Below are 57,671 nucleotides of genomic sequence, written 5' to 3'. Positions count from 1 at the left end.
GGGCGCTGCTCAAGGCTTCGTGGCGGCGTCCGCTGATCGGGCTGGTCACGCCGCTCGTGCTCGGCGTGATCGCGTACGGCGTGATGGTCCCGGACTGGATGGCCCAGTACCGCTTCGCGACGCCGGTGTGGGTCCTTGGCGCGTTGTGCGGCGTCATGGCCTTCGCCGAGCTGCTGCGTTCCCTGCCGAAGGTGCCGCTGAAGGCGGTCGCTGCCCTCGTGCTGGTGGCCGCGGCGGTCCCGTCGGCGATCGGCTTCGTGCACCACGACGAGGAATTCGTCAAAAGCCCGACCGTGCCGGCGTGCCTGATCGCCGACCGCTTCGGCCGCGGCTTCAACACGTACGCGGACATGCTCGGCCTCCAGCACGCGTCGCTGCTGCTGCCGGACCTCGGCGGCTCGTCGATGACCAGCCGGCTCGAACTGGTCGACATGGCCGGACTCGTGAACGCCCCGATCGCGGACCTCACGCACAAGGAAGACATCGCCGGCCTGCGCGACTACGTGTTCGACACGGTCAAGCCGACCTTCATCCACTCGTGGGGCCCGTGGGCGGACGGCAACGAGATCAGCATCGACCCGCGCATCGACCGCGACTACGTCCCGATCCTCGTGTACCCCGGCCCGGGCAAACGCCAGGGCGACTTCGTCCGCAAGGACGCGGTAACCGACCCGGCGAAGCTCGCGGCGGTTCAGCACTACGCACAGGTGACGATGATGTCGGTCGAGGCACAGCGATTCGGCAACGGCCTCGAGGACTGCGGCCCGACGTTGTCGCGGGGGAGCACGATCCCGCCTCGGGGTTAGAGGACCAGCCATAGTGCGCACGTCGCCGCAGCCAACGACAGCGGCGTCGTGAGCGCGCCAAGCTTCAGGAACTCCCCCACCGGCGGATGCTCCCCGTGCCGGACCACAACCCGTCGCCACAGCAGCGTCGCCAGTGAACCGAGGTACGTCGCGTTCGGGCCGATGTTCACGCCCAGCAGCACGGCGAGCAGCACGCCCTGATTCGGGTGCGGACCGAGCACAGACAGCAGGATCAGCGTCGCGGGCAGGTTGTTGACGACGTTCGCCAGCAAGGCCGCGACACCCGCGGCGAGCAGGAGCTCGGGCAGCCCGGCGGTCGTCGGCAGCAGAGTGCGCAGCAGGCCGCCGAGGACGTGTTCGTCGACCGCTTCCACCACCACCGCCAGGGCGAGCACGAAGAGCACCAGCAGCGGAGACGCTTCGGCGACCACCTGCCAAGGCCGGATCTTCCGCTCCGCCAACGCTTTCGCGGCCAGCACGAGCGCAGTCAGCGCGGCAATCCAGACCGGTTCGACGTGCACCAGTTGTCCGGTGGCGAAGCCGACCAGCATGACCGCCAGCACGACCAGGGTGAAGACCGGCGCTTCCCGATGTTCGGGTTGCCGGGTGCTGGCCGGTTCCCGCAGATCCTTGCGGAAGAACCAGGCGAACGCAGCCAACTCCACGGCGAGCGTGACCAGCCAGGGCAACGCCATCAGCGCGGTAAACCCGGCGAAGGTGAGGCCGGAAGCGGTGAAGGCGAGCAGGTTCGTCAGGTTCGAGACAGGGAACAGCGTGGACGCCGAGTTGGCCAGGTGCGCGCACGCGTAGACATGCGGTCGCGCGGTGAGTTTCAGTTCGGCCGCAGTGGCGAGGACGACCGGGGTCAGCAGGACGACGGTGGCGTCAAGGCTGAGCACGGCGGTGACGATCGCTGCCGCGGCGAAGGTGAGCAACAGGAGCCGAGGTTGCCGGCCGCGGCAGATTTCGGCTAGTTCGGCGCCGAGCCAGGTGAAGACGCCTTCCGCCGCGGCGAGGTGGCTGACCAGCAGGATCGCTGCGAGAAAGCCCATCGTCGGCAGCATCTGGACGACCCGTTCGCCCGCTTCGTGCGGCGAGGTCAGGCCGAGCGCGAGGACGACACCGGCGGCGGGGACCGCGAAGACAGCTTCCGGCAGGCCGCGCGGACGCGCCATGGCGAACCAGAGCGTTCCGGCCAGAAGCAGCAGGGACAGGGGACCGTTCACCCCCGAACGCTAGCCGCCGCGAAACCTCAGATCCCCGCCGGTTCCGGCACTCCCGCGCCGCGGTCCAGCACCCGCTCCTTCTCCCGGACCACCGGCAGCACCTCCCGGCCGAAGTGCTCGACGTCCTCCAGATAGTGCAGGAAACCGAGCAGCAACAGGTTCGCGCCGCGCTTTTTGTACTCGATCGCCCGGTCCGCGATCTGTTCCGGCGTTCCGATCAAGCCGGTCCGGAATCCGTCGTTGTACTGCACCAGGTCGGCGAACTCCGAATCCGCCCACATGCCCTTGGTGTCCGAAGTGGACTTACCGGCCTGCTTGACCACCGAGCGGAATCCTTCGACGGCAGGCACGTTCGCCTTCGTCACGATCTCCCGCAGCACCTCGCGCGCCTCGGCTTCGGTTTCGCGGGCGATCACGAACCCGTTGAGCCCGAACCGCACCGCGTGGTCGTTCTCCGCGGCGTATCCGCGCACCTCGTCGACCTGCTCGCTGAACCCGGCGAAATCCTTGCCATTGCTGAAATACCAGTCCGAGACGCGACCGGCCAGCTTGCGCGCCGCGGTGGAGTTGCCGCCCTGGAAGACCTCCGGATGCGGCCGGCCAGGCCCGGCGACCGGTTTGGGTTTGATGTCGAAATCGTGGATCCGGTAGAAGTCGCCGCCGAACTCGGCGTGGTCGTCGGTCCACAATTCCTTGAGCACGCGGATGAACTCCTCCGAGCGGCGGTAGCGCTCGTCGTGTTCGAGCCACGGCTGCCCGAGACCGGTGAACTCGTCTTTGAACCAGCCGCTGACCACGTTCACCGCGGCCCGGCCGCCGGAGATGACGTCCGCGCTCGCGATGAACTTCGCGAGCACGCCGGGCTGCCACAGTCCGGGATGGACGGCCGCGATGACCTTCAGCCGCTGCGTCGCGAGCAGCAGCGCCAGGCTGAAACCGGTGGATTCGTGCTGGTAGGCGGCACCGTAGCTGGCGGTGTAGCGGACCTGGGTGAGCGCGTATTCGAAGCCGTTGTTCTCGGCGAGCACGGCCAGTTCGCGGTTGTACTCGTAGCCCCAGTCGGTGCGCTGTTCGATGTCGCTGGTGACCAGGCCGCCGCTCACATTCGGGACCCAGTAAGCGAATTTCAGGGGTTCGGGTGCGGTCATGCCGGGAGTGAAACAGCGGCCGGGCGCCGGGCCAAGCGCGTCCACGCGGTGGAATGTGCCAGCCGGTGCCCGGGGCCGCGCGGCCTCCCGGGTACGCTGTTTCGGCGGACGAGCTGGCAGGACGGTCGCGGCCCGGGTTCTCCCGGTCCGAGGAAAGTCCGGACTCCGCAGGGCAGGGTGGTTGCTAACGGCAACCCGGGGCGACCCGCGGGACAGTGCCACAGAAAACAGACCGCCCCCGTCCCCGGACGGGGGTAAGGGTGAAACGGTGGTGTAAGAGACCACCAGCATCCCGGGTGACCGGGATGGCTCGGTAAACCCCACCCGGAGCAAGGCCAAGAGGGAGTGCGCTCCTGCGCAGGCGATCGAGGGCGGCCCGCCCGATGCCTGCGGGTAGGCCGCTGGAGCCTGCCGGCGACGGCAGGCCGAGATGGATGACCGTCGCCCGGTCCGCCGCGAGGCGGCCCGGGAACAGGATCCGGCTTACATGCCAGCTCGTCCGCCCGATCGCTACGATCGGGCGCATGGGTCAAGCCGTCGCCGCCGCTGTCGCCTTCCGGACCACCTTCGACGCTCTGCACGCTCCCGTCTACTTCGCGCCAGAGACCCAGGAGCGGCTCGCCGCCGCCGGGCTCAAACCGGGGTCGATGACCTACTTCGCCAGCCGCGCCGCGGCGATGGGCGCGGTCGGGCCGGGCACGGTCACCGCCACCTTCTACAGCTTCAGCCCCAGCCTGATCGCCCACTTCGTCCCGCGCGTCTGGACGATCGCCACCCCCGAGGCCGTGCTGGAAGCCCGGCTCGCCGCCGTCGACGACATCTACCGCCGGCTGTTCGGCGACGAGACGCTCGCGTCCGCCGAGGTCGCCGAAGCTGCCGAGCTCGCCCGGGAAGCCACCGAGGGCTGCCGTCCCGAAGGCCGTCCGCTCTACGCCGCGCACGCGGACCTGGATTGGCCCGAACAACCGCACCTCGCGCTCTGGCACGCGGTCACCTTGCTGCGCGAGCACCGCGGAGACGGGCACGTCGCGGCGCTGACCACGAATGGTCTGCCCGGCCTCGAAGCGCTGGTCACGCACAGCGCGACCACGAACGGCACCCCGCCGGACACCGCCAAGCGCACCCGCGGCTGGAGCGACGAGGAGTGGGACGCGGCCGCGGCCCGGCTGACCGCCGACGGAATCCTCGACGCCGGCGGCGCGCTCACCGAACGCGGACTCGAGCTGCGCGAACGCGTCGAGACGGCGACGAACGCGGCGGCGCGGGGCCCGTGGGAGCACCTCGGCGAGGAGAAGACGGCCCGGCTGGAGCAGCTGTGCGCTCCGCTCAGCCGCCGGGTGATCGAAGCGGGCGCGATCCCGAGCGCGGCGTTCCGGCCCTGATCCGCGAGACGGTCCGGAACTGCCCGGGATCACGCTTTGTAGTGAACAAATGCGCACATCGGACGCGATGGTGACCGTTATCGCATCGGAGAGTGATCAATTCCAGATTGTTTTCCAATCCGGTTGTCACTCACCGGACTCGCGGCGGAACGCCGATCGGGGCATGCCACACTGGTGCCTGCCCGACACGCCGGTCCGGGGCGCACCGAGAGTGAGCGCCGCACGTTTCGCGGAGCCGCACCGCCGGAAGACTGCGCAATCCGGGTGGCTTGGGTTATTCCGGAGCACCCTTGCCACGATGATGGAGGGCGAGGAATCCTGACCATCGGACCGCAATACCCGCCCATTGACCACAAGTCGACATCTACGCAGCGCGCTTTGACCATTACCCCTTGTAACGCCATGATGGTGTTCGTAGCTTCGCCGAAGCCAGAACAGCGCGGCGCCCGCCGTGCACCGGGAGTATCGCGATGACCAGCATGACCGCCCTCGAGACGTTTGTGGCCGAAGGGCTCAGCACCGGCAACGTCCGGACCTGGCTGCTCGACAACATCATCCCGCTCGTGCTCCTCGCGGTGGCGCTGCTGCTGCTGTGGCTCGGCGGCGGCAAGGGCGACAACGCGGGGGTCATGCGGCGGCTCGCCGGCGTGGTCATCGCGCTCGCGATCATCGGACTCGCGGTCAGCGGCGCGGGCGTGAACGTGGGCCAGTGGATCGCCGGCCTGTTCACCGGCTGAGGCGGAGCAGGCGTGCGGATCAGGACCGATGACGAGGTGTACCGGGTCGATGCCGTCTGGCTCGGCCCGCCGAAGGCGACTTTTCCCTGGCGAGCCCGCTACGTGGCATGGCTCGTCGGCATTCCGGTCTTCCTGGTCGTGCTCACCGTGGAGCGGTGGGTCGGCTGGAGTTTCGGGTTTTTCTCCACGGCGTGGGCGTTCGTGGCCACGATCGTGATCACCAGGCTGATCACCGCCAAGATCAGCCACGAGCGCCCGCTGGGCGCGGTGATCGCGATGATGGGCCAGGAACTGCGCGCGCCGAGAGAACGGACCTCGGGCGCGGGCGGCGCGGTGAGCGCCAGCCGGGTCCGGGTGCGGGCGGAGCGCCCGCTGCCGAAGCACAAGAGAAGGCGGCAATACCAGCACCGCGACCCGCGTCGCGGTGCCGGCACGAGTGCCGGGAAACAGGGAGCACCACGAGCGCGCCGGAGCCGCCCCGCGGCTCGGGCCGGGAGGTAGTCGTTGTTCGGTCGCGGCGGAAGCCGAGGGAAGCGGGAGCAAGACGTCCCTGCCGGTGCGTGGAACACGCCCCCGCAGGGCCGTCCGCCGTCCGGCGGCAGCAAGTCCGGCGGCAAGGGCCGCAGGCTGCCCGGTGAGCAGGCGATACCGGCGTACACGCCGTCGATCGCCGCGCGCAGCATCGACGGGCATCTGCTGCGCACCGGGTACGAGGTGTACGCCTGGTACCGGCTCGCGCCGCAGCGCTGGTCGTTCCGTTCCGATTCGCAGCGCCGCGACCTGATCGCGGCCATCGCGGGCCAGTACGCCGAACTGCAGGGCCGCTGGCTGCACCTGCGCGTCACCAACCGGCCGTACCCGATCCGGATGTGGGCCGAGGCGCACGTGCACAACGCGGTCGGCAGGCCGAACGACGTGCCGGGCGCGCTGTCGTTCGACGACTACCTGATCGGCGAGCAGCAGCAGCTGATGGGCCGCTCGATGGCGGAAAAAGAGGTGTACCTCGGCGTCCAGGTGCAGACCCGGCGCATGGTGGACCGCGCGGTCGAACGCGCCGCGCCGGTGCTGCGCCGGATCCTGCCCGAGGCGGTCGACGCCGAACTGGCCGCGCTCGACTCCGAGATCGAGCACCTCGACCAGGTCATCGGCAGCGCCGGGCTGGAAGGCCGTCCGGTGCACGCCGAGGAGATGTCCTGGCTGATGCACCGTTCGTGCTCGCTCGGCCTGCCCGCGCCGCGGAACATGCCCGCGGTGCCCGGCGCGGCGTGGGAGCCCGAAGACCTCGCCAGCTTCACCGACGCGGCTGATTTCCACGCCGACCCGTACGCGCCCACGGTCACCGTGCGCGGCCGTACCGGGTCCAACGCCGGCGTGTCGCGGCATCTCGCGGTGCTCACCGTCGGCCAGATGCACGGGCTGCAGATCCCCGAGGTCGACGACCCGTGGATCCAGCACGCGGACCGGCTGCCCGCGGCGGTCGAGGTGTCCGCGCGGATCTACGTGCGGCGTCCGGAAGAGGTGTCCGGCGAACTGCAGCGGCAGATGAACAAGGTCCGCTCGCAGGTCAAGCACTACACCGACGAGCACGAGCTGGAGCCGCCGCAGTCGCTGGCCCGGCAAGCGGGCCGGGTGCTGGAGATCGACGACGAGATGACGTCGGGCTTCACCGCGCTGGCCACGCGCGTGCGGTCGTGGTGGCGCCTCGCGGTGTCCGGTCCGACCGAGCGCGACGCGCTGCGGCTGGCCCAGCAGCTGCTCGACCTGTACAAGCCGAAGATCGCCATCGAACATCCGGAAGCGCAGTACGCGATGGCCCGGGAGTTCATCCCGGGCGAGCCGCTGGCCTCGGGCGCGTACATGCGCCGCGGTTCGGTGGTGTGGACGGCTTCGGCGGTGCCCACCGCGACCGCGGAGGTCGGCGACCGGCGCGGCATCCTGCTCGGCGAAACCGTCACCGCGACGCGGCGGCCGGTGGCCTGGGACCCGTGGATGGCGCAGGAAATCCGCGACGGGTCGGGCCTCACCGCGATGGTCGCCGGCCTGGGCGGCGGCAAGTCGTTCCTCGGCGGCGGCATCGTCTACAAGACGCTGCGGGCCGGGGCGCACTGGACGATCCTCGACCCGTCCGGGCCGCTGTCACGGCTGTGCGACCTGCCGGAGATCCGCCCGTACGCGCGGCCGATCAACCTGCTCAACGCCCAGCCGGGCATCCTCAACCCGTACCGCGTGGTCGCCGATCCGCTGATCGAGCACTTCATGGACGAGGAGGACCCGGAACGCTCGTGGCGGCGCGAAAAGGCGCTGGCCGGGGCGACCCGGCGGCGGCTCGTGCTCGACGTGCTCACCGGCGTGCTGCCGTACGAGGTGTCGCGGATGGCGCAGACCCGGATCGTGCTGCTGCGCGCGGTCCGCGCGGTCGGCGGCCGGTTCGACGCCGACCCGGGCCAGGTCATCGACGCGCTGCGGCGGGATTCGAGCGAGCACCACGAGCACGCGGTCGTGGTCGCGGACTTCCTGGACGAGATGCGCGAGCGGATGGCGCTGCTGATCCCGGAAACCGACGCGGACCCGTACTCCGAGACCCGCGACGACCGGATGACCGTGCTGACCATGGCGGGGCTGACCCTGCCGAAGGACGGCGTGCCGCGCGAGTACTGGACCGACGCCGAATCGCTCGGCGTGGAAATGCTGAACCTCGCGGCGTGGCTGACCCAGCGGTCGGTGTACGAGAAGCCGAAGGAACTGCGCAAGGGCGTCTGGATCGACGAGGCGTTCTTCCTGTCCGAGGTGCCGACCGGGCGCGTGCTGATGAACCGGTTCGCGCGCGACTCGCGGAAGTGGAACGTCCGGGTGCTGCTGTCGTCGCAGATCCCGGCGGACTTCCTGAAGATCCAGGGTTTCGTGGCGCTGCTGGACTCGGTGTTCGTCGGCAGGCTCGACGACGACGATGCCCAGGCGGACGCGCTGCGGCTGCTGAAGGTGCCGGTCGGCGTGGGCTACGAGCAGGTCGTCGCCGCGCTCGGCCGCCGCCCCGGAGCCCAGCGTGGGCTCGAACGCGACATGGAGCCCCGGCAGTTCATCTTCGGTGACGGCGCCGGCGGCGTGGAACGCATCCGCGTCGACTTCTCCGGCCCGCATCTCGACCCGTTGCGCGCGGTCATGGACACCACCCCGGGCTCGCCCGACGCGCGCAGCAAACCCGGCAGCGAACTCGTGGTACCCCACGAGGACGAGGCCAAGCCGTACGTCCCCGCCCCACCGGAGGACGACGAGCTGGAACACGACTTCGAACTCCAAGCGGAACTCGAGGTCGGTCTCGCCGACGAGCAGCTGCTGGGCTCGCCGGACCCGCTCGCGTCCGAGACCGGCGAGGTGGAGGGTGCAGTGCGCAACGGACGGCAGGAGGACCGGCACGCCCGCGCCGGCGGCAAGGGCGGCGGAACCGGCAGGGATGCCGCATGACCCCCGGTGATCCGGGCCGGCCCGCGCCGGCCGTGAGGAGGCCTGCGTGAACACCGTCTTCACGCTGGCGTTCGTCCTCGCGTTCGCCGCCGGCTGGCACGCGCTCCGCAAACGCGTCAAGGAAGGCCCCAAGCCAGGCGGCCGCCGCCCCAGCAGGCGCGCGTCGCTGCTGGCGGTGGTGGCGGTGATCGGGCTGCAGACGGTGCTCTTCGCTCCGTCGGCCAACGCGGCGGCTTGCGGGGAGTCACCGAACCCGGAGCGGCCGGGGGCGGGCATGGTCGGCGCGCTCGACCCCGCCGAAGGCCACGGCGAGGCGGGCAGTCCGTACATCGATTACAGCTACGCCGGGTTCGTGTGGAACACCTACCAGACGAACTGCACGGCGTTGTCGGCCATCGCCTCGCCCAGCTCCACGATCGACACCTGGGCGGGCAACCAGCTTTTCAATGTCGGCAAGAACATCGTCGGCGCCACCAACTCGCTGCACTACACGGTGCTCGAGGGCGGTCTGCTCAACCCGATCTACAACGCGGTCAAGGCGGGCGCGGAGAAGGTCTACAACAACATCTACACGCAGTTGTTCGGGCTGGTCGCGCTGATTATGTCGATCATGTTGTTCCGCAACATCTGGCGCGGCGACCTGGCCGGGGTCAGCAAGCGGGCGCTGTACGCGATGGCGGGCGTGTGGCTCGCCGCCTCGTCGCTCGCGATGCTGCGCTATTTCGACCCCATCGACAAAGCGATCGTGCAGACCACCACGAACATCCAGGCCGGGTTCGTGGACGAGTCCGAGAACCGGGTGGTGCGGCACATCCTGCCGACCGACCTGCACAACGAAGTGGTCTACAAGAACTGGCTGCGCGGGGAGTTCGGGTCGCCGGACGCGCCGCAGGCAGCCCAGTACGGCCGCCCGCTGCTCGACGCCCAAGCCTTCACCTGGGAGCAACTGCGCAACGGCGACGACGGCAAGCAGAACGTCGTCGACGCCAAGAAGGCCGCCTTCAAGGACATCTCCACCAAACTCGGCCCCGCCACCGGTTACTTCACCGGCGAGGCGGGCGGCCGCACCGGCGCCGGGTTCCTCGCGCTGGGCCAGAGCCTCGTCTACTCGCTCTTCCAGTTGCTGGCCAAGGCGTCCGTGCTGCTCGCGCAGGTGCTGATCCGCCTGTTCGCGCTCACCGCGCCGCTGATCGGCCTGGTCGCGCTGCTGAACCCGGAGATCCTGCGCCGCGTGCTCAAGGTCGCCGGCGGCATCGCGTTCAACCTGGTCGTGCTGTCGGTGCTGGCCGGCGTGCACGCGCTGCTGCTGCAGGCGATCTTCGCCGCGGGCGACGGGCTCAACCTGCTCACCAAGATGGTCCTCGCCGGGCTCATCACGGTGCTGCTGTTCCTCGTCGGGCGCCCGGTGCGGCGGCTGTGGCAGATGGTCGAGATGTCGGTCAGCATGGTCGGCGGTGCGGTGCCGTCGCCGGGCGGCGGGCTGTTCTCCCGGTTCCGCCGGAAGAACGAGCCGACGCCGCAGGACCAGTTCTGGCAGAACGTCCGCGACACCGACGACGTCGTGGACGGCGAGCAGCGCGGCCCGATCGGCGCGACCGTCGGCGGCGGCCGGTACCGGCCCGAGGCGGCGGTTTTCGCCAGCTCGCAGCGGCTCGACAACGGCTCCCGGGCGGCCCGTCCCGCCGCGGCCTGGTCCGGTGCTCCGTGGCCGGGCGCGGTCGGTCCCGCGCAGTCCGCCGCGGGCGCGTTGCCCTCGGGCGGCGGAGGCGGTGCGCCGGCGTTCGGCCAGTATCACCCGGTCGCCGGTGCGCCCGGCGACTACGTGATGGCGGGCGCGCGGTGGCCGGTCAAGGAAAGCCGCCAGGTCGACACGTCCCCGGTCGCGGACCGGCGGTGGAGCGACGAACCGGAACCGGTGGTCGTCCCGTCGCGGATGAGCGCGCCGGATCGCGGCTACTCGGCTCCGGCGCCGGACCAGCCGGGGTTCACCGTGCCGACGCAGGGCATCCGGGCGCAGCCGCGCCGGGTGGATCCCGAGGTCGTGGCCGGGAAACCGGTGTTCGTGCTGTACCGCCCGTCGCGCGGCATCGAGGTCCGCGACACCGACCAGGTCATGGGGCGGTGACCGATGCCGATCCGCACCAACCGCGGCCGGACCGCGGTCTACCGCCGCCTGTGGGGGTTCCCGCTCCGCTCGCCCCGGCATCTCGTGGGCACGCTGGTGTTCCTCGCCGTGCTGATCACCGCGCTGGGCGTCGGCCTGCCCAAGCTCCTGGGCAAACCGGCGTCCGCGCATCCGGGAGCGGCTCCGCCGAACTCGTCGGCCGGGCCGCACACCGGCGTCGCGGCCCCGGTGCCGAGCACGGAAACCCTGCCGACCCGGCTGTCGCAGCCGCTGGTCACCCCGTCGTCGGCGGCGCCGAACCCGCAGGCGCTGAGCATCGCTAAGCAGTGGGCGACGGCGTGGGTGCACCATCCGGCGGGCATCTCGAACGCCGACTGGCTCAACGGGATGCGCGCGCTCACCACCGACGAGTACCTCCCGATTATGTCCACTGTGGACCCCGCGAACATCCCGGCGACCAAGGTCACCGGCGATCCGACGGTCGCGCAGTCCTACTCCAGTTCGGTCAAGGTCGTGGTCCCCACCGACGGTCCGAAACTCAGCATCACCGTGGTCAAAACCGCGGCGGGATGGCGAGTGTCGGACTATGACCAGGCGAGCTGACCGTGAAGCTGGCCATTCTCGTCTCGGTGGTGATCGCCGCCGTTTTCGCCACGGTGCTCACCACCAACGTCGTGCAGAAGGCGGTGACCGACCAGCAGCAGGCGGCGGCCGGCGGGGTCGCGCTGACCTCGTGCGACGCCGCGATCGGCCCCACCCAGCCCGGCCAGCCGGAGCAGGGCGGGGCGGACGCCGCGGAACTCGACCAGGAGTCGCGCAACACGGTTTCGCTGATCATCTCGATCGGCAAGCAGCGCAGCCTCGCGCCGCGGGCGTGGCAGGTCGCGATCCAGGCCGGGATGACCGAATCGCGGCTGCACAACGTGAACTACGGCGACCGCGATTCGCTCGGCATCTTCCAGATGCGCCCGTCGATGAACTGGGGCAGCGCGGCCCAGGTCACCGACCCGAATTACGCGATCAACAAATTCTTCGACGTCCTGCTCGGCGTCCCGGACTGGGAAAACCTGCGCCCCGGCGACGCCGCGCAACGGGTCGAGCGGTCCGGCTTCCCGGACCGGTACCACCGCTGGGAGGCCATGGCGGCCGCGCTGGTGCAGAACATGGGCCAGATCGCCGACGTGGTGGGCTGCGGGCAGGGCATGGGAGCCGCGCTGCCGCCGAGCCAGGCCGCGGCGCAGGCGATCAAGTTCGCGCTCGGCGAGCAGGGCAAGCCTTACATCTGGGGCGCGACCGGCCCGGATTCCTATGACTGTTCCGGCCTGATGCTGCGCGCCTACGAGTCGGCGGGCGTGATCCTGCCGCGCGTGTCGAAGGACCAGTACAAGGCGGGCGCGATGCTGCCGGTGCGCGACGCGCAGCCCGGCGACCTGATTTTCCTCGCCACCGACCCGGCCGACCCGACGACCATCCACCACGTCGCGATGTACCTGGGAGACGGCAAGATCGTCGAGGCCCAGCAGACCGGCGTGCCGGTGCACGTGCGCCCGTTCTCGTTCGACGAGCACGAAGTCGTGCCGCAGGCGGTGCGCCCCGGCGTCTAGCATGGGTGCGGGAGGCACCGGCTCTTGACCCGCGGGTTGCCCAGTACCGCGGGTCCGGATTCACCCCGAAGTCGCGGCCTGTCCACGAGCACGTGGCCGCGCGCTGGCAGAGGATGGCACACGTGGCACGGAAATTCGGCAAGCGAGGCAAGACCGGCCAAAGCGAGCCCCAGGACCCGGCGGCGCTGTTCGGCGCACCGCAGCCGCCGCGCCAGTCCGCGCACCCCGCGTCCAGCACCCCGTTGGCGGACCTGCTGAACCAGGGAATGCCCGGCGTCGACGGCGGGTACGTCGTCCTGCCGCGTTCCCTGGCCGAGGGCATGTCGCTCCCGTGGCAACAGCAGATGGCGGCTTTGCTGGCCCAGTTCCACGCCGAACACGCACGGTTGTCGTGGCCGGTGTACCGGGTGGTCCCGTCCCGCTACGAGCGCCTGGTGGATCTCGACGAGGAGCAGCTCGCGGAGGCGGGCTACCTGGTGGAGATGGACGCCGAGGGCGAGATGGTCTACCGGGAACGGAGCGGCCGGAAGGTCCAGGACCCCGACCGGACGACTGTGCTGGTGTCCTGCCTGGACCCGATCCCGCGCCCGGCTGCCGCTGGCCCGGCGCCTTCAGGCGAGGCGCCCCCGGTAGGCCCGCTGGCCGCGGCGGTGCCGATGAACATCGGGCCGGCGCCGGTTTGGCGATCTTCGGCGCCTCAGGGGCCGGTGGGGGATGAACTGCCGACGAAGTCCGCTCCGGTGGCGGCTGTACGCCCTTCAGACGCTCATGGGGGTTCGGCTCCGGCTCCTTCCGCGGCGGAACAGGCGGTTTCGCTCGCTGAGCAGGCCTCGGACGCTGCTGGTCCGGAGGCGATTGCTGCGGACGAGACACCTCAGCCCAGCCCGGCTGTCGAGGCTGCCGCTTCGCCTGCTGCTCCGCCTGCCGCTCCGCCGGTGCCGCCGCCCGACACCAGCGTTCCGTCCTCGGTGCCGCCACCCGCGCAACCTGCGGTCAATCCGCAGTTGCAGGCGAGGCAGGCGTGGCAGCCGAAGCCGTACGTGCACGAGCCGCGTCAGCCTGCTCGCCCGGCAGAACCGTTGCCGCAACAGGGGAATCCGGTGGTTCCGCCACACGGTCGGCATGAGGCCGCTCCCGGGCGGCATGGACAGAACCCGGCGGTACAGCAAAGTCAGATTCCGCAGCCCGGGGCGCAGCAGTACGGCCCGAGTTCGCCACCCGCACCTGCGACCCCGCCGATGCCTGCGCCGCAACCCCCGGCCCAGCCAGCTGCGCAACAGCCGGTCACTCCGCCCGCGTCCGGTGGGTCACAACTGTCTCCGCAGCAGCCGCCTACGGCCACACCTAACACGGAGTCGGTGAACCCGCCCGCGGCTAGTGCTGCGCAACCGGTTCCGCCCGCGATGCAGCAGCCTGCTCCTCCCGCGCCTAGTGCGGAGTCGGCGAATCCGCCTGCGCCTGGTGCGTCGCAACCGGTTCCGCCCGCGAGCGCTCCGGCACCTGCTTCACCCAGCGCTGAGTCGGCGACCCCGCCCGCGTCTACTGCACCGCAGCAGCCGCTGACGGCTCCTGCCGCACCCGGCTCCGAGTCGGCGAACGCGCCCGCTCCGGCTGCGCCGCAATCGGTGCCGCAGCAGCCGTCGACAGCTCCTGTCTCGCCCAGCGCGGAGGCAGCGACTCCGCCCGCGCCTGGTGCCTCGCAACCGACTCCGCCTGCGAGCGCTCCGGCTCCTGCGCCACCGAGCGCTGAGTCGGCGACCCCGCCCGCGCCTACTGCACCGCAGCAGCCGACGGCTCCTGCCACACCCGGCTCCGAATCGGCAAGCTCGCCCGCTCCTGCTGCGGCGCAACCGGTGCCGCAGCAACCGCCGACGGCTCCTGCCGCGCCCGGCGCTGAGTCGGCGAACTCGCCCGCGTCTGCTGCACCGCCACCGGTGCAGCACCAGCCTGCTCCTCCCGTGCCCAGCGCGGAGTCAGCGACCCCGCCCGCGCCTGCTGCACCGCAACAGCCCCCGGCTGCTCCTCCCGCACCCGCGGAGTCGGCAAATCCGCCCGCCCCTTCCGCACCGCAACCACCTGCGAATCCGCCTGCCCAGCCGCCGCAAGCACCTCCCGCCTCGGGTGCTCCGTTCCAGCTTCCGCAGCCCAGCGGTCGCCGTCGGGCGGTTGAGACCGGGCCGGACGGGCGGCCCTTGCCTGTCTTCCCTGGGCAGGAGACCGGCACCTCCACGCCGCCGCCGGTGCGGCCGTATCGGGATGAGCTGCCGGTGTTTCCGGGCAAGGAATCGGCCGTACCGCCGGTTCCGGATTACGGTGCTTCCTCCCCGGCGGACGACGCGGCGACCCCGCCCCGCGGCATTCCGGTCGGGGATCCTCGCGGGTGGTTCGACGAGCATCCCGACCACGAGGACGACGGTCCCGCCGACTTCGGGCCCACCGGGCAGCCCACGGAGGTTCCGTTCCGCTGGCGCAAGTGAGCGGGCAGGTGTCAGGCTGAACCCATGTCTGACGACCCGAACCCGGACCAGGGCTGGTACTACAACACCCGCACCCACGAAGTCGAGCACCTGGAACGCAGCCGCGGAGTCGACCTCCTCGGCCCGTACCCGGACGAGGCCACGGCCCGCCGCGCGCTCGACATCGCCCGCGAACGCACCCGGCAAGCCGACGCGGCGGACCGTTCTTGGGACGGCGACTGACTGGTCGGTCAGCCGGAGTCCGCGATGTGGAAGCGGCTAACGCACCCGGCAAGCTGACGTCGCGGACCGTGCCTGGGACGGTGACTGACTGGGCTGGTCAGTCGGGGTCCGCGGTGTGGAAGCGGATGACGCGCGCGGCAAGCCGACGCCGCCGACCGTGCCCGGTACGGCGACTGACTGGGCGGTCAGGCAGGGTAAAGCGGTTTAGTACGCGGCTGCCCCCACAACTGCAGCAGGCAGCCGGAATCCGTGGTGTGGAAGCGGATCCGGTAATCGCCGTGTCCGGCGGGCAGCGGTGGCAACTCCCGTTCCTGTCCGGCCAGTTCGCGCAGGACGACGTGGCCGGAATGAAAGCGGCAGCTCAGCTCCGCGATCCGGGCATAGGACTGGTCGGGGCCTGGATCCGCGGGGCAGAGCAGCACGGTCAACGGGAGCTCGCCGTCGTGGATCGGGGGCCAGAAGAGCGCCGCGCCGGGGACCGCGTCGATCAGGTTCGCGGATTCGGCGGACGGCGGTACCGGCAGGATGTCGCCGAGCGAACGGCCTCGGTCTAGCAGCATGAACTGCCCTGCCCGGACGCGCAGGTGAAAATCGAGGCGCGTGGTCGCGGGCCGGTACGGGGCGAAGTCCTCGGGGAAGCCGTTCGAGGCAAGGAATTCAATGAACTGGGCGTCGGTCACCTGCCGGGTGCGCTCGGCGAGGCCGGGGACGTCTCCTGGCTCCGGCCGTTCGTATCTGCGGACAACCGCGATCTGGCCGGGGCCTTCGGGCAAGGGGCCTTGCCATTGGCTTACCGACACGGTCCCGCAGGTTCGGCAGGCGTCCCGCCTGACGCAGATGGTCCGGCCGGACGCGTCGGTCTGGGTTTCGGTCGCTTCCAGGGCGAAGTCGGGGAAGTCGTGCGGGCTGCCGCAGGATCGCAGGATGTGTTCCATCGCGACGTCTTCCCTGGTCGGGACGGGTCTCATCGGTCACCTCGGGGTCGGGCCAGCAGGGCGCGGCCGCGCTCGGGGGTGAGTGTCGAGGCCAGCGCCGGGTCGGCGAGCAGCGCGACCGGGGCGATGTGGTCGGCGTTCCGCGGCCGCCAGTGCTCCATCGCCGCCCGCACGGCCCGCCACAACGCGTCCGCATCGCCTGCGTGGTCGTCCAGGGCCTTCCTGACCAGCTGATCGAACGCTGGCTCGCCGAACTTCGGGCCGTCCCGCCGAAGCCGGGCTTGGCCTTCGCCGATGGCGAGCTGGATCTCCGGGCGTTCGCCGATCATCGCCGTCTGCAGTACCGAGTGGCGGTAGTTCGTCGCGGTCCGAGCGTGCTCGGCGAACAGCCACGGCAGGAATTCCTCGGTGAACAGCGGATCGGCGAAAAAGCCTTCTGGCGCCTGATGCAGCAGCCTGCTGAACGACTGGCTGGCCTGGTACTCCCGGCCGAGAAGCAGGTCTAGCTGGACGAGCAGGATCGTGGCCCGGTCGCGGCCGAATTCCTCGGCCTGAGCGAGAACCGCCGAGGCAGCGTCGGCATCGCCGGCGAGCGCGTCGAGCCTGGCCTGTTCGACCTTGGCGTCCCACGAGTCGCGAGTTTCGCCTTCCGGACGGCGCATCTGGTGGAACTCGGCGTACAGGCTCTCCATCAACGCGGTGAACGACGCGAACCGGGTGGGCGGTTCAGCCATCCAGGAGAACAAGCTGTACGCCGCCCACTCGCCGGACTCGTCGACGTCGCCCGGGTCGAGGAACAGGATCCCGGCGTCGGCCTCGAGCGAGATCAGCAGTCCCCGGCTGAACTTGTTGCTCTCGGCCGGTTCCTCCTCGGAGAGTTCTTCCCAGCCCTCCCAGTACGGCTCGATGTCCCGCAGCCAGCCGAGCGTGGCGGTGTCCCGCATGCGCCAGACGAACGATCCGGCGTCGCGCCAGCCGTCTGTCGTCAGCAGGAAATCCCGGTAGGACGGCGGCAGCGGCAGACCCAATCGTGCCTCTGCCGCCGCGACCGCCTCCTCGCTCGCCGGGGCGAAGCCGAGCCATCGATCGCGCAGCACCTGCGGGTCGAGATCGGCGGGCTCGGAGCTCTGGATCCACTCCGCGCTCCACCGGGACAGCCAGGGTTTCCAGTCCATGCGCGGCATTATGGCGGCGCGGCTCCGGCCCCGGTGGCGGATTCGGCGAGGTGTGCGGTTACCCCATCACCAAGGCCGGATCCAGTACGAATTCCGGATCCACCTGCTCCGTCAGATCCGTTCCCGCGCGTCCGTTCCCCCAGGCCCGCGCGTTCCGCAGGTGGAACTCCACGCCCTGGCGCTGGTACCGCGCCCAGTCGCGCGGTGTCGTGTCCACGAGGTCCTGCATCGCGGCCAGCGTCGCCAGGTTGCGCGGTTCCAGTTCGCCGATCGGCCGGGTCGTGCCGCGTTCGGCGGCCCGGACGTGGCCGGACGTCGTCATCCAGCCCAGCAACGCCGAACCCAGCTGCTCGGTCAGGAAGTCCACGTCGTCGCCGTCGGTGACCTTGTTCCCGATCGCGACCAGGTGAACCCCGAAGTCCCGCGCGTGATCCGCGTACTGACGGTAAACACCAACGCTGCGCAGGGTCGGTTCGCACACCAGGAACGTCACGTCGAAGCGCGTGAACAGACCCGAGGCGAACGCGTCGGCACCCGCGGTCATGTCCATCACGACGTACTCGTCCGTGCCGTCGACCAGGTGGTTCAGCAGCAGTTCGGCCGCGCCGACCTTCGAGTGGTAGCAGGCCACGCCGAGGTCGTCCTCGTCGAACTGGCCGGTGACGCCCAGCCGGACGCCGCCGAGCGGGCGGAAGCAGGCGTCGAAGATCGGGTTGTCCTCGAACGGCCGCACGAGTCGCGAGCCGCGGCCGGGCGGGGTGGTTTTGATCATCGCGTCGGCCGACGGGATCCGCGGGTTGTCGCCGCGCAGGTACTCCTTGATCAGCGGCATGTTGTCGCCGAGCGTCGGCCACGCGAGCGCCTGTTCCTCGGTCGCGCCGAGGGCGACCGCCAGGTGCTGGTTGATGTCGGCGTCGATCGCCAGCACCGGTTTGCCCGCAGCGGCCACATAAGAGACGAACAGCGACGAGAGCGTGGTTTTCCCGCTGCCGCCCTTGCCGACGAACGCGATCTTCACCGATCCGGCCCCTTCTGAAAATGAAGACGATTATCAATGCCAGGCAGGCTACACCCGACCGGCCCGCGCCCGAACGGGCGATCACCGGCGGTTCGGCGGGATAGTGTTGGACCGTGCCGCCACTCGTGCTGAGGACACCAGCGTCGGGAGGGGACTTCGGTCGTCTCCGGACGGAGTTCGCGCTGCCGGAGTCGTTCGGGCCCGCGGTGCTCGCGGAGGCCGAAACGGCGGTGCTCGATCCGCTCGCGTCGGCGGGCGGCCGCGAGGACGCCAGCGACCTGCCGTTCGTCACGATCGATCCGCCCGGGTCCAAGGACCTCGACCAGGCGATGGTGATCGAGCGGCGCGGCAGCGGCTTCCGGGTGCAGTACGCGATCGCGGACCTGGCGGCGTTCGTCCCGCCGGGCGGGGCGCTCGATCACGAGGCGCGGCGGCGCGGCCAGACGCTGTATCTCCCGGACGGCAACGTCCCGCTGCACCCGCCGGTGCTGTCCGAGGGCGCGGCCAGCCTGCTGCCGGGCGAGGTGCGGCCGGCGGTGCTGTGGACGATCGACGTCGACGAGGCCGGGGAAATCGTCGCGACCCGGGTTCGGCGGGCGCTGGTGCGGTCGACCGAGCAACTGGACTACGAAGGCGTGCAAGCCTCGCTGGACGCGGGACGGCCGCATCCCTCGGTGGCGGCGCTGCCGGAGCTCGGCCGGTTGCGGCGGAGTCTCGCGGTGCGGCGCGGGGCGGTCGAGTTGCAGTTGCCGGAGCAGGAAATCAGCGGCGACGTCGACGGCGGCTGGATTCTCGCGCGCCGCCCGCGGACGGTCGTCGACGCGTGGAATGCCGAAATCTCGTTGCTGACCGGGATGGCCGCGGCGCGGATCATGATCGACGCCGGGATCGGGGTGCTGCGGACGCTGCCGTCCCCGGAGCCGGACGCGGTGGAATGGCTGCGCCGGTCGGCGACGGCGGTCGGGCTGGCTTGGCCGGTCGAGCTGACGGTGTCCGAGTTTCTGTCCACTTTGGACCCCGGGCAGCCCGCGTCGATGGCCTTGTACGCGGACACCACGCGGCTGTTGCGCGGCGCGGGGTACACAGCTTTCGCCGGGGAATTGCCCGCGGTTACGACGCACGCGGGGATCGGCGGGGCATACGCGCACGTCACGGCACCGATTCGACGGCTGGTCGACCGGTTCGGCACCGAGGTGTGCCTGGCGGTGACAGCCGGACGCGAGGTGCCGGACTGGGTGCGCGAGGCGTTGTCCGAGGTACCGGCGTACATGTCCGCTTCGGACAGTCTTGCGGCGCGGGTCGAGCGCGCGTGCATAGATCAGGTCGAAGCGTGGGTACTCGCAGAGCATGTCGGTCACGAGTTCACCGCGGTGGTGCTACGCGCGGACGAGACGCGCGCGGAGATCCTGGTCGAGAACCCGCCGGTGATGGCGAAGTGCTCCGGCGAGAAGTTCCCGGAGGGCGAGCGGATCGCGGTGCGGCTGACCGAAGTGGACGTCGAGCAGCGGAAGGTGTCGTTCGAACGGGTATGAGGAACGCGGAACTGGTCGATGATCTCGGCGAGCCGGTGCCGATCGAGGGCTCGCCGCGGCGCGTGGTGTCGCTGGTGCCGTCGCTGACCGAAGCGGTCGAGGTGAGCGCGCCGGGACGGCTGGTCGGGGCGACGGACTACTGCACGCATCCGGCGGATCTGGACGTGGAACGGGTCGGCGGGTCGAAGTACCCGAAACTCGACCGGGTGCTGGCGCTCGAACCGGATCTGGTGCTGGCGAACTCCGAGGAGAACCGGCCGGAGGACGTGGAAACCCTGCGTGCCAACGGGATCCCGGTGTTCGTCATGGCCGCGGCGGAGTCCGTGCCCGCCGCACTGGGATCGTTGCGCCGGATTTTCGGCCAGGTGTACGGCATCGACGAACCGGAATGGCTCGACACTGCGGACGAGCTGTGGCGCGAAGTAGCACCGGTGCGGCACCGCGCGGTGATCCCGGTGTGGCGCAAGCCGTGGATCGTGCTGGGCCGCGACACCTTCGCCGGCGACGTGCTGCGCCGGGTCGGGGTCGAGAACGTCTACTCAGGACACTCCGAGCGCTATCCCCGGCCCGCGCTGGAAGAACTCCAGAAGACCGGGGCCGACCTGGTCGTACTGCCCGACGAGCCGTACGAGTTCACCCAGGACGACGGCCCCGGCTTCTTCCCGGAGATGCGCCCGGTACTGATCTCCGGGCGCTACCTCACGTGGTACGGACCGTCTCTCGTGGACGCCTACGCGGCGCTCAGAGAGTCAGTCCGGTAAGGACAGTCACGCGCTCCTCGGTGAAGTCCGCCATCGCCGCCGCCGGGCCTTCCCGGCCGACACCGGAGTCCTTCACGCCGCCGTAAGGCATCTGGTCGGCGCGGAAGCTCGGCACGTCGCCGACCAGTACGCCGCCGACCTTGAGCCGCGCCGACACGTCGAACGCGGTCGGCAGGTCGCGGGTGAACACGCCGGTCTGCAAACCGAAGCGGGACGCGTTGATCCGCTCGACGCCGTCGTCCACAGAGGACACCCGGACCAGCGAGACCACCGGGCCGAACACCTCGTCCGCCATCACCGAAACGTCCTCGGGAACCTCGGAGAGCACAGTCGGCTCCACCGTCGCGCCCGAACGGCCGCCGCCGGCAAGCAGCTTGGCACCGGCGACAACCGCGTCGGTGACCCAGGTTTCGACTCGCGACGCGGCGGCTTCGTTGACCAGCGGGCCCACGTCGACGCCGTCCTCGCGCGGGTTTCCGGTGCGCAGCGCGGCGACCTGCTCCAGCACCTTCTTCTGCAGCTCGTCGTAGACGTCGGTGTGCGCGTACACGCGCTGCACCGAAATGCACGACTGTCCCGCCTGGTACATGGCGAACGTCGCGATCCTCTGCGCGGCGAAGTCCAGATCAGTCCAATCCGGACAGACCAGCACCGCGCCGTTGCCGCCGAGTTCCAGCGCGACGTGCTTGCGCGGCACGCTGTCGCGGATCGCCCAGCCCACCGGCACCGAACCGGTGAACGACACGACCGGCAGCCGCGGGTCCTTGACCAGTTCGGCGGTCGCCTCGTTGCCCAGCGGCAGGATCGACCAGCTGCCCGCCGGAAGAGCGGTCTCGGCAAGGATTTCGCCGAGCAGGAGCGCGGTCAGCGGCGTCGCCGGGGCCGGCTTGAGCACGATCGGCGCGCCGACCGCGATCGCCGGGGCGACCTTGTGCGCCACCAGGTTCAGCGGGAAGTTGAACGGCGTGATGCCCAGCACCGGACCGCGCGGCACGCGCCGGACGAGCGCGAGCCGTCCGGTGCCGCCCGGGTCGGTGTCGAGGCGCTGCAGGTCGCCGGAGAACCGGCGGGCCTCCTCGGACGCCCAGCGGAACGTCGACACCGCACGGCCGACCTCGCCGCGCGACCACTTCAGCGGCTTGCCCGATTCGGCGGTGATCAGCTGCGCGATCTCCTCCGTCCGCTCGGAAAGCCGCCGCGAGATGTGGTCGAGCGCGCCCGCGCGGACGTGCGCGGGCAGCGTCGCGTACTCGTCGGCGACGTCCGCCGCGGCCTGCACCGCGGTCTCCACTTCGGACGGTCCGGGCACGTAGTGCGAACCGGCTTCGGAGCCGTCGAACGAATGCCGGACGACGGTCGTTTCGCTGCTGGTTACCGGCTTTCCGGCCACCCAGAACGGGAAAGTCACTTGCGGGCCTCCGTGGCGATCGCGTACTCGAGAACGGCGAGGCCTTCGTCGAGCAACTCGTTGGACAGGGACAGCGGGGGAAGCAGCCGGACGACGTTGCCGTACGTGCCGCAGGTCAGCACCACGACGCCTTGGGCGTGGCAGGCGGCGGCGATGCGCTTGGTGAGGTCGGCGTCGGGCTCGTTCGTGCCCGGCTTGACGAACTCGGCCGCCAGCATCGCGCCGCGTCCGCGAACGTCGCCGATCACGCCGGTTTCCTCGGCCAGCGCCCGAAGCCGCGGCAGCACCAGTTCCTCGATGCGCTTCGCGGAACCGGTCAGGCCTTCACCTCGCATGGTCTCGATCGCGCCCAGCGCCGCGGCGCACGCGATCGGGTTGCCGCCGTAGGTGCCGCCGAGCCCGCCCGGGCCGACCGCGTCGAGCAGGTCCGCGCGCCCGGTCACCGCGGCGAGCGGCAGGCCGCCCGCGATGCCCTTGGCCGTGCAGACCAGGTCCGGGACGACGTCCTCGTGCTCCGAGGCGAACCAGTTGCCGGTGCGGCAGAAACCGGTCTGCACCTCGTCGGCGACGAACACGACGCCGTTCGCTTTGCACCACGACGAAATCGCGGGCAGGAAACCGGGTGCCGGCTCGATGAACCCGCCCTCGCCCTGGATCGGTTCGAGCACGACGGCCGCGACCTGGTCGCCGCCGATCTGCTTCTCGATCCGGTCGATCGCCTGCCGCGCGGCCTCCGGGCCGGCGAGCCCGTCGCGGTACGGGTACGAGCCCGGCACGCGGTACACCTCGGGCGCGAACGGCCCGAAACCGTGCTTGTAGGGCACCGATTTCGCGGTCATGCCCATGGTCAGGTTGGTGCGGCCGTGGTAGGCGTGGTCGAACACCACGACGGCCTGGCGTCTGGTGGCGGTGCGGGCGATCTTCACCGCGTTCTCGACCGCTTCCGCGCCGGAGTTGAACAGCACCGACTTCTTCGCGTGGTCGCCCGGCGTCAGCTGGGCCAGCGCCTCGCACACCTCCACGTAACCCTCGTACGGGGTCACCATGAAACAGGTGTGGGTGAACAGCGCCGCCTGCTCGCGCACCCGGTCGACCACCTCGGGCGCGGAATGCCCGACGCTCGTCACCGCGATCCCGGAACCGAAGTCGATCAGCACGTTGCCGTCGGCGTCGGTGAGCAGGCCGCCGCTGGCGGAGGTGATGTAGGCGGGCAGCGTCGACGCGACCCCGGCGGCGACCGCGTTCGCGCGGCGCTCCTGCAGCGCGCGGGAGACGGGCCCGGGGATCTCGGTCTGCAGCCTGCGCTGCCGGGGTGCCGGAGCCTGCGGCTCGGCGGCGGTGCTGATGGTCACGGCGCTCCTACGTCGCGGTCGTGCGTGCCGGGGAGGACCGGCGTTCACGAGCTTCGGGTGGGTCGCCCTCAGAATGGGGCCTGCGCCGCTCGCCGTCAGCTGGCCGTTCTGTCCAACTTGACGTCTACAATTGGCCGTTATGGCACTCACCCTGCGGGCACTGGCCGCCGAACCCGCGCTCGGCCTGCGCGTGGTCGCGGGCGAGGCGGGGCTGGACCGCCCGATCGGCTGGGTGCACCCCACCGAACTGACCGACCCGCAGGTCTTCCTCGAAGGCGGCGAACTGCTGCTCACGACCGGTCTGACGCTCTACAGCGCGACGTACGCGCCCTACATCCGGCGGCTGGTCGACGCGGACGTCGCCGGGCTCGGCTTCGGCGTCGGGCTGAGCCACGCGAAGGTACCGGACGCGTTGGTGGCAGTCGCCGACGAAGTCGGGCTGCCGGTACTGGAGGTGCCGCGGAAGACACCGTTCATCGCGATCACGCGCGCGGTCTCCCGATCGGTTGCGGCTGACGAATACGCCGCGACAGTGCGGATCGGCCGCGCCCAGCAGGAACTGACCCGTACCGCGGTCGGGCGCAGCGGTGCCGGGGGAGTGGTGCGTCGGCTCGCGCGGCTCATCGACGGCTGGGTCGTGCTGTACGACTCCGCCGGACGCGTGCGCGAGGCGTCGTCGGCCAAAGCGCGCAGCGTCGAACTGGACGTCACCAGTCTTCGCGCGGGCACGCGCGTGGTGTCTCATGGCGAAGACGAGGTCGTCATCCAGACTCTGCATACGCGGGGTGCGCTGGCGGTCGGTACTGCGGAACCGTTGAACAGCACCGGACAGCACATCGTCAACACGGCTGTCTCACTGCTTTCCCTTGCGTTGGAACAAGATCGCGCACAGCGGCTTTCGCTGTCCCAGCTGCACAGCGGCGTGCTGGAGCTACTTGCCGCCGGACACGACGAGCTCGCCCGCGAGGTCGTACCGGATCTTCCGGCAGAACCATGGACGGTGCTGGCGGTAAAGGGGAGCAAGGCGGCCCGGAACACGCTGTACGAACGGCTGGAAACCCTTGCCGGGCAGGTGTTTGCCGCGCATCGCGGAGACAAGCTGATCGTGCTGGCGGAGAACGACGAGGTGACCGCGATCGTCGGGGAGACCGGAGATTTCCACAGTGGACTGTCCACAGGAGATTTCCCAACCGCGTTGAGGCAGGCGGAAGAAGCGGCCGAGGCAGCGCGTACCCAGCGCGTGCCGCTGCTGCGCTACGCCGACCACGCCGGGGCCGGATTGCTCGGCTTGATCGATCAGCAAGCCGCGCAAGCGTTTTCCGACCAGCTGCTCGCACCGGTACGGGAGTTCGACCGGACCGGCCGCGGCGACCTGGAACTCTCGCTGCGCTGCTGGCTCGAGCACCATGGCCACTGGGACCTCGCCGCGACGAAGCTCGGCGTGCACCGGCACACCTTGCGCAACCGGGTCACCAAAGCCGCCGGGCTGCTGGGCCGGGACCTCGACGCGCCGGGCGTCCGCGCGGAACTGTGGTTCGCGCTGCAGATCAGGTCGTGACCAGCAGGGTGATCGGGGAATCCCCGCACCGCCGCAACGTCATCCCGCCCGGCGCGGTATACGGTTCCGCGCCGGATGCCCACCAGGCAGGCACGTCGATCTCGCGCACCAGCGACCCGGTCGCCTTCCGCACGCTGTTCGACACGATCACCCGGCCCTGCGCGTTGAGCAACGCGGCGGTCCGGCCGAGCGCGCGCAGCCGGCGACTCACCGTGCGCTCGAACTCCCGCACATACACGTCCGCACCAACGACTCCGGCGAATTCCTCACCGCGCGTGACGGGAATGGTGAAGGTGAGCGTGTACTCGTCGGTGCAGAGATAGTCCACGTACGGCCCATTGACATGCCGCCGCCCGCTGTCGCGCGGGACGGTGAACCAGGATTGCCGCGTGTAGTCGAGAAAATTGGGGCTCTCCGGGTCGAGGCTGATGAACAGCTGTTCCGGAGCCCCGTCGTCGGCGCGGCAGGAGGTCCACCATTCGAAGCCGAGTTCTTGATCGGCAAGGACATTCGGCGCGCTCACGAAGCCCGCGCCGACCACGAGTCCGCCGAGCGCCTCGATGACCTGCGGCCGGATCGTGTGCAGCGCATCGGCGGACAGCTCGCCGGATTCGGCGAGCAGCGTCTCGGCGGCGGCCAGAACCGGTTTCAGGCGCGCGAAAATCTCCTCGACGAGGGAGGAAACCTGGGTCACTACCTCTTCGCCGGTCAGCGTGCGGGTGTCGGGCACGATGCTCACCTCGTGATGCGGGTCATCGGAGCTTACGGCGTTTCGAGGGTCAGGTGCAGATCTGCGAGCCGATCAAGCGCGCCGAGAAGGTGCTCTTCGGTCAAGGCGCGCGCCCGATCGCCGTCGGCCGAGGCGATCGCCGAGACGATCGCCTGGTGCTCAGCGTAAGACCCGCGGCAGGTTTCCTTGTCGCCGAGGGGCGCCCAGAGCAATACGCCGTGTTCGCTCTGCAGCTGAACTTCCTGGTTGGTGAGCCGAGGGGACTGTGCGGCGGCGGCGACTTCGAGGTGGAAGTGCCGTTCCGCGCGGGTCGCGTCGGGGCCGCTCGCGCCGAGGAGGTCTTCCGCGGTGAGCCGCAGCCGTTCGAGATCTTCGGGAGTGCTGCGTTCCGCGGCGAGTTTCGCCGCCGAGCCCGCGACGGCGAGGTAGTGGTCGCCGAAGTCGCGAAGTTCAGCCATTGAGACCAATCGCAGGCGTTCGGCCCACGAACTCTGCGCGGGCCAGTCCGGGGTGCGCACGAAGCTGCCGCCGCCGCGTCCGCGCCGCGTTTCGACGAGACCCTGCTGCCGCAGCACCGCGAGCGCCTCGCGCACGGTGACCGTGGAGACGCGGAACTGCGCGGCGAGTTCGGCCTCGCTCGGCAACTGCTCGGCGTCGTCGAGGAGACCGAGCGTGATGGCGTCGAACAGCCGCGCCGCGACCGCCTCCGCGCGCCCCACCTGTTCCAGCGGGGCGAACATCGCCAGTCGTGCGCTGTTCGACATCTCCTTGCGCATCGTTGGTCCACCCGTCTCGGCATCCGTTGGAGCCAATCCTGCCCCAGGGCCTTGTCATTTGAAATATGGAGTTATATGTTTCATCCTGCCACGGAGAGTCAGGAGGCGCACGCGTGCAGGAGTTGAAGCACTACGTCGGCGGGACCTACGTCGACTCGCTGTCCGGAAAGGTCGCGGAAATCGTCGACCCGGTTACCGGCCGTGCGTACTGCACCGCGCCGGTGGCCGGCGCCGAGGACGTGGACCGCGCGCTGAAGGTCGCCGCGGAAGCGTTCGAAAGCTGGCGCGAGACCACCCCGGCGCAGCGGCAGCTCGCACTGCTGAAGATCGCCGACGCGCTCGAGGCGCGCGGCGAGGAGATCATCCGGGTCGAAGCGCAGGACACCGGCAAGCCGTTCGCGCTGACCATGGAGGAGGAGCTGCCCGCGGTCATCGACCAGGTGCGCTTCTTCGCCGGCGCCGCGCGCGTGCTCGAAGGCCGTTCGGCCGGCGAGTACATGGAAGGCCACACGTCGTTCATCCGCCGCGAGCCGGTCGGCGTCTGCGCGCAGGTGACGCCCTGGAACTACCCGCTGATGATGGCGATCTGGAAGATCGCGCCCGCGCTCGCCGCGGGCAACACCATCGTGCTCAAGCCGTCCGACACCACCCCTGCCTCGACGCTGCTGCTCGCCGAGATCTGCGGCGAGCACCTGCCCGCGGGCGTGTTCAACGTGATCTGCGGCGACCGCGACACCGGACGGGCGTTGGTGGAGCACGACATTCCGGCGATGGTGTCGATCACCGGTTCGGTGCGAGCGGGCATCGAGGTCGCCGGTTCGGCGGCGCACGACGTCAAGCGCGTGCACCTCGAACTGGGCGGCAAGGCCCCGGTGATCGTGTTCCCGGACGCCGACCTCGAAGCGGCCGCCGAAGCCATTGCGGCGGCCGGGTATTTCAACGCGGGCCAGGACTGCACGGCCGCGACTCGCGTGCTGGTGCACGACGACGTGCACGACACGTTCGTCAACGCGCTCGCCCGCCAGGCCGAGGCGAACAAGACCGGCACGGGCGAGGACGTCGCGTTCGGCCCGCTCAACAATGCCGCGCAGCTGGAAAAGGTCGCCGGTTTCGTCGACCGGCTGCCGGAGCACGCGACTGTCCACTGTGGAGGACGGCGCTCCGGCGACGAGGGCTACTTCTACGAGGCCACCGTGGTTTCCGGACTCCAGCAGGACGACGAGATCATCCAGAACGAGGTCTTCGGCCCGGTCATCACGGTCCAGCGGTTCACTGAGGACGACGAGGCGCTCAAGCACGCCAACGGGGTTCCCTACGGCCTCGCCTCTTCGGTGTGGACCAAGGACCACCAGCGAGCCATGAAGTTCTCGGCGAAACTCGACTTCGGTTGCGTGTGGATCAACACGCACATTCCGCTCGTGGCCGAGATGCCGCACGGCGGGTTCAAGCGGTCCGGCTACGGCAAGGACCTCTCGCTGTACGGCCTCGAGGACTACACCCGCGTCAAGCACGTGATGAGTGCGCTGTAGCCGTCGTGACCAGATCCATCGGAAGGCCTGTCATGCCCCATCAAGCCCCCGCCGAGACCCGGCCGCCGGGAAGGCGTCCGCAGACCGGACAGCCGGCGATCCGGCTCACCGGACTGGAAAAGCACTTCGACAAGGTGCGCGCCGTGGACGGGGTCGACCTCGACATCCCGCCCGGCGAGTTCTTCTCGATGCTCGGCCCGTCCGGTTCCGGCAAGACCACCGTGCTGCGGATGATCGCCGGGTTCGAACTGCCCACCGCGGGCACGATCGAACTCGAAGGCAAGGACGTCAGCCAATTGGCTCCGTTCGACCGCGACGTGAACACGGTTTTCCAGGACTACGCGCTCTTCCCGCACATGACGGTGCAGCAGAACGTGGAGTACGGCCTGAAAGTCAAGCGGGTCGCGAAAGCCGAACGCCGCGACCGGGCGAAGGAAGCCCTGCGCACGGTGCGGCTGGAGGACTACGGCGACCGCAAACCGTCGCAGATGTCCGGTGGACAGCGGCAGCGCGTAGCACTTGCGCGCGCTCTAGTGAATCGCCCGAAAGTGTTGCTTTTGGACGAACCCCTTGGCGCACTTGACCTCAAGCTGCGCCAGACCATGCAGGTCGAGCTCAAGCAGATCCAGCGCGAGGTCGGCATCACCTTCGTCTTCGTCACCCACGATCAGGACGAGGCGCTCACGATGAGCGACCGGATCGCCGTGTTCAACGCGGGCCGCATCGAACAGGTCGGTACTCCGGTCGAGGTGTACGAACGCCCGGCAACCGCTTTCGTGGCAGGGTTTGTGGGCACGTCGAACCTGCTCAGCGGGCGCAGCGCGGAGGCGGTGATCGGCAGGCCGGGCGTGTACAGCATCCGGCCGGAGAAGATCCGCATCGACGGCGATCTCGCTTCCCCGGCGGGCCCCGGCGAGACGTCCGCGACCGGTTCGGTGACGGATGTCGTTTATGCCGGGTCGACAGTGCGCTACGCTGTCGCGCTCGATGCCGGGGGCCAATTGTCCGTTGTCCGCCAGAACACCAGCGAGCCGACCGAGTTCGCCGACGGTCGCGTTCGCCTGCGCTGGCGCCGCGAACACAGTTTCCGGGTCCCCGAAGCCGGCTAGTTCCTCACGGGAAGGTTTCTCTCGCTATGAAGAACAGGAAGACGCTGCTCGCAGGGCTGTGCGGCGTGAGCCTCCTGCTCGCTGCCTGCGGCACCTCGGGCTCCGACTCCAAAGCGGGGTCGGCGCCGGGCGCACAGGGCTTCACGCCGCCGAAGCTGAACGCGCTGACGCAGCTCGGCCAGCCGGAAGGCCAGCTGAACGTGCTCGCGTGGCCCGGTTACGCGGAAAACGGCTCGAACGACCCGAAGGTCAACTGGGTCACGCCGTTCGAGCAGCAGACCGGATGCAAGGTCAACGTCAAGCCGTTCGGCACCTCCGACGAGGCCGTGACGCTGATGAAGACCGGGCAGTACGACGTGGTTTCCGCGTCCGGCGACGCCTCGCTGCGCCTGGTCGCCTCGGGCGACGTCGAGCCGGTCAACACCGCGCTCGTGCCGAACTACAACGACATCTACCCGTTCCTCAAGAACAAGTCGTGGAACAGCGTCAACAACGTCGCCTACGGCATCCCGCACGGCTGGGGCGCGAACGTCCTGGCCTACCGCACCGACAAGGTGCAGCCGGAGCCGAAGTCGTGGTCGCCGATGTTCGACGAGAAGTCGCAGTTCAAGGGCAAGGTCATCGCCTACGACTCGCCGATCTACATCGCCGACGCCGCGCTGTACCTGATGGCGCACCAGCCCGACCTCGGCATCAAGAACCCGTACGCCCTGGACGACAAGCAGTTCAAGGCCGCCACGGACCTGCTCAAGAAGCAGCGCCCGCTGGTCGAGGAGTACTGGTCGGACTACCTCAAGGAAACGCAGTCGCTGAAGAGCGGCGACGGCGTGATCGGCACGGCCTGGCAGGTGACGGTGAACCTCGCGAAGAGCGAGGGCGCGCCGATCGCGGCCACGGTGCCGAGCGAGGGTGCGACCGGCTGGTCGGACACCTGGATGGTGTCCGCGAAGTCGCAGCACAAGACGTGTGCGTACAAGTGGATGGACTACATCACGAGCCCGAAGGTGAACGCCCAGGTCGCCGAGTACTTCGGTGAGGCCCCGGCGAACTCCAAGGCCTGTGCGGAGTTCAAGGACAAGTCGCTGTGCGACACCTACCACGCCAACGACGCCGCGTACGCCGCCAAGATCCAGTACTGGACCACGCCGATCCCGCAGTGCCTCGACGGCCGCACGGACGTCAAGTGCAAGGACTACGGCGACTGGACCCGGGCCTGGACCGAGATCAAGGGTTGACCGACCCTCGCGGACGCCGGTACCCACCGCGCCGGCGTCCGTGAGCCCGCCGGGGGTTGCGGGCCCTCCCCAATGTTCCCGCAGCCCCCGGCTTTTCTCCCTTCCGCACCCGAAAGCGCTAAGACATGACCGCCGTGAGCCCGCCGAGTCACCGCATCTCGGCTTTCTTCCACCGCAAACCCCAGCTGCGCCTCGGACTTCTCCTCACCGCGCCGATGCTCTGGCTCGGCCTGGCCTACCTCGGCGCGCTCGCCGCCCTCTTCATCACGGCCTTCTGGTCCACCGACGTCTTCACCGGCAAGGTGGTCACCGACTGGTCCTTCGACAACTTTGTCACTCTTTTCAGTGATTCTGTTTATCGCACGATCACGTTCCGCACTGTCGGCATCGCGCTGCTGGTGACGGTGATCGACGCGGTGATCGCGTTCCCGATGGCGTTCGCCATGGCCAAGCTCGCGTCGCCGCGGGCGCAGCGGCTGCTGGTGATCATGGTGATGACGCCGCTGTGGGCGAGCTACCTGGTGAAGGCCTACGCGTGGCGGACCCTGTTGTCCGGCAACGGGGTGCTGAACTGGCTGCTGGACCCGCTCGGCCTGTCCGGGCCGGGATACGGCGTCACCGCGACCGTGATCACGCTGTCCTACCTCTGGCTCCCGTACATGATCCTGCCGATCTACGCGGGCCTGGAAAAGCTTCCGACATCCCTGGTGGACGCTTCCGGCGACCTCGGCGCGAAATCGTTCCGCACGTTCCGTTCGGTGATCCTGCCGCTGACGTTCCCGGCGATCGTCGCGGGTTCGATCTTCACCTTCTCGCTGTCGCTCGGCGACTACATCGCGGTGAAGATCGTCGGCGGCACCTCGCAGATGCTCGGCAACGTCGTGTACGACAACATCGGCGCGGCCAACAACCTGCCGTTCGCCGCGACCGTCGCGACGGTTCCGGTCGTCATCATGCTCGTCTACCTGGCCGCGGTGCGTCGCACCGGTGCGCTGGACAACCTCTAGGAGACCGCCGTGCGGATGTCGAAACCCGCCCGGGTGCTGTTGTGGACCGCGCTCGGCATCGGATTCGCGGTGATCTATTTCCCGCTGCTGGTGGTCCTGCTGAACTCGGTGAACGCCGACACCACGTTCGGCTGGCCGCCCAAGAGCTTCACCCTGGAATGGTGGGGCAGGGCGATCACCAACGAGGGCGCCCTGCACGCCTTGTGGACCAGCGTCATCGCCGGGCTCTCGGCGACCGCGATCGCTTTGGTGCTCGGCACGATGGCCGCGTTCGCGCTGCAGAAGTACCGGTTCTTCGGCCGGAACTCGTTGTCGCTGCTGGTGATCCTGCCGATCGCGCTGCCCGGCATCGTCACCGGCATCGCGCTGAACAACGCGTTCCGGACGATCTTCGGGCTCGACCTCGGGCTGATGACGGCGATCGTCGCGCACGCCACGTTCTGCATCGTGGTGGTGTTCAACAACGTCGTCGCCCGGTTGCGCCGGATGGGCGGGAATCTCGAAGAAGCGTCCATGGATCTCGGCGCGGACGGCATGACGACGTTCCGCCTGGTGACGTTCCCGATGCTGCGATCCGCGTTGCTGGCAGGCGGATTGCTCGCCTTCGCGCTGTCGTTCGACGAGATCATCGTGACGACGTTCACCCTCGGCACCGGCATGGAAACGCTGCCGATCTGGATCTACAACAACCTGTTCCGGCCGAACCAGGCCCCGGTGGTCAACGTGGTCGCGGCGGTGCTGATCATCGTCTCGACGGTGCCGGTGTACCTGGCACAGCGGCTTTCCGGCGGCGACAGCTCCAGCGGCGGCCGGATCTAGCTCCGAAGTCCGTGAAGGGCTCCTTGCGGGAATTCCGCAGGGAGCCCTTCACACTTTTACCGGAAGCTGTCGGTGGCCTCGCGGAGAGCGGCGAGGATGCCCGGGTCGGTGACGGCGTGTCCCGCGGATTCGGTGAGCTTCAGCGTCGAGCCGGGCCAGGCGCGGTGGAGCTGATACGCCGTGATGGGCGGGCACACCGCGTCGTAACGCCCCTGCACCAGCACGCCCGGGATCCCGGCGAGCTTCCCCGCGTCGCGAATCAGCTGGCCTTCTTCGAGCCACGCGCCATGCCGGAAGTAGTGCACCGCAAGGCGAGCGAACGTCAGCGCGAACTGCGGATTCGCGTATTGGTTCACAAAGGACTGTTGCGGCAGCAACGCCACCGTCGCGCCTTCCCAGACGCTCCAAGCGATCGCGGCCCGTTCACGCACCGCGCGGTCGGGGGAGTGAAGCAGTTCCGCGTACCCGGCGAGCGGATCGTCCACATTGTCCAGCGGCTCCAGGAAAGCGTCCCACTCCGCGGGGAAGAGATTCGCCGCGCCACCGCGGTAAAGCCAGTCCAGTTCCCGCTGCCGCACGGTGAAAATCCCGCGCAGCACCATCTCGGACACCCGCGACGGATGGGTTTCCGCATACGCCAGGGCAAGCGTCGAGCCCCACGACCCGCCGAACAGCTGCCAGCGTTCGATGTTCAGCCGTTCGCGCAGCAGCTCCATGTCGGACACCAAGTGCCACAACGTGTTCGCCGACAGGTCGTCGCCCGCGTTGGGCGTGCTGCGGCCGGCGCCGCGCTGGTCGAACAGGATGATGCGGTACGCCTCGGGGTCGAAGTGCCGCCGGGTCATCGGGGCGATGCCGCTTCCGGGCCCGCCGTGCAGCACCACCACCGGTTTCCCCTGCGGGTTCCCGGCCTCCTGGCAGTAGATCCGGTGCCCGTCGCCGACGTCCAGCATTCCGTCGGCGCGCACCGGGATCGGCGGGTAGAGCTCGTCCATACCGGGCACTCTTCCCGAAAGCTCCCGGCATCTCAAAAGCAGGGTGGGGGCCCGCCCCCGCCGCCGGGCTGAGCGGGCCCCCGTCTGTGATCGCGGTCAGCAGCCTGGTGTCGCGGCTACGTTCGCGAAGCCCTTCCCGGCGTTCGTCACCTTGTTGCTGGCGCAGACCTTGTTCCCGGTGGCCGCCTTGACCACGTAGAAACCGTAGGCCGAGGGCGCCTGCACGTCCGCGGTGTTGTCCGAGAAGGTGTTGTTCTGGCCCCAGCCGTCGAGCTGCACGTGGACCTCGAACGACCCGTAGGTCGCGTCGTGCACGAAGACCTTGCTGCCCTTGTTGCCGGTGACCAGGTACCCGTTGCCCTTCACGTCGACCCAGCTGTCGGCGTAGTTCTCGCCGCTCTGCCCGGTGCCGTCGAAGGTGTTGCCGCGCAGTTCGCCGCCGGTGGTGCCTTCCTTGACGTCGATCGATTCCGCGCGCACGTTCGGCCCGATCTTGTTGCCGATCGCCTTGTTGCGGTCGCTGTGATCGGGCTGCCCGTCCGGCCAGTTGCTCTTGGCCGAACCGAAGTAGATGCCCTCGCCGAACCCGCCGTTTTCCTTGCCGGTGTCGGAGATTTCGGAGTTCTGCACGACGTTGTCGCTGCTGCCGTGCTGGAAGTGGATGCCCTCGTTGCCGATGCCGGTCACCTTGAGCCCGTCGACCAGCGTGTGGTTGACGCCGAGCGCCATCACGCCCTTCTGGCCGCCGGTGACGGTGAACCCGGACAGCGTCCAGTAGCTGCCGGTCAGCTCGATGGTGCGGCCGCCGGACGCCTGCACGACCGCGCTGCGCGGGCCGGTGAGCGTGATGCGCCCGTTCGCGGTGCCGCTGGCGGCGGCCTTGAAGTTGCCGGTGTAGGTGGTGTTCGCGGCCAGCTGGATCGTGGTGCCCGGCTTGGCCGAGGCCAGCGCCGTCTTCAGCTCGGCGGAGTTCTTGACCGGGACGGTCCCGGCGGACGCCGCGGGCGTGGCGAGTGCGAGCAGTGCTGCGGCTCCGGCAGTGGCTGCCAGAACTCGGTCGCGGACGCGCATTCCAACCCTCCTCGTCGAGGCTCGATGACTTCGGATGCGGCGTGCGCTCACGCTAAGACATCGAGAGAACACTGGTCAAGTACATGATTGATGTTCATGGATGTGAACGGGATGAACAAAGCGTGGCCGGAAAGTGTCGGCTGCGTCTGTTCCCGCCCGGCTTGCTCGGAGTTAACCCGATCCTCGGTAGCTTTTCCGCGGAATGCCCGAACTGCGGCGAGAAAGGCTTCGTGAATGTCCGCGGTCAGCTACCTCGAGTCCATTGTCGTCGGCGCTTTGCAAGGCGTGTCGGAATTGTTTCCGGTGTCCAGTCTCGGGCACAGCGTCCTGTTGCCCGCGCTCGTCGGCGGAAGCTGGGGACGCGACCTGAGCATCGGGAAGGATTCGCCGTATCTCGCCGTGCTGGTGGCGATGCACGTCGCCACCGCGATCGCGCTGATCCTCTTCTTCCGGCGCGACTGGGTGCGCATCGTCACCGGCCTGTGGACGTCGGTCCGCGACCGCGAGGTCCGCACGGCCGACCAGCGGCTCGCGTGGCTGCTCATCCTCGCCACGATCCCGGTCGGGATCGCCGGGCTGCTGCTGGAAAGCCTGCTGCGCGACGTCCTCGGCAAACCGGTGCCGTCGGCGATCTTCCTCGCGCTCAACGGCGGCGTGCTCTACGCCGCGGAGAAGTTCTCCCGGAAGCCCAAGCCGGAGGTCGCGCGGGTCGCGCGCGAGGAGGAGACGATCGACTTCAGCGCCGAGGAGACGATGGTGATGCGCGCGGTGACCGTCGACGAGGCCACCGACCTCCGGTTGTCCAAGCTGAGCGTGAAAGAGGCCGTGCTCATCGGTTCGGCGCAGATTTTGGCTCTGCTGCCCGGAATCAGCCGCTCCGGCATCACCATGGTGGCCGGGCTGCGGCGCGGGCTCGACCACGAGGACGCCGCCCGGTTCGCCTGGCTGCTGGCGACCCCGGTGATCCTCGCCGCGGGCGCGCTGAAGATGCCGTCGCTGTTCACGCCGGAGAACCAGCCGTCGCTCGGCCCGGCGTTGGCCGGCAGCGTGGTCGCGTTCGTGGCGTCCTACATTTCTGTCCGTTTTCTGACGAAATACTTTGAAACGCGCACCTTGACCCCCTTTGCCATCTACTGCGCGGTCGCCGGAATCGGCAGCCTGATCTTCTTCACGGTGTCAGGGGCGGCGTAAGGCGCAATTTCGCCGGGTGCACACTGAACGCATCGAAATCGTGCCTGACCTGCCACCGCTGAGCGGATCGACGTTGTTGACGGCCTGGACCTTCGACGTCCCGGCCGTGCTCGTCGCGCTCGCGCTCGGCGTCGGATACGTGGCCGCGGCCCGCCGTCAGGAGTGGACCGCCGGGCGGACCACAGCATTCCTCGCCGGGCTGGCCACGCTCGTCCTCGTCACGTGCTCGTTCCTCGGCGTGTACGACACGACGCTGTTCTGGGTACGCGCGACGCAGAACACCGTGCTCCTGATGGTCACGCCGCTGCTTCTCGCGCTAGGCGCGCCCGTGACGCTGCTGATGCGCACCGCGCCGCCGAAGCTCGCCACGTGGTTGCGTACGCATGGCCGTGGCCGCTTCGCGCAGTTCATCACCTTCCCGCTGTGCGTCACCGTGGTGCTGATCGCGCCGTTCCTGCTCATCTACCTGACGCCGCTGTACGAGCTTTCGCTCGACTCAGCGGTCGTCGGCGGCCTCGTACGCGTAGCGCTCGTACTGGCCGGCTTCCTGTACTTCTACAGCCGCGTGCAACTCGATCCGACGCCGCGCAACGGCTCGCACCTGGTGTCGGTGTGGATCTCGTTCACCGAAGTGGTGTTCGACGGCGCGCTCGGCCTCGTGCTGTGGCTCGGTCCGCTGCTCGCGCCCGCGCACTACGACGCGGTGCACCGCGACTGGGGGCCGGACCGGCGCACGGACCAGATCATCGGCGCGGGTGTGCTGTGGATCGGCGGCGACGTCGCCGGGCTGCCGTTCGTCGGCGCGCTCTTCATCAGGTGGGCCCGCGACGACGAAAAACGGGCGAAACGGCTCGACCGGAAACTGGACGAGGAGGCAGCGGCAGGCGAGGCACCGGCGAAGGGCTTGTGGTGGGAGAACGATCCGGAACTCGCCGAACGGTTCCGCCGCTCGTGAGTGCCGGCTCGCACCGGCACTCACGAGGCAGCTCAGTGGAACGCGTGCTCAGGCGCCGGGAACTCGCCGCGCCGGACGTCCTCGGCGAACGCCGTCGCGGCGCTCTGCAGCACCCCGGCGACGTCGGCGTACCGCTTCACGAACCGCGGCGCCTTGCCGCGGCGCAGCCCGGCCATGTCCTGCCAGACCAGCACCTGGGCGTCGCAGTCCGGACCGGCTCCGATGCCGACCGTCGGGATCTTCAGCTCGTGCGTGACGCGCTTGGCGGCCTCGGCGGGCACCATCTCCATCACGACCGCGAACGCGCCGGCTTCCTGCAGCGCCAGCGCGTCGGCGAGCAGCTTCTCCGCCGCCTCGCCGCGCCCCTGCACCCGGTAGCCGCCGAGGTTGTGCTCGCTCTGCGGGGTGAAGCCGATGTGGCCCATGACCGGGATCCCGGCCGAGGTGAGCGCTTCGACGTGCGCCGCGAACCGGTGCCCGCCCTCGAGCTTGACCGCGTGCGCGCGGCCCTCCTTCATGAACCGGACGGAGGTGGCCAGCGCCTGCTCCGGGGAAAGCTGGTAGGAGCCGAACGGCAGGTCGGCCACCACGAGCGCCCGTTTCGCCGCCCGGGTGACCGAGCGGACCAGCGGGAGCAGCTCGTCGACGGTGACCGGAAGCGACGTGTCGTAGCCGAACACGTTGTTCGCCGCGGAGTCGCCGACCAGCAGCACGGGGATGCCTGCTTCGTCGAAAAGCTCAGCGGTATACATGTCGTAAGCGGTGAGCATCGGCCACGGTTCGCCGCGGTCCTTCAGCTCGCGCAGATGATGAATCCGGACTTTTCTCGGTTTTCCCGGGCCCGCGCTGGTCGCGGGGCCGGTTCCGTAAGGGGCGGCCACCTCGCCGGCGGCGCCGTCGGGTTGGGCAGACTGGGCAGACATCGTCGTCGACCGTCCTTCCCTCGAGGCCTCGCAGAGGTCCCCGGGTCGTGGAGTCAGTACCGGACACAGCGTGACACGCGCGCCGGAGGGCCCCAAGGTCGTGCGACCAGCTTCACACGGCCGGGTAGCGACAACCGTTTTGCCTCCTGTGACGTCTTGATAGGCATCGGGCCGATTTGCGCCCGGTGGGTGAGAAAGTCCGGCGCGTCCTCTCGACAGAGCGGCGCGCAAGAAAGGTACCGATGGGAACCCCAGTGAGCGCCCGTCCGCGCAGCCTAGGCTGGAAAGCCCGCGCGGGCGGCCTCGTGGCCACTGTCGTGCAGCTGGCAGCGCTTTTCTCCGTCGTGCTGCTGCTCGCCGGCGGACGGCACGGGCACCTGCTGAACGGCATCGACATGGCCTTCGGCGTGGTGAGCGTGCCGACCAGTTCGAGCCTGGTGATCGTGCTGCTGCTCGTCGTGCTCGGCGCGGCGCTGCGCAGGCGCAAGAAGGCCGCGCTGTACGTGCTCGTGCTGTTCCAGATCGCCGGTCTGGTGACCACGCTGGTCTTGCAGGCGCTGCTGCTGTGGGCTCCCGACCTGCTCACCCTCAATGCCAGGCAGATGCGCCACATCCCGACGCAGGTCGGCGCGCTCGCCATCGCCGACGTGATCTCGATCCTGCTGATCGTCTTTCTGCTGTCGCTGCGTCCGGCGTTCCCCGCGCGGCTCGCCCCCGGTGCCTGGTGGAACGGGCTTTCCGTGCTGTTCGTCGGGTTCCTCGGCGTGATCGTGCTCGGCTGGGCACTCACCGAGGTGTTCCCGGGCAGTCTCGGTGACGCGTGGGAGCGCTTCGCCTGGGTGGTCAACCACGCCACCGGCGAGAACCTGCAACTGCGCCGGATCGGCGTCGGCGAAGGCCCGGCGTGGATCGACGTGGTTCTCGACCTCGGCGCGACCTTCGTGTCCACAGCCGCGCTGTACACGCTCTTCCGCGGCGTACGCAGCCGTCGCATTCGGACGGACGATGAAGAGCTGCAGTTGCGCCGTCTGCTGGGAGAGTTCGGCGAGGACGACTCTCTCGGCTACTTCGCGACACGCCGCGACAAGAGCGTCATGTTCGCGCCCAACGGCCGCGCCGCGGTGACGTACCGCGTGCTCGCCGGAACCACAGTGGCGAGCGCGGACCCGATCGGCGACCCGGACGCGTGGCCGGACGCGGTGCAGGCGTGGCTCCACGAAGCGCGTACGTACGGCTGGACGCCGGGCGTGCTCGGCGCGAGCGAGAAGGGCGCGAAGGTGTACGCCGCGGCGGGGCTGCGCGCGCTGCAGATCGGCGACGAAGCGGTCCTCGACGTCCGAGAGTTCTCTCTTACCGGTCCTGAGCGGAAGTCCGTGCGACAGGCGGTGAAGCGGATCCAGCGCGCCGGGTACACCTCACAGGTCCGGCGGCACAGCGAAATTCCCGAAGACGAGATGGTGCGACTGCTCGCCCGCGCGCAGCAGTGGCGCGTCGACGAAACCGAACGCGGCTTCTCGATGGCGCTCGGCCGGCTCGGCGACCCGAGCGACGGCCGCAGCGTGATGGTCGAGGCGTACGACGCGCACGGCGAACTGCGCGGCCTGCTGTCGTTCGTTCCCTGGGGCCGCCGAGGCCTTTCGCTCGACCTGATGCGCCGCGACCGGGACGCCGAAAACGGGCTCAACGAGTTCATGGTCGCCGAGGTCGTTTCGGCCGCCCAGCACATCGGCGCACAGCGGATCTCGCTGAACTTCGCGATGTTCCGCGCGGTGTTCTCCGAGGGCGAGCGCATCGGCGCCGGCCCGGTACTGCGCGCGTGGCGGGCGGTGCTCGGCGTCGCGTCGCGGTTCTTCCAGCTGGAATCGCTGTACCGGTCGAACGCCAAGTACGGCCCGGATTGGGAACCGCGGTTCCTCTGCTACTCGTCGGCGCGACGGCTCCCGCGAGTCGGCATCGTCGCGGGCGCGCTGGAGGGCTTCGTGCCCACCGGGCGCGCGCGGTCGCTGCGGCTGGAGAACGTCGGCGAGGACTTCGTCGCGCAGGTCCGGCGGATCGACGAGGAAGCGGCGCAGGTCGTGCCGCGCGCCAAGCGCCGTCCGGAACAGGTCCGCGTGCGAGTGGCCAAAGTGGACAAACTGCGGGAACTCGGAGTGGACCCGTACCCGGTCGGCTTCTCCCGCGAGGACCACCTCGGCGACATCGTGCACGCGTTTTCCGGACTGGAACCGGATTCCCATACCGGAAAACGCGTCCGAGTGGCCGGTCGGGTGCTCGCCCTGCGCACCCTCGGCGGCCTGTGTTTCGCGCGGATCAAGGACTTCTCCGGCGAACTGCAGCTGATGCTCGACGCGAAGGTCCTCGACCTGACCGGCTGGCGCACCGGCGTCGACCTCGGCGACCACGTCGGCGTGAGCGGCGAGGTCATCACCTCCCGCCGCGGCGAACTGTCGGTGCTCGTGGACGAATGGACCGTGACGGCGAAGTGCCTGCACCCGTTGCCGGACAAGCGAAAGGGTCTCACCGACCCGGAGACGCGCGTCCGGCAGCGCTACCTGGACCTAGCGGTCAACCCCGACTCCGCGAACATGCTCCGCCTGCGCTCGACGGTCGTCCGCGCCGTCCGGGAACGCCTCCACCAGGGCGACTTCCTCGAAGTCGAAACGCCCATGCTGCAAACCATCCACGGCGGCGCCAACGCACGGCCGTTCGTCACGCACATCAACGCGTACGACATGCGGATGTACCTGCGCATCGCCCCGGAGCTGTACCTGAAGCGCCTGTGCGTGGCCGGCGTCGAGCGGGTTTTCGAGCTGAACCGGAACTTCCGCAACGAAGGTGTCGACGCGACCCACAACCCGGAATTCACGATGCTGGAGGCGTACCAGGCGTACGCGGACTACAACGCGATGCGCCACCTGATGCGCGACCTGATCCAGTACGCCGCCGAAGCCGCGTACGGCGCACAGATCGTGCGACGCCCAGACGCCGACGGCCGCATCGTCGAACACGACATCTCCGGCGACTGGCCGGTGATCCCGGTGCACAAAGCCGTGTCGGAGGCCTTGGGCGAAGAAGTCGACTCGCAGACGCCGGTCGCGACATTGCGAAAACTGTGCACCGCCGCCGGAGTCCCCGTGCCGGAGGAAGCCGGTGCAGGCGACCTGGTCCTGAAAGCACACGAGCACTTGGTCGAAGGCTCGACGGTCCTGCCGACCTTCTACACGGACTACCCGACCGAGGTCTCCCCGCTGACCCGCCAGCACCGCACCGACCCGCTCCTGGCAGAACGCTGGGACCTGATCGCGTTCGGCTCGGAAGTCGGCACCGCTTATACGGAACTGACCGACCCGCTAGAACAGCGCCGCCGGTTGGAGGCACAGTCGCTGCGCGCCGCGAGCGGGGACGTCGAGGCGATGGAACTGGACGAGGACTTCCTGCTGGCACTGGAACACGGAATGCCCCCGACTGGTGGTCTGGGCCTCGGAGTGGACCGGCTGCTGATGATGCTGAGCGGAACGTCTATTCGGCAGACGGTGCTCTTTCCGTTCGTCCGACCGCAGGGGTGAGGCTGGCGTTCGGGGCTGGCTGTCCTTTTGCCTGCTTGGCCCCGACGCGCTTCGTTCGGCTTCGCCTGCTTTGTCTGCCTGGCGCCGATGCGCTTCGTTCGGCTTCGCCTGCTTGCCTGCCTGATGCCGATGCGCTTTGCTCAGCTTCGGCCTGATTTTGCTGCTCGGCTCCGACGCGCCTCGCTCGCCCTTGGCCCCTTCGCCTGCCTGCCCCCGGTGCGCTTCGCTCGGCTTCGACTCGCTTCGCCTGCCCGGCCCTACGTACTTCGTTCGGCATTGACCCTGTGCCTGCCCAGCCCTGATGCGCCTCGCTCGGCACCAGCCCGCTTCGCCCTCATCCGGCTGTCCGCTGTCAGTCCGGCCCGGTCCCCGAGGCAGGTATTGGCAGTCCGCCAACTCGGATCCGGTAACCTCCACCAGGGATTCGGTGCGTGAGTTCGTGGTAGCGGATGGTGTCCGGGACCTCCGGCAAGTCACGGGTGTGACACCATCCGGCACTTCGTCGCAGAGATTCGCTTAGGGTGGGCAAGTGCATGCTGCGCGGGTGGCTTCGATAGTCCTGCTCGGACTGGGTTTGGCGGGCTATTCCGCGTGGCTGCTGGAGTTCTTCATGCAGACCGGGGTGTCGCCGACCGAACAGCCGGTCTGGGACCTGTTCAGCGCGCAACCGGTCTTCCCGGTCGCGACGGCGATCGGCGGCCTGGCCTTTCTTCTCACCGGACCCGCCCTCATGCGACTCGCGCCAGCACACTGGAGCGGACGGCTGACATCGGTTTCGGTGTCCGCGTTCGGAATCATGCTGATGGTGTACGCCGGAGTCCCGGAGACCGCGGTGACCCCGAACCTGCTGAGCGCCGCCGTCGCGGTCGGAGCGCTGAGCCTCGTCTTCTGGTGGCCCTCGGGCTGGCGAGCCTGCGCGGTGGGTTGCCTGGTAGTCGTGCTGCTCGCGTGGGCGCTGGTGGTGGCGTCGAAGCTGACCGGGCACCTGGAAGGCGTGTTCACCAGGGTGCAGTTGGTGGTGCACTCGGCGCAGGTCGTGATCGGCGGCGCGTACATCGTCCAGACTCCCGTTCCGGTCCGCGGCCGAAAATTGTCGGTGGCAGGTGCGATGCTGCGGAGCAACAGACACCGGAAGTGAGGCCACCATGGCTGGAAAGCTCTCCCCGACCCCCGACGAACGCAGCGGTCTGCTCGGTTTCCTGGCACAACAGCGTCAGGCAATGAAGGTCGCCACGTACGGTTTGACCGACGACCAGGCACGCGCCGTCCCCAGTGCGAGCGCGCTGAGCGTAGGCGGCCTGCTGAAACACGTGTCGTCCACCGAAAGCGGCTGGATCGACCTGGTGCTGAAAATCGAGCCAAAACCCTTCGCCGAAGCCGTGGAGGCCTTCCAAGAGAACTACCGGCTGGGCCCGGACGAAACGCTGGAGTCGGTCATCGCCGCCTACGACCAGGTCGCCGCCCGCACCGAAGAGGTGATCGCCGGGATCGCCGACCTGAACCAGGAAGTCCCCATCCCGAAAGGCGTCCCCTGGTACCCGGACGACGCGTCTGCCTGGTCGGTCCGCTGGGTGCTGCTGCACTTGATCGAAGAAACCGCCCGGCACGCCGGCCACGCCGACATCGTCCGCGAGTCCATCGACGGAGCCACCGCCATGCCCCTGCAAGCCGCCGCCGAGGGCTGGCCGGAGACGGACTGGCTGAAGCCTTGGAAACCGGCTGAATGAGCTGACTTTCCACGCGGGCTGGGCTTGATCGAGACGGGCCGAGCTTTGCCGGATGGCTGTTGGGGCTGGTTCGGTTGCGGGAGGGACAGGGCTTGGTTGCTCCGCGAGGTTGTCACTCCGGTGGTTGGGCTTGGGCGATGCGGGTCGGGTTCCCGGCAGCTGACGCGGTCGGGGGAGTTGGCTTGGGCGGTCGGCGAGGCGCTTGCTCCGATGGCTGGGGTTGGGCGATGCGGGTCGGGTTTCCCTGTGGCTCACGCGGTCGGGACAGCTGACCTGATCGATCGGCGAGGAGATCGCTTCGCTAGCTGGGCCTGAGCCATGCCGGTTAGGTCTGCCAGGTAGCGGTCGGGGAGTTGGTGTGGCCGCCCAGGGGGCTGGCTTGGTGAGTCGTCGCTCCGGCAGCAGCGCCTGAGCTACCCGGGTCGGGTTTCCCAGCGGCCGATGCGGTCGGGAAGCTGGCTTGGCTGCTGAGCGGACCGGACTGCCCCGGGGAGTCGGAGCGCTCGTCGGCGGGCTGGCAGGTCGGCTCGCCGAGGCGCGCCGATGGGTCCGGGACCGCGAAGCCAAGCGATCTGGCCTGACCGCACTGGGGGAGGCGTGCGGAGCCGGGCAGCCAATTCATTCGGTTGGGCTCAGCAGGTTTGGGGCGTGCTCGGTCGGCGTCCAGCGGCACTGGGGGTGCGGCTGGAACCCGACCGAGCGCGCCGACGCCCGAGCCGTTCAGGCACCGAGGCCGGTCCGATTCCCGCAGCCGGTGCGTCAGAACAAAGTCGGTTCCTCCGGAAACGCCCCTTCGATCACCAACATCCGCCGCTTGGTCTCGACCCCTCCCGGCGCCGAAAAGCCGCCAGTGTTCTTGCCCGCACCCAAAACCCGATGGCACGGCACGATGATCGGGAACGGATTGCTCCCCATCGCCTGCCCGACAGCCTGCGCGGAGCCCGGCGCACCCAGCTGATGCGCGATGTCCCCGTACGTCAGCACCTTCCCCGGCGGAATAGCCCGCGCGACGTCGTACGCCCGCCGGTTGAACTCCGGCACATCCCGATAATCCAGCGGAGCCGCACGCAAATCGCGTGCCTCCCCCGACAGCAGCGCGACGACGTCATCCACCACCACGCGCAGTTCCTCCGGCACCGGCGATTCCACCGCATCAGGGAAGCGCTTCGCGAGGTGCGCGCGAGTCCGCTCAGCCGTACTCCCCGGCAGCGCGGTTCCGACCACCGCACCGTCCCGCCAGGCGAGGCCGCACGCCCCGATCGGGGTGTCGAACACCGTGTACCCAACCGTCATATCGCCAGCGTACGACCCGGCACCGACAGAAACTGGCGAGAAAACGACATGACCCTGCCGCCGCGTTCAGCAACGCGGCTGATCCCGCCCGGCGAGCCGGACGGGCATCGGAGTTTCAGCGAGCCAGGCCGAAAACCAGGCCGTGGAGCCGGAAATCCCGGTCAGCCAAGTTCACCCAGCCGACCGCGCCGGCCAACCCGGCCCGCCCGGCCGCCCGGCCAACCCAGCCGACCGNCCGGCCAACCCGGCCCGCCCGGCCGCCCGGCCAACCCAGCCGACCGGCCAGTCCAGCCGACCGCGCCAGCCAGCCCGGCCAGCCCAGCCGACCGCGCCGGCCAATCCAGCCAGACCGGCCAACCGCGCCAGCCAGCCCGGCCAATCCAGCCGACCGCGCCGGCCAATCCAGCCAGACCGGCCAACCGCGCCAGCCAGCCCGGCCAACCCAGCCGACCGGCCAGTCCAGCCGACCGCGCCAGCCAGCCCGGCCAGTCCAGCCGACCGCGCCAGCCAGCCCGGCCAGTCCAGCCGACCGCGCCAGCCAGCCCGGCCAGTCCAGCCGACCGCGCCAGCCAGCCCGGCCAGTCCAGCCGACCGCGCCGGCCAATCCAGCCAGACCGGCCAACCGCGCCAGCCAATCCAGCCAGTCCAGCCGACCGCGCCAGCCAGCCCGGCCAGCCCAGCCGACCGCGCCAGCCAACTCAGCCAGCCCGGCCAACCGAGTCCAAACAACAACCAGCGTCAGAAACCCCCGCTCAGGACTTCCGTTCCCGCCACCCGTTCGTCATCGGAAGACGCCGGTCCCGCCCGAACGCCTTGAACGTGATCTTCGTGCCCGGCGGGTACTGCCGCCGCTTGTACTCGGCCCGGTCGACCATCCGCACCACCCGGTCGATCGTCTCCGGATCGAATCCCGCCTCGATCAGATCCGCGTAGCCGCGGTCGTTCTCGACGTAATCGTCCAAGACGTCGTCCAGCAGTTCGTAGTCCGGCAGCGAGTCCGAGTCCTTCTGGTCCGGTCGCAGTTCCGCCGACGGGGGCTTCGTGATCGAGTTTTCCGGGATCGGCGGCGTTTCCCCTCGCTTGGCCGCCTCTTCGTTCCGCCACCGCGCCAGCTGCCACACGTGCGTCTTGAACAAGTCCTTGATCGGCGCGAACGCTCCGACCGCGTCGCCGTAAATGGTCGAGTAGCCCACGGCCAGTTCGGTCTTGTTGCCGGTCGCCAGCACCAGGTGTCCATCCAGATTGGACAGAGCCATCAGCAGCATCCCGCGCACCCGCGCCTGGATGTTCTCCTCGGCGAGCCCGGTCAGCTGCAGCTGGTTGACATACACATCGACCATCTCGCCGATCGGCTCGACCCGGTAGTGCGCGCCGATCCGCTCCGCCAAATCCGAAGCGTCGTCCCGCGAGTGCGAGGACGAGTACTTCGACGGCATCGAAACGCCGTACACGTTGTCGCCGCCGAGTGCGTCCGCCGCCAGGGCAGCGCATACCGCGGAGTCGATTCCGCCGGAGAAGCCGAACGTGACCGTCGAGAAGCCGTTCTTGTGCACGTAGTCCCGCAGCCCGACCACCAGCGCGGACCACACCTCGGCCTCGTCCGACAGCGGTTCGCTGATCGTCCGGGCCGAAAGTGGTTCGTACGCGGGCAACGGCGCATCGGTCAGCACTCGACGGTGGACCTCCAGGCCGTCGAAAGAGCCCGTGGCCGAGGCGTCCGCGGTGGGGAGATCCAAGTCCAGCACCAGCAGGTGCTCCACGAACTGCGGCGCCCGCGCGAGCAGCGTCCCGTCCGCGCCGACCACGAGCGAGTCGCCGTCGAAAACCAGATCGTCCTGTCCGCCGACCTGGTTCGTGTACACCAGCGGCGCGCCCGCTTCGGCCGCGCGGCGGGCGATGAGCGGCAGCCGCTGTTCGTCCTTCGACCGTTCGTACGGCGACGCGTTCGGCGCGACCACCAGGTCGACCCCGGCCTTGCCCAGCGCGGAGATCGGGCCGCCGTCCTGCCAGATGTCCTCGCAGATCACCATGCCGATGTCGACGCCGTGCAGCCGCAGCACCTCGAGTTCGGTGCCCGGCTTGAAGTACCGGTGCTCGTCGAACACGCCGTAGTTGGGCAGGTGGTGCTTGAACTGCCGGGCCACGACCTCGCCGCGGTAGAGCGCCGCCGCGGCGTCGCGCGGGCCGACCTCGTCGTGGTCGAGATAGCCGACGTACGCGAGCACCTCGCCGCAGCCCGCCTCGTCGAGCCGGCGCGCCAGTTCGGTCACCGAGCGCCGGGACGCGTCGGCGAACGTGCGCCGGAGCGTGAGGTCCTCGACCGGGTAACCGGTCTGGGACATCTCCGGGAACACGACGACGTGCGCGCCCGCCTCGGCGGCCTTGCGGGTCCACTCGACGGTGAGCGCGGTGTTCCCGTCGATGTCGCCGACGGTGGTGTTGACCTGGGCCAGTGCGATGCGCAGTTGCGGCATGCCGCCATTCTGTCCCACCGCACCGACAGAAACTACGCAGAGGTGAGCCAGAGAACGGCGAAGGGCCCCTCACCCGCGGCGAGGGGCCCTCCGAAAGAAGGAATCAGGACTTCTTCATCCGCATCATGCTGCGCACCTTCTTGACCGTCTGCTCGAAGTCCGAGTCGAACGGGTTGTCGTGCACCAGGTACGTCCACGTCGTGTTCGCCCGCCGCACGCCGACGTCCTCGAGGTCGAGGCCGTTGTCGGTGATCTCGGCTTCCTCGAGCGTCTTCGCCGCCCGCGAGGCGGATTCGGCGATGATCTTGTGGAACTCCGGGATCGCCGCGCGGTGGAACTCGTCCAGCGGCGTCTCGCGGGCAAGCGCGCGCAGGTGGATGCTCTCGCGCACGTCGGTGAGGTACGCCAGGTGGTCCGACCACAGCTGGTCGAGGTGGAACAGCCGGACCTCGCGGCACACCTGCTCGAGCCGGTCGTCGTCGTCCAGCTTTTCCTTCAGCTCGGCGAACTTCTCCGGCTGCGCCTTCTCCAGCTCCTCCGCCGCGAGCCCGGTGTGCAGCACCTGGTCGCGGTGTTCCAGCAGCTCAGCGCGCTGCCGCTCGATCAGCCGGGTGTAGCGCCAGGTGTTGCGGTGGATCTCCAGGTCGACGCCCTCGGCGACGCGCTGGGCGTGGTTGAGCTGCCGGTGCGCGGCCGGGTCGGTGATTTCGCCGGTCTCGGTGTCCGCGTCGATGCCGTCCGGCAGGTCCGGCGCGTTTGACAGCACGAGGTCGTCGTTGAGGCTCGCGAAGAAGATCGCGCTGCCCGGGTCGCCCTGCCGTCCGGACCGGCCGCGCAGCTGCCCGTCGAGACGGCTGGAGGGATACCGCGCGGTGCCGATCACGTGCAGACCGCCCAGCTCGGCGACCTCTTCGCGGGACGCTCCGTCGCTGCCGCCGAGCCGGATGTCGGTACCGCGGCCCGCCATCTGCGTGGACACGGTGACCGCGCCCTTCTTGCCCGCTTCGGCGATGATCGCGGCCTCTTCGGCGTCGTTGCGCGCGTTCAGCACGACGCACGGCAGGTCGGCCTTCGCCAGCTTTTCCGCCAGCTCCTCGGACTCGGCGACGTCCTGGGTGCCGACGAGGATTGGCCGCCCGGTCTCGTGCACCGTGCGGATTTCCTCCTCGATCGCGCGCAGTTTCTGCGACGGCGACGCGAAAACCCGGTCCTGCAGGTCCTCGCGGACGTTCGGGGTGTTCGGCGGGATGACCGCGACCTCGAGCTTGTAGAACTCGCGCAACTGCTCGGCGACCGCGACCGCGGTACCGGTCATGCCCGCGACCTCGGGGTAGCGCGCGAGCAGCGCCTGCACGGTGATCGAATCGAGGATTTCGCCCCGGTCGGTGGCCGTGACCTGCTCCTTCGCCTCGACCGCGGCCTGGAGGCCGTCCGGCCAGCGCTGCAGTTCGGCGACGCGGCCGCGGGCGGCGTTGATCAGCTGGACCTTGCCGTCGCGGACCAGGTAGTCGACGTCCCGGGTGAGCAGGGCGTGCGCGTGCAGGGCGACGTTCACCGCGGCGAGCCGGTCCGAACCGGACTCGTCGTACAGGTCGACGCCGCCGAGCGACTTCTCCACGACTGACGCGCCGGCGCTGGTCAGCCACGCGTTGCGGCCCTCGGAGTCGGTTTCGTAGTGCAGGCCGAGCCGCAGCCGCCGGACGATCTTGGCGACCTCCTCGTCGGCGTCGTTGTGGTCGATCGAACCGGCCATGACCAGCGGCACGCGCGCCTCGTCGACCAGCACCGAGTCGGCCTCGTCGACGATCGCCACCTCGGGAGCCTTCTGCACCAGGTCGTCGGGGTGCGTGACCAGGCGGTCGCGCAGCACGTCGAAGCCGATTTCGGCGACCGCGCCGTAGGTGACCTCCTTGCCGTAGGCCTCCTTGCGCTCCTCCTTCGAGTGCGCCGGTTCGACCCAGCCGACGGTGACGCCGAGCAGGTCGTACACCGGGCTCATCCACTCCGCGTCGCGGCGGGCGAGGTAGTCGTTGACCGTGACCACGTGCACGCGGCGGCCGCGCAGCGCGTACCCGGCGGCGGCGAGCGCGCCGGCGAGCGTCTTGCCCTCACCGGTCTCCATCTGCACGACGTGGCCGGTGAGCAGGCCCATGGTGCCGAGCAACTGCACGTCGAAGGCCCGTTCGCCGAGCTCGCGGCGGGCGGCCTCGCGGCCGAGCGCGCAGATCTCGATGAGCTGGCTGTCGGTGAACGAGGCGGCCCCGCCGATGGAGTCCCGCAGCTTGCCCGCGCGCTCGGTGAGCTCGGCGTTCTCGAGTTTCTCCAGCTCCGGTTCGAGCTTCTCGACGGCGGGCAGCAGCGCTTCGTAGCGGGTCAGCTCGACGCTGCCCGGCCGCTGGATGATCCGGCGGAGCCGCTTGCCCACTCGGCTGATCAGTGCCACCCCTGGTCTCCTCGTGTCGATGTGTCTCCGGTCGCACCCGCACTGCCCAACGCGCCGACGGTGCGTTCGAGTTCCGCGCCCGGATGGCACGATCAAACCGTGTCCCGTCATCCCAGCGCCAGCCCGAAAGTCCATCCGTTAGTCGTGTTCGCGGCTGCCGGCCTGCTCGCGACCACGCTCGCGGCGTGCACGTCCAAGCCCGACCAGGCCGCGTCCGCGCCGACGGTCGAATCGCACGCTCCGGTGGGCCCGGTGCCCGCCGGACTGGACCGGTTCTACGGGCAGAGCATGTCCTGGTCCGCGTGTGCACCCTACGCGACCTCGGCCGACGCCCGGTCGGCGTTCAAGGCGCAGGGAATCGAGTGCGGACGCCTCACCGTTCCGTTGAACTATGACAAACCGGACGGCCAGACGATCACCATCGGCGTGCTGCGGCACCGCGCGAGCGATCCGGGCGAGAAAATCGGTTCGCTGGTGGTGAACCCGGGCGGACCGGGCGCTTCGGGCATGGTCGCCGCAGCAGGACTGATCGACCAGGTGTCGAAGTCCGATCTCGGCGACCGGTTCGACCTCGTCGGCTTCGACCCGCGCGGCATCGGCGCGAGCGAACCGCAGATCCAATGCCTGACCGGACCCGAGCGCGACGCCGACCGCGCCGACGACAGCGAGACCGACGGTTCTCCCGCGGGCGTCGCGAAGCAGGAAACAGAGCAGAAGGACTTCGCCGCGAAGTGCGCACAGCGGACGAAGTACGGCGACGACATGCTCGCGCACATCGGTACGCGCGACGTCGTCAAGGACATGGACGTGCTGCGAAGCGTCCTCGGCGACCAGAAGCTCACGTACCTCGGTTACTCGTACGGCACGCGCATCGGGTCCACGTACGCGGAGACCTTCCCGAAGAACGTGCGCGCGCTCGTCCTCGACGGCGCTGTCGACCCGACGCAGAGCCCGGAAGACTCGCTCGTCGCGCAGGGCCAGGGCTTCGGCGGCGCGTTCAACGAGTTCGCGAAGTGGTGCGCGGCGCGTCAGGACTGCGCGCTCGGCAACAACCCGGCTGACGCGACGAAGCAGTTTCAAGACCTCACGCGCCGGCTGATCGACTTCCCGGTTCCGGTCGGCGACGGCCGCAAGCTGTCGTACGACGACGCCACCACAGGTGCCATACAGGCCCTCTACCAGCAGAATCTCTGGGAGTACCTGAACACCGGGCTGAACGAGCTGAAGCTGCAGCGCGGCGCCACGCTGGAGAAGCTGGCCGACATCTACAACGAGCGCAATCCGGACGGCAGCTACGGCACCACGCAAGACGCCTTCGTCGCGATCCGCTGTGTCGACGACCCGCGCGTCACCGATCCGAAGCAGATCCTCGAAGGCCAGGAGAAATACGTAAAGGCCGCGCCCTTCCTGGACGACGGCCGCCAACCCAGCTCCGCCCGCGACGCGTGTGCGTTCTGGCCGGTGCCGAACACGTCGAAGCCGCACGAACCGAACGTTGAAGGCCTGCCGAAGACGCTGACGATCTCGACAACGAACGACCCGGCGACGCCGTACCAGGCGGGCGTGAACCTCGCGAAGGCGCTGAAGGGATCACTGCTCACCTTCGAGGGGACGCAGCACACGGTGTTCCTGCAAGGCAACGCGTGCGTCGATAAGGCAGCCACCGCCTACCTGATCGACGGCACCACGCCTCCGGACGGCACGCGCTGTAAGGCCAACTGAGATTGCGCTGGCTCGCGACGGTCGTGGTGGCGATGATGCTCGCTGCTACGGCTTGCGCGAGCCAGCGGGCAACGCTCGAGTGGGGACCGTGTGCGCCGTACGCGCAGACCGCTGCCGAGAAGAGCCTGTACGCGGACGAGTCGGTCGACTGTGCTCGGCTGACGGTTCCGCTCGACTACGCGAACCCGCAGGGCCCGGCAGTGTCGATCGGTTTGCTGCGCCACCGGGCCACAGATCCGGCACACCGGATCGGATCGCTCGTGCTCAACCCCGGCGGGCCGGGCAGTTCGGGGATGACTGCGGCGGCCACGTTGGCGGGACCTGCCGGAAAGCTTGCTGAGCAGTTCGACTTGGTCGGCTTCGACCCTCGCGGTGTTCACGCGAGTGAGCCGCGGATCAGGTGCCGGTCGGATGCCGAACAAGACGCCGCTCGTGCGTCAGATACCGGGGGAGCGGCCGACTGTCTCAAGAAGACCAGCGCGGAGTTCCTCGCACACGTAGGCACGCGAGAAGTCGTACGCGATCTCGACGCGCTCCGTGCCGCCCTCGGCGACACGAAACTCACGTACGTCGGTTACTCGTACGGCACGCAGATCGGTTCCGCGTACGCAGAGGCGTACCCGGACAAAGTGCGCGCCATGGTCCTCGACGGAGCCATCGACCCCGCGCAGAACTTGCCGCAGACGCTGATCGCCCAGACTGCCGGTTTTCAGGATGCCTTCACCCGCTTCGCGCAGTGGTGCGCGAAGCGACCTGGATGCCCGCTAACCGGCGACGCGACCGCAGCCTTCCAGCGAATCGCGCGCCCTCCGGTCTCTGCCCTGCCCGGACGCACGCTGTCTTTCGCCGACGCCGTCACCGCGACAGAAGCCGCGCTCTACTCCCGCGCGCAGTGGCCGAATTTGCAGCAAGCATTGGAAGAACTAGCGACCACGCATAACGGCGCGAAGCTGCTTCAGCTGGCCGACGACTACTACCAACGCGACCAGAACGGCCACTACAGCGGAGCCTTCGACGCCTACTACGCCGTCCGCTGCGTCGACTACGACCGCGTCACCGACCGCGCGACCATCGACGCCGCGCACCGCCAAATGCGCACCGGCGCACCATTCCTGGCTGGCAGCTCACCCGACGCGCACGAACTCGACACCTGCTCGACTTGGCCGGTACCGCCGACCTCACGGCCGCACCGTCCGTCCGCGCCCGGCCTGCCGAAGACGCTCGTCATCTCAACCACGCATGACCCAGCTACGCCCTACCGCCAGGGCGTATCGCTCGCGAAAGACCTCAACGCCGCACTGCTGACTGTCAACGACGTACAGCACGCAGCGTTCCTCAAGGGCAACGCCTGCGTCGACAAAGCCACAACGACCTACCTCAGCACGGCCATCGCCCGCACCGGCAACTGTTAAGGCTGCTGATCCGTCAGCAGCACCTCGTACATCACCGGGCTGTCGCGGTTCGTCGCAGGCGGCACCTGCAGCCACATCCGCGCGAACCGGTGCGGTTCGGCGACCGTCACCCAGATCTTCACGTTCACGTCGTCGTGGATCTGCGGCACCAGGTTCGCCGCGACCGCTTGAGGCACGGTTCCGCCGACGCGGTAGCCGTCGACGTGCTGGATCGTCTCGCGGATTTCGGTTTTCGGCTGCTGGAGCGAGTCGAGGAGCCGGATCAGGCCGCCGTGCGGGCCGAGGAACCGGTCGACGGTGAAGGGCGTAGGGCCGTTCGTTTCGCGACCCTTCGTGTCCTTTGTGGTCGCGGTGGGCCCGGAGACGGTGAACGAGAACGACCGATCGGTGAATTCCGCGCTGCCGCTCGCTTGCCCGCCGCGCTTGAGGGTCGCGTTGCCGACGAGCTTGGTCATCGGCAGGCCGGGCAGCACTCCGTTGACGCCGACCGAGAAGTGCAGGCTGGTGACCTTGGCGAAGTTCGTCTTGGCGGCGGCGAGCAACCCGTCCGCCGCGGGCAAGGGGGGTGCCGCGGTGCAACCGCCGACCAGCCCGAGGAGCAGCAGCGCCGGCAGGACACGTCGGCTGAGCATGGCCGAGAGCCTACTTGGCTGGCCCGATCCTTTCGCACAGTGTCCTTCCGGCCACTGTCATCGAGGCTTCCGGCGCACCAGACTGTCTGCTCGTGACCGTTGAGACCCGTCCTGCCCGCCGCCTGCATCGCGCCTGGTTCGTCGCGGCGGCCGCGTTCGTCGCCCTCCTCGCCGCCGCCGGTTTCCGCGCCGCGCCGGGCGTCCTGATCGATCCGTTGCATGAAGAGTTCGGCTGGTCCCGCGCCACGATCGGGTCCGCCGTCTCGGTCAATCTCGTTCTGTACGGCCTCTTCGCGCCCTTCGCCGCCGCGCTGATGGAACGGTTCGGTATCCGCCGGGTCGCGGCTACCGCGCTGTGCGTCGTCGTTCTCGGCGCGGGCGGCACCGTCTTCATGAGTGCCAGCTGGCAGTTGATCCTCTGCTGGGGCGTGCTCGTCGGCCTCGGCACCGGCTCGATGGCGATGAGCTTCGCCGCGATGGTCGCGACGCGCTGGTTCATCCGCCACCGCGGCGTCGTAACCGGCGTGCTCACCGCAGCCGGGGCGACCGGACAGCTGATCTTCCTGCCCTTGATCGCGTCGCTCGCGGCGGACGACGGCTGGCGGACAGCGTCCATGGTCATCGCCATCGCGGCTCTCGCCGTGGTCCCGGTCGTGCTGTTGGCCGTACGCGACCACCCCGCCGACATCGGCACTGTCGCGTACGGAGCGCCCGAAGACACCGAAGTGGCGCGTCCGGCACCGAAGGTCGGCACTGTCCGCCGTGGTCTGTCGGTGCTGTTCCAGGCCGCGCGCACCCGGACGTTCTGGCTACTCGCTGTCGGGTTCGCGATCTGCGGGGCGACCACGAACGGGTTGGTCAGCACGCACTTCGTCCCGGCCGCGCACGACCACGGCATGCCGCAGACGACCGCGGCGAGCCTGCTCGCACTGGTCGGCGTCTTCGACGTGGTGGGAACGATCGCGTCGGGATGGCTCACCGACCGTGTCGACCCGCGGATCCTGCTCGGCATCTATTACGCGTTGCGGGGAGTTTCGCTCGCCCTCTTGCCGCAGCTGTTCACGAATTCGGTCCAGCCGAGCATGTGGGCGTTCATCCTTTTCTACGGTCTCGACTGGGTCGCGACCGTCCCGCCGACTGTCGCGCTCTGCAGCCGCTCCTTCGGGGAAGCCGGTCCGATCGTGTTCGGCTGGGTCTTCGCCTGCCATCAGCTGGGCGCGGCGTTCGCCGCCTCCGCCGCCGGCGCGGTGCGGGACCAGTTCGGCGATTACGCGATCGCCTGGTACGTCGCCGCCGGGCTCGCGGTGATCGCCTCGGTCGCGTCGTTGTCGATCACCCGGTCGAGGAAACCCGGGAAAACCCAGCTCGCGCAGGTGGCGTGAATCCGCCGCCGTTGTGGGTGACCCGTGAAACATGGCGTTAACACGTGCTGGTTAGGGTTCGGCCATGGATCGCCAGCAGGAATTCGTGCTCCGCACCTTGGAAGAGCGCGACATCCGTTTCGTCCGCCTGTGGTTCACCGACGTGCTGGGATTCCTGAAGTCCGTCGCGGTCGCGCCCGCCGAACTGGAGGGCGCGTTCAGCGAGGGCATCGGGTTCGACGGCTCGGCCATCGAGGGCTTCGCGCGCGTCTACGAGTCGGACATGGTCGCCAAGCCCGACCCGTCGACGTTCCAGGTGCTGCCGTGGGAAACCCCCGACGGCGGCCCGTACTCCGCGCGGATGTTCTGCGACATCGCGATGCCCGACGGTTCGCCGTCCTGGGCCGACCCGCGGCACGTGCTGCGCCGCCAGCTGTCGAAGGCCAGCGAAGCCGGGTTCACCTGCTACGTGCACCCGGAGATCGAGTTCTTCCTGCTCGCCAACCTCCCCGACGACGGCAGCGAGCCCGAGCCCGCCGACAACGGCGGCTACTTCGACCAGGCCAGCCACGCCACCGCGACGCACTTCCGCCGGCACGCGATCGAGACCCTCGAGGCGATGGGCATCTCGGTCGAGTTCAGCCACCACGAGGGCGCGCCGGGGCAGCAGGAAATTGACCTTCGCTACGCCGACGCCCTCACCATGGCCGACAACGTGATGACGTTCCGTTACGTCGTCAAGGAGGTCGCGCTGACCCAGGGCGTGCGCGCGACCTTCATGCCGAAGCCGTTCACCGACCAGCCCGGCTCCGGCATGCACACCCACGTCAGCCTGTTCGAAGGCGACCGCAACGCGTTCTACGACGCGGAGGACCCGCACGAGCTTTCCGAGACCGGAAAGGCGTTCGTCGCCGGCGTCCTGCACTACGCCAAGGAAATCTCCGCCGTCACCAATCAGTGGGTCAACTCCTACAAACGGCTGATCAGCGGCAGCGAGGCGCCCACGACGGTGTCGTGGGGGAGGGCGAACCGCTCGGCGCTCGTGCGCGTGCCGATGTACTCGCCGGGCAAGGCCTCGTCGCGGCGCGTCGAGATCCGCACGCTCGATTCGGCGTGCAACCCGTACCTGGCCTACTCGGTGATACTGGCCGCGGGGCTGAAGGGCATCGAAAAGGGCTACGAGCTGCCGCCGCCCGCCGAGGACAACATCTGGCAGCTGTCGGATTCCGAACGCCGCGCCGCCGGCTACTCGCAGTTGCCGCAGAACCTCGGCGAGGCGCTCGCCGAGATGGAGAAGTCCGAACTGCTGCCGGAAGCGCTCGGCGAGCACGTTTACGACTTCTTCTTGCGCAACAAGCGGGTCGAGTGGGACAACTACCGGAGCGCGGTCACTCCGTACGAGCTCCGGACCCTGTTGCCGATGCTCTGACCCGGACCCCGGGGCCGTGCTCCGACGTTGGGGAGGCATCGGAACATGGGAAAAAGACTGCCCGCCGTACTCGCCGCACTGGTCGCGGCGGCGGGCTTGGCCACCGCGCCGCCGGCGGTCGCGATGGAGACTGACCACGCGGACCCGGCCGAGCTGCACTTCGACCTCGACCGCGCCGACATCCCGTCGCTGCAGCACCGGATGGCGGCCGGGCAGCTCACCGCGACCCGGCTGACCAGCGCGTATCTCGCCCGGATCCGGGTGCTGGACCCGAAGGTCAACGCCGTCCTCGCGCTCAACCCGGCCGCGCTCGCGCAAGCCGCGGCCAGCGACGTCCGGCACCGGACCGGCCGCACCCGCGGTCCGCTCGACGGGATCCCGGTGCTGGTCAAGGACAACGTCGACACCCACGACCAGCAGACCACCGCCGGTTCGCGCGCGCTGCGCAGCCGTCCGGCCAAGGACGCCACGCTGATCACGCGGCTGCGCGACGCGGGCGCGGTGATCCTCGGCAAGGCGAACCTGTCGGAATGGGCCAACTTCCGCGCCGCGAAGCCGACTTCCGGCTGGTCCGGCGTCGGCGGCCAGACCAACAACCCGTACGTCCTGGACCACAACCCGTGCGGTTCTTCCGCCGGATCCGCGGCAGGCGTCGCCGCGTCGCTCGCCCAGGTCGCGATCGGCAGCGAGACCGACGGGTCGATCGTGTGCCCGGCCGGGATGACCGCGACCGTCGGGCACAAACCGAGTCTCGGGCTCGTCAGCCGCACCGGCGTCGTCCCGATCTCCGCGGAGCAGGACACGGCGGGACCCATCGCGCGCAACGTCGTCGACACCGCGTTGACGCTCTCGGTGCTGCAGGGCCGCGACCCGTCCGACCCGGCCACCCTGCGCTACCCGTCGACCCAGCCGACCGACTACGCGAAACTTCTCCGCCCCGGCGTCCTGCGCGGCGCCCGGATCGGCCTGTGGCGGCTGCCGGTGCTCGGCCCGGACACGGACGCCGTGGTCAGCAAGACGAAGGCTTCGCTGGAACGCGCGGGCGCGACGGTCGTCGAGGTGACGCTGCGGTACCAGGACCGGCTCTCCGAGCTGGAGTTCCCGGCGCTGCTGACCGAGTTCCACCGCGACATCGACGCGTACCTCGCCACGCGGCCCACCGGCCCGCGGAACCTCGCGGACCTCATCGCGTACAACCGCGCCGACCCGCTGGAACGCACCTGCTTCGCTGGTCAGGAGCTGTTCGAACAGGCGCTCGCCGCACCCGGCCCGCAGGACCCGACCTATCTGAAGAACCGGGCGGAGCTGACCGACCTGTCGCGCCGATCGCTGGACGAGACCCTGGCGAAGTACGACCTGGACGCCATCGCGTCGCCGACGAACCCGCCTGCGTGGAAGACGGACTGCAAGGTCGGCGACAACGACGTGATCCCGTCCTCGACGCCGGCCGCGGTGGCGGGCTACCCGGACGTGACGGTCCCGGCCGGTTCGGTCGGACCGCTTCCGGTGGGGATTTCGTTCATGGGCGGACAGTGGACGGACGGCAAGATGCTCGCGCTGGCCGCGGACTACATGCGGGTCGCGCCGGTCCGGGTTCCGCCCCGGTATCTGCCGAAGCTGCCCGGGTAATCCGGTTGGGGTTGCCCGGAGCGGGTGAAGGTTTGTGGCGGCCGCCGGTCAGTGCCCTTGCACTGGCCGGCGGCTTGCTTTCCGGCGAGCTGGCTTGCGCCGCGGTGGTCGGGCAGGGCGCTGACCTGCTGAATCGGGTCTGGTTCCGGGGTCTTCGGCAGCAGGAGGCTCGCCCGATGGGGGAGACCTGGGTCACTCGGGGCCTTTCCGGGGCCCTTCGGAGCGCGGTCCGCGGCCCTCGAAGCGGTCGAATCGGCCCGCTGGCAACCCTCTGACCAGGGTCGATGCCGTTAAGTGACCCCCCTGTTTTCGGGTGGTTGGAAGGCATGTAATCTTCTCTTCGTCGCCAGGAACACCGGGCCGGCGGGGCCGAAAGCCTCACCGACCAGGAGCCAGGGCCGAGCGGGTTGACACCGCGAAACGGACCAGGTAATGTTCAGCGTCGGCCCACGAGCGGCCGCCGACTCCCTACGACTAGCCTTGTAGGTACCGGCATGCTCGACCAAAAGCTTGAAATAACGCATCGAGCTTGGCCTGGTTGATTACGGGGCTGGTTCGGGGTGTGTTGCTTGAGAACTCAACAGTGTGCTAGTGAACTAAGCCAGTAGAGCTTAATATGAAACCCCCTCGTCGGGGTTTCCTTTGAGAATATTGATTGAGAGTAGTCTCGATCAAACTTTACAGCATTGTTGGAGAGTTTGATCCTGGCTCAGGA

44 protein-coding genes and 1 other RNA gene (1 of these 45 running past the window's edge) are annotated in these 57,671 nt (G+C 69.2%); 29 read left to right on the top strand and 16 right to left on the bottom strand.

Annotated elements, in window-relative coordinates; translation table 11 throughout:
* Positions 1–806, top strand: partial view of a hypothetical protein gene (locus EIZ44_RS38135; protein WP_134669393.1) — the 3' end only. The gene continues 940 nt to the left of window position 1, outside the view; the window shows 806 of its 1,746 coding nt (coding positions 941–1,746); its start codon lies off the left edge, out of view; it ends in the stop codon at positions 804–806.
* Here the strand turns inward: EIZ44_RS38135 and EIZ44_RS38130 are convergent.
* Positions 803–1,981, bottom strand: a complete 1,179-nt coding sequence (locus EIZ44_RS38130; RefSeq protein ID WP_134733930.1) for an SLC13 family permease — start codon at positions 1,979–1,981, stop codon at positions 803–805. The genes EIZ44_RS38135 and EIZ44_RS38130 overlap by 4 nt on opposite strands.
* A 77-nt stretch (positions 1,982–2,058) precedes the next feature.
* Positions 2,059–3,180: a dimethylsulfone monooxygenase SfnG gene (gene sfnG / locus EIZ44_RS38125; protein WP_134733922.1), complete on the bottom strand. Its 1,122-nt coding sequence runs from the start codon at positions 3,178–3,180 to the stop codon at positions 2,059–2,061.
* 109 nt (positions 3,181–3,289) lie between these two features.
* Here sfnG and rnpB point away from each other — a divergent pair.
* The 10 genes from rnpB to EIZ44_RS38075 all read left to right on the top strand — a co-directional run bounded on the left by rnpB (position 3,290) and on the right by EIZ44_RS38075 (position 15,189).
* Positions 3,290–3,682: RNase P RNA component class A (rnpB, locus tag EIZ44_RS38120), an RNA gene on the top strand.
* Positions 3,683–3,704: 22 nt separating this feature from the next.
* Positions 3,705–4,562: an SCO6745 family protein gene (locus EIZ44_RS38115; protein ID WP_134733921.1), complete on the top strand. Its 858-nt coding sequence runs from the start codon at positions 3,705–3,707 to the stop codon at positions 4,560–4,562.
* 470 nt (positions 4,563–5,032) lie between these two features.
* The gene (locus EIZ44_RS38110; RefSeq protein ID WP_037815757.1) at positions 5,033–5,299 is read left to right on the top strand and encodes a hypothetical protein; all 267 of its coding nucleotides are present in this window, start codon (positions 5,033–5,035) and stop codon (positions 5,297–5,299) included.
* A gap of 12 nt (positions 5,300–5,311) precedes the next feature.
* Positions 5,312–5,800 (top strand): hypothetical protein, encoded by a 489-nt coding sequence (locus tag EIZ44_RS38105; RefSeq protein ID WP_037815755.1) that lies wholly within the window; start codon positions 5,312–5,314, stop codon positions 5,798–5,800.
* A gap of 3 nt (positions 5,801–5,803) precedes the next feature.
* Entirely contained in the window at positions 5,804–8,761 is a 2,958-nt protein-coding gene (locus EIZ44_RS38100) for an ATP-binding protein (RefSeq protein ID WP_043834917.1), read from the top strand.
* A 46-nt stretch (positions 8,762–8,807) separates the two neighbouring features.
* A complete protein-coding gene (locus EIZ44_RS38095; protein WP_037815752.1) occupies positions 8,808–10,886 on the top strand; it encodes a hypothetical protein in 2,079 nt (692 codons plus the stop codon).
* A 3-nt stretch (positions 10,887–10,889) separates the two neighbouring features.
* Positions 10,890–11,489, top strand: coding sequence for a hypothetical protein (locus tag EIZ44_RS38090; protein ID WP_134669403.1), 600 nt, complete (start codon positions 10,890–10,892; stop codon positions 11,487–11,489).
* 2 nt (positions 11,490–11,491) lie between these two features.
* Positions 11,492–12,490, top strand: a complete 999-nt coding sequence (locus EIZ44_RS38085; protein ID WP_037815749.1) for a C40 family peptidase — start codon at positions 11,492–11,494, stop codon at positions 12,488–12,490.
* Positions 12,491–14,682: 2,192 nt separating this feature from the next.
* The gene (locus EIZ44_RS44990) at positions 14,683–14,967 is read left to right on the top strand and encodes a hypothetical protein (protein WP_167754405.1); all 285 of its coding nucleotides are present in this window, start codon (positions 14,683–14,685) and stop codon (positions 14,965–14,967) included.
* A 24-nt stretch (positions 14,968–14,991) separates the two neighbouring features.
* A complete protein-coding gene (locus EIZ44_RS38075; protein WP_037815747.1) occupies positions 14,992–15,189 on the top strand; it encodes a hypothetical protein in 198 nt (65 codons plus the stop codon).
* 185 nt (positions 15,190–15,374) lie between these two features.
* Here EIZ44_RS38075 and EIZ44_RS38070 read toward each other — a convergent pair whose 3' ends face one another.
* From EIZ44_RS38070 to EIZ44_RS38060, 3 genes are read right to left on the bottom strand one after another with little or no spacing between them, the layout of a single operon-like run.
* Positions 15,375–16,157: a hypothetical protein gene (locus tag EIZ44_RS38070; protein WP_134733920.1), complete on the bottom strand. Its 783-nt coding sequence runs from the start codon at positions 16,155–16,157 to the stop codon at positions 15,375–15,377.
* Positions 16,154–17,299, bottom strand: coding sequence for an SMI1/KNR4 family protein (locus tag EIZ44_RS38065; protein WP_167754404.1), 1,146 nt, complete (start codon positions 17,297–17,299; stop codon positions 16,154–16,156). The genes EIZ44_RS38070 and EIZ44_RS38065 overlap by 4 nt, the downstream gene beginning before the upstream one ends.
* A gap of 58 nt (positions 17,300–17,357) precedes the next feature.
* A complete protein-coding gene (locus EIZ44_RS38060; RefSeq protein WP_134733918.1) occupies positions 17,358–18,317 on the bottom strand; it encodes an ATP-binding protein in 960 nt (319 codons plus the stop codon).
* Positions 18,318–18,430: 113 nt separating this feature from the next.
* Here EIZ44_RS38060 and EIZ44_RS38055 point away from each other — a divergent pair, with 113 nt between their 5' ends.
* Together EIZ44_RS38055 and EIZ44_RS38050 are read left to right on the top strand one after the other, a co-directional pair.
* Positions 18,431–19,849 carry an RNB domain-containing ribonuclease gene (locus EIZ44_RS38055; RefSeq protein WP_439098635.1) on the top strand — a complete coding sequence of 473 codons (1,419 nt, stop codon included), beginning with the start codon at positions 18,431–18,433 and terminating at the stop codon, positions 19,847–19,849.
* Positions 19,846–20,610 carry a helical backbone metal receptor gene (locus tag EIZ44_RS38050; RefSeq protein ID WP_134733917.1) on the top strand — a complete coding sequence of 255 codons (765 nt, stop codon included), beginning with the start codon at positions 19,846–19,848 and terminating at the stop codon, positions 20,608–20,610. Before EIZ44_RS38055 ends, EIZ44_RS38050 begins: the two co-directional genes overlap by 4 nt.
* Here EIZ44_RS38050 and EIZ44_RS38045 read toward each other — a convergent pair.
* Complete coding sequence (locus tag EIZ44_RS38045; protein WP_134733916.1) at positions 20,591–22,018, bottom strand: aldehyde dehydrogenase family protein; 1,428 nt, start codon at positions 22,016–22,018, stop codon at positions 20,591–20,593. The two genes, EIZ44_RS38050 and EIZ44_RS38045, sit on opposite strands and share 20 nt — an antisense overlap.
* Positions 22,015–23,370 (bottom strand): 4-aminobutyrate--2-oxoglutarate transaminase, encoded by a 1,356-nt coding sequence (gabT, locus tag EIZ44_RS38040; protein WP_134733915.1) that lies wholly within the window; start codon positions 23,368–23,370, stop codon positions 22,015–22,017. Before gabT ends, EIZ44_RS38045 begins: the two co-directional genes overlap by 4 nt.
* A 139-nt stretch (positions 23,371–23,509) precedes the next feature.
* Between gabT and EIZ44_RS38035 the strand changes: the two genes are divergently transcribed.
* Positions 23,510–24,928: a PucR family transcriptional regulator gene (locus EIZ44_RS38035; protein ID WP_134733914.1), complete on the top strand. Its 1,419-nt coding sequence runs from the start codon at positions 23,510–23,512 to the stop codon at positions 24,926–24,928.
* Here EIZ44_RS38035 and EIZ44_RS38030 read toward each other — a convergent pair.
* Positions 24,918–25,658: a cache domain-containing protein gene (locus tag EIZ44_RS38030; RefSeq protein ID WP_037816366.1), complete on the bottom strand. Its 741-nt coding sequence runs from the start codon at positions 25,656–25,658 to the stop codon at positions 24,918–24,920. The two genes, EIZ44_RS38035 and EIZ44_RS38030, sit on opposite strands and share 11 nt — an antisense overlap.
* 32 nt (positions 25,659–25,690) lie before the next feature.
* Complete coding sequence (locus EIZ44_RS38025; protein WP_037815737.1) at positions 25,691–26,434, bottom strand: FadR/GntR family transcriptional regulator; 744 nt, start codon at positions 26,432–26,434, stop codon at positions 25,691–25,693.
* Positions 26,435–26,547: 113 nt separating this feature from the next.
* Here EIZ44_RS38025 and EIZ44_RS38020 point away from each other — a divergent pair, with 113 nt between their 5' ends.
* The 5 genes from EIZ44_RS38020 to EIZ44_RS38000 all read left to right on the top strand — a co-directional run bounded on the left by EIZ44_RS38020 (position 26,548) and on the right by EIZ44_RS38000 (position 32,133).
* A complete protein-coding gene (locus EIZ44_RS38020) occupies positions 26,548–27,963 on the top strand; it encodes a gamma-aminobutyraldehyde dehydrogenase (RefSeq protein ID WP_037815736.1) in 1,416 nt (471 codons plus the stop codon).
* A gap of 32 nt (positions 27,964–27,995) precedes the next feature.
* Positions 27,996–29,072 (top strand): ABC transporter ATP-binding protein, encoded by a 1,077-nt coding sequence (locus EIZ44_RS38015; RefSeq protein ID WP_037815734.1) that lies wholly within the window; start codon positions 27,996–27,998, stop codon positions 29,070–29,072.
* Between the two features lie 26 nt (positions 29,073–29,098).
* Entirely contained in the window at positions 29,099–30,307 is a 1,209-nt protein-coding gene (locus EIZ44_RS38010; protein WP_037815733.1) for an ABC transporter substrate-binding protein, read from the top strand.
* Positions 30,308–30,432: 125 nt separating this feature from the next.
* Entirely contained in the window at positions 30,433–31,314 is an 882-nt protein-coding gene (locus EIZ44_RS38005) for an ABC transporter permease (RefSeq protein WP_037815731.1), read from the top strand.
* A 15-nt stretch (positions 31,315–31,329) separates the two neighbouring features.
* Entirely contained in the window at positions 31,330–32,133 is an 804-nt protein-coding gene (locus EIZ44_RS38000) for an ABC transporter permease (protein WP_240016164.1), read from the top strand.
* A 56-nt stretch (positions 32,134–32,189) separates the two neighbouring features.
* Here the strand turns inward: EIZ44_RS38000 and pip are convergent, their stop codons facing one another.
* Complete coding sequence (gene pip, locus EIZ44_RS37995; protein WP_037815726.1) at positions 32,190–33,128, bottom strand: prolyl aminopeptidase; 939 nt, start codon at positions 33,126–33,128, stop codon at positions 32,190–32,192.
* Positions 33,129–33,224: 96 nt separating this feature from the next.
* Positions 33,225–34,199, bottom strand: a complete 975-nt coding sequence (locus EIZ44_RS37990; RefSeq protein ID WP_043834894.1) for a right-handed parallel beta-helix repeat-containing protein — start codon at positions 34,197–34,199, stop codon at positions 33,225–33,227.
* A gap of 234 nt (positions 34,200–34,433) precedes the next feature.
* Between EIZ44_RS37990 and EIZ44_RS37985 the strand changes: the two genes are divergently transcribed.
* A complete protein-coding gene (locus tag EIZ44_RS37985) occupies positions 34,434–35,390 on the top strand; it encodes an undecaprenyl-diphosphate phosphatase (protein WP_134733913.1) in 957 nt (318 codons plus the stop codon).
* A gap of 16 nt (positions 35,391–35,406) precedes the next feature.
* Positions 35,407–36,345, top strand: coding sequence for a cytochrome c oxidase assembly protein (locus tag EIZ44_RS37980; protein WP_134733912.1), 939 nt, complete (start codon positions 35,407–35,409; stop codon positions 36,343–36,345).
* A gap of 32 nt (positions 36,346–36,377) precedes the next feature.
* Here the strand turns inward: EIZ44_RS37980 and panB are convergent, their stop codons facing one another.
* The gene (panB, locus tag EIZ44_RS37975) at positions 36,378–37,268 is read right to left on the bottom strand and encodes a 3-methyl-2-oxobutanoate hydroxymethyltransferase (RefSeq protein ID WP_134669425.1); all 891 of its coding nucleotides are present in this window, start codon (positions 37,266–37,268) and stop codon (positions 36,378–36,380) included.
* A 242-nt stretch (positions 37,269–37,510) separates the two neighbouring features.
* On the opposite strand from panB, the gene lysX reads away from it, so the two are divergent.
* The 3 genes from lysX (at position 37,511) to EIZ44_RS37960 (ending at position 42,561) form a co-directional block, all read left to right on the top strand.
* On the top strand, positions 37,511–40,834 hold the full coding sequence (gene lysX, locus EIZ44_RS37970; RefSeq protein WP_043834889.1) for a bifunctional lysylphosphatidylglycerol synthetase/lysine--tRNA ligase LysX: 3,324 nt from the start codon (positions 37,511–37,513) through the stop codon (positions 40,832–40,834).
* Between the two features lie 544 nt (positions 40,835–41,378).
* A complete protein-coding gene (locus EIZ44_RS37965; protein WP_037815718.1) occupies positions 41,379–41,972 on the top strand; it encodes a hypothetical protein in 594 nt (197 codons plus the stop codon).
* A 7-nt stretch (positions 41,973–41,979) separates the two neighbouring features.
* Positions 41,980–42,561 (top strand): DinB family protein, encoded by a 582-nt coding sequence (locus EIZ44_RS37960; RefSeq protein WP_134733911.1) that lies wholly within the window; start codon positions 41,980–41,982, stop codon positions 42,559–42,561.
* 759 nt (positions 42,562–43,320) lie between these two features.
* Here EIZ44_RS37960 and EIZ44_RS37955 read toward each other — a convergent pair.
* From EIZ44_RS37955 to secA2, 3 genes are all read right to left on the bottom strand, one after another.
* Complete coding sequence (locus tag EIZ44_RS37955; RefSeq protein WP_037815715.1) at positions 43,321–43,854, bottom strand: methylated-DNA--[protein]-cysteine S-methyltransferase; 534 nt, start codon at positions 43,852–43,854, stop codon at positions 43,321–43,323.
* A 752-nt stretch (positions 43,855–44,606) separates the two neighbouring features.
* Positions 44,607–46,328 (bottom strand): NAD+ synthase, encoded by a 1,722-nt coding sequence (locus EIZ44_RS37945; RefSeq protein WP_037815705.1) that lies wholly within the window; start codon positions 46,326–46,328, stop codon positions 44,607–44,609.
* A gap of 103 nt (positions 46,329–46,431) precedes the next feature.
* On the bottom strand, positions 46,432–48,771 hold the full coding sequence (secA2, locus tag EIZ44_RS37940) for an accessory Sec system translocase SecA2 (protein ID WP_134733909.1): 2,340 nt from the start codon (positions 48,769–48,771) through the stop codon (positions 46,432–46,434).
* Positions 48,772–48,915: 144 nt separating this feature from the next.
* Between secA2 and EIZ44_RS37935 the strand changes: the two genes are divergently transcribed.
* The gene (locus EIZ44_RS37935; RefSeq protein WP_439098636.1) at positions 48,916–50,493 is read left to right on the top strand and encodes an alpha/beta hydrolase; all 1,578 of its coding nucleotides are present in this window, start codon (positions 48,916–48,918) and stop codon (positions 50,491–50,493) included.
* Between the two features lie 2 nt (positions 50,494–50,495).
* Entirely contained in the window at positions 50,496–51,905 is a 1,410-nt protein-coding gene (locus tag EIZ44_RS37930) for an alpha/beta hydrolase (protein WP_051729120.1), read from the top strand.
* Here the strand turns inward: EIZ44_RS37930 and EIZ44_RS37925 are convergent.
* A complete protein-coding gene (locus EIZ44_RS37925) occupies positions 51,902–52,537 on the bottom strand; it encodes an LppX_LprAFG lipoprotein (RefSeq protein WP_037815697.1) in 636 nt (211 codons plus the stop codon). The two genes, EIZ44_RS37930 and EIZ44_RS37925, sit on opposite strands and share 4 nt — an antisense overlap.
* 92 nt (positions 52,538–52,629) lie before the next feature.
* On the opposite strand from EIZ44_RS37925, the gene EIZ44_RS37920 reads away from it, so the two are divergent.
* From EIZ44_RS37920 to EIZ44_RS37910, 3 genes are all read left to right on the top strand, one after another.
* Positions 52,630–53,919: an MFS transporter gene (locus EIZ44_RS37920; protein ID WP_134733908.1), complete on the top strand. Its 1,290-nt coding sequence runs from the start codon at positions 52,630–52,632 to the stop codon at positions 53,917–53,919.
* Between the two features lie 64 nt (positions 53,920–53,983).
* Positions 53,984–55,327 carry a type I glutamate--ammonia ligase gene (glnA, locus tag EIZ44_RS37915; protein ID WP_037368721.1) on the top strand — a complete coding sequence of 448 codons (1,344 nt, stop codon included), beginning with the start codon at positions 53,984–53,986 and terminating at the stop codon, positions 55,325–55,327.
* 45 nt (positions 55,328–55,372) lie between these two features.
* Positions 55,373–56,956: an amidase gene (locus tag EIZ44_RS37910; protein ID WP_134733907.1), complete on the top strand. Its 1,584-nt coding sequence runs from the start codon at positions 55,373–55,375 to the stop codon at positions 56,954–56,956.
* Positions 56,957–57,671 lie beyond the last annotated feature (715 nt).

The organism is Amycolatopsis nivea, from assembly GCF_004522235.1.
GTDB lineage: Bacteria > Actinomycetota > Actinomycetes > Mycobacteriales > Pseudonocardiaceae > Amycolatopsis > Amycolatopsis nivea.
Note: the sequence above shows the minus strand (reverse complement) of the source record. Positions and strands in the feature narration are given on the sequence as shown.

Coding starts and splice junctions, on each gene's coding strand:
- pip (WP_037815726.1), bottom strand. CDS start 33,128: ATGGACGAGCTCTACCCGCCGATCCCGGTGCGCGCCGACGGAATGCTG.
- EIZ44_RS38065 (WP_167754404.1), bottom strand. CDS start 17,299: ATGGACTGGAAACCCTGGCTGTCCCGGTGGAGCGCGGAGTGGATCCAG.
- EIZ44_RS38000 (WP_240016164.1), top strand. CDS start 31,330: ATGTCGAAACCCGCCCGGGTGCTGTTGTGGACCGCGCTCGGCATCGGA.
- EIZ44_RS38070 (WP_134733920.1), bottom strand. CDS start 16,157: ATGAGACCCGTCCCGACCAGGGAAGACGTCGCGATGGAACACATCCTG.
- EIZ44_RS37955 (WP_037815715.1), bottom strand. CDS start 43,854: ATGACGGTTGGGTACACGGTGTTCGACACCCCGATCGGGGCGTGCGGC.
- EIZ44_RS38050 (WP_134733917.1), top strand. CDS start 19,846: ATGAGGAACGCGGAACTGGTCGATGATCTCGGCGAGCCGGTGCCGATC.
- EIZ44_RS38130 (WP_134733930.1), bottom strand. CDS start 1,981: ATGGCGCGTCCGCGCGGCCTGCCGGAAGCTGTCTTCGCGGTCCCCGCC.
- EIZ44_RS38025 (WP_037815737.1), bottom strand. CDS start 26,434: ATGCGCAAGGAGATGTCGAACAGCGCACGACTGGCGATGTTCGCCCCG.
- EIZ44_RS38090 (WP_134669403.1), top strand. CDS start 10,890: ATGCCGATCCGCACCAACCGCGGCCGGACCGCGGTCTACCGCCGCCTG.
- EIZ44_RS37910 (WP_134733907.1), top strand. CDS start 55,373: ATGGGAAAAAGACTGCCCGCCGTACTCGCCGCACTGGTCGCGGCGGCG.
- EIZ44_RS37945 (WP_037815705.1), bottom strand. CDS start 46,328: ATGCCGCAACTGCGCATCGCACTGGCCCAGGTCAACACCACCGTCGGC.
- EIZ44_RS38015 (WP_037815734.1), top strand. CDS start 27,996: ATGCCCCATCAAGCCCCCGCCGAGACCCGGCCGCCGGGAAGGCGTCCG.
- sfnG (WP_134733922.1), bottom strand. CDS start 3,180: ATGACCGCACCCGAACCCCTGAAATTCGCTTACTGGGTCCCGAATGTG.
- EIZ44_RS38010 (WP_037815733.1), top strand. CDS start 29,099: ATGAAGAACAGGAAGACGCTGCTCGCAGGGCTGTGCGGCGTGAGCCTC.
- EIZ44_RS38110 (WP_037815757.1), top strand. CDS start 5,033: ATGACCAGCATGACCGCCCTCGAGACGTTTGTGGCCGAAGGGCTCAGC.
- EIZ44_RS37990 (WP_043834894.1), bottom strand. CDS start 34,199: ATGCGCGTCCGCGACCGAGTTCTGGCAGCCACTGCCGGAGCCGCAGCA.
- EIZ44_RS38115 (WP_134733921.1), top strand. CDS start 3,705: ATGGGTCAAGCCGTCGCCGCCGCTGTCGCCTTCCGGACCACCTTCGAC.
- EIZ44_RS37985 (WP_134733913.1), top strand. CDS start 34,434: ATGTCCGCGGTCAGCTACCTCGAGTCCATTGTCGTCGGCGCTTTGCAA.
- EIZ44_RS38075 (WP_037815747.1), top strand. CDS start 14,992: ATGTCTGACGACCCGAACCCGGACCAGGGCTGGTACTACAACACCCGC.
- EIZ44_RS37925 (WP_037815697.1), bottom strand. CDS start 52,537: ATGCTCAGCCGACGTGTCCTGCCGGCGCTGCTGCTCCTCGGGCTGGTC.
- EIZ44_RS38005 (WP_037815731.1), top strand. CDS start 30,433: ATGACCGCCGTGAGCCCGCCGAGTCACCGCATCTCGGCTTTCTTCCAC.
- EIZ44_RS37960 (WP_134733911.1), top strand. CDS start 41,980: ATGGCTGGAAAGCTCTCCCCGACCCCCGACGAACGCAGCGGTCTGCTC.
- EIZ44_RS38035 (WP_134733914.1), top strand. CDS start 23,510: ATGGCACTCACCCTGCGGGCACTGGCCGCCGAACCCGCGCTCGGCCTG.
- glnA (WP_037368721.1), top strand. CDS start 53,984: ATGGATCGCCAGCAGGAATTCGTGCTCCGCACCTTGGAAGAGCGCGAC.
- panB (WP_134669425.1), bottom strand. CDS start 37,268: ATGTCTGCCCAGTCTGCCCAACCCGACGGCGCCGCCGGCGAGGTGGCC.
- lysX (WP_043834889.1), top strand. CDS start 37,511: ATGGGAACCCCAGTGAGCGCCCGTCCGCGCAGCCTAGGCTGGAAAGCC.